Origin of the sequence: Streptococcus oralis (assembly GCF_004127215.1) — a bacterium.
Classification (GTDB): domain Bacteria; phylum Bacillota; class Bacilli; order Lactobacillales; family Streptococcaceae; genus Streptococcus; species Streptococcus oralis_BD.
Genome location: NZ_QEWJ01000011.1, coordinates 1 through 57671, shown reverse-complemented (window position 1 = coordinate 57671; position 57671 = coordinate 1). Strand labels below are relative to the sequence as shown.

The 57671-nt window shown below is 39.9% G+C and carries 58 protein-coding genes and 2 pseudogenes (1 of these 60 running past the window's edge); 24 read left to right on the top strand and 36 right to left on the bottom strand.

Annotated features, from left to right (window positions below):
- The 5 genes from ligA to DF216_RS08560 form a co-directional block, all read right to left on the bottom strand.
- On the bottom strand, positions 1–578 hold the 5' portion of the coding sequence (ligA, locus tag DF216_RS08580; RefSeq protein ID WP_129326578.1) for an NAD-dependent DNA ligase LigA. It extends 1381 nt beyond the left edge of the window; the window shows 578 of its 1959 coding nt (coding positions 1–578); its start codon is at positions 576–578; the stop codon falls past the left edge of the window.
- Positions 579–669: 91 nt separating this feature from the next.
- Positions 670–1848, bottom strand: coding sequence for an MFS transporter (locus DF216_RS08575; protein ID WP_125827101.1), 1179 nt, complete (start codon positions 1846–1848; stop codon positions 670–672).
- Positions 1849–1927: 79 nt separating this feature from the next.
- A complete protein-coding gene (locus DF216_RS08570; protein ID WP_129326577.1) occupies positions 1928–2791 on the bottom strand; it encodes an XRE/MutR family transcriptional regulator in 864 nt (287 codons plus the stop codon).
- Position 2792: 1 nt separating this feature from the next.
- Positions 2793–4694 carry an ABC-F family ATP-binding cassette domain-containing protein gene (locus DF216_RS08565; RefSeq protein WP_129326576.1) on the bottom strand — a complete coding sequence of 634 codons (1902 nt, stop codon included), beginning with the start codon at positions 4692–4694 and terminating at the stop codon, positions 2793–2795.
- Positions 4695–4771: 77 nt separating this feature from the next.
- The gene (locus DF216_RS08560) at positions 4772–5926 is read right to left on the bottom strand and encodes a DUF4352 domain-containing protein (protein WP_129326575.1); all 1155 of its coding nucleotides are present in this window, start codon (positions 5924–5926) and stop codon (positions 4772–4774) included.
- 384 nt (positions 5927–6310) lie between these two features.
- Here DF216_RS08560 and DF216_RS08555 point away from each other — a divergent pair, with 384 nt between their 5' ends.
- Together DF216_RS08555 and DF216_RS08550 are read left to right on the top strand one after the other, a co-directional pair.
- Complete coding sequence (locus DF216_RS08555; RefSeq protein WP_129326574.1) at positions 6311–8029, top strand: phospho-sugar mutase; 1719 nt, start codon at positions 6311–6313, stop codon at positions 8027–8029.
- A gap of 111 nt (positions 8030–8140) precedes the next feature.
- Positions 8141–8488, top strand: coding sequence for a PedC/BrcD family bacteriocin maturation disulfide isomerase (locus DF216_RS08550; RefSeq protein ID WP_129326573.1), 348 nt, complete (start codon positions 8141–8143; stop codon positions 8486–8488).
- Between the two features lie 33 nt (positions 8489–8521).
- On the opposite strand, the gene DF216_RS08545 is transcribed toward DF216_RS08550, so the two are convergent.
- From DF216_RS08545 to DF216_RS08510, 8 genes are all read right to left on the bottom strand, one after another.
- Entirely contained in the window at positions 8522–9331 is an 810-nt protein-coding gene (locus DF216_RS08545) for an MBL fold metallo-hydrolase (RefSeq protein ID WP_129326572.1), read from the bottom strand.
- Position 9332: 1 nt separating this feature from the next.
- Positions 9333–10682 carry a cell wall metabolism sensor histidine kinase VicK gene (vicK, locus tag DF216_RS08540; RefSeq protein ID WP_129326571.1) on the bottom strand — a complete coding sequence of 450 codons (1350 nt, stop codon included), beginning with the start codon at positions 10680–10682 and terminating at the stop codon, positions 9333–9335.
- Positions 10675–11379, bottom strand: a complete 705-nt coding sequence (gene yycF / locus DF216_RS08535) for a response regulator YycF (RefSeq protein ID WP_061453666.1) — start codon at positions 11377–11379, stop codon at positions 10675–10677. Before yycF ends, vicK begins: the two co-directional genes overlap by 8 nt.
- Before the next feature lie 62 nt (positions 11380–11441).
- Positions 11442–12614, bottom strand: a complete 1173-nt coding sequence (mutY, locus tag DF216_RS08530) for an A/G-specific adenine glycosylase (protein ID WP_129326570.1) — start codon at positions 12612–12614, stop codon at positions 11442–11444.
- Positions 12615–12696: 82 nt separating this feature from the next.
- The gene (pta, locus tag DF216_RS08525) at positions 12697–13671 is read right to left on the bottom strand and encodes a phosphate acetyltransferase (protein ID WP_129326569.1); all 975 of its coding nucleotides are present in this window, start codon (positions 13669–13671) and stop codon (positions 12697–12699) included.
- Between the two features lie 43 nt (positions 13672–13714).
- A complete protein-coding gene (locus DF216_RS08520) occupies positions 13715–14611 on the bottom strand; it encodes an RluA family pseudouridine synthase (RefSeq protein ID WP_125827109.1) in 897 nt (298 codons plus the stop codon).
- Positions 14608–15426: an NAD kinase gene (locus DF216_RS08515; RefSeq protein WP_125827110.1), complete on the bottom strand. Its 819-nt coding sequence runs from the start codon at positions 15424–15426 to the stop codon at positions 14608–14610. Before DF216_RS08515 ends, DF216_RS08520 begins: the two co-directional genes overlap by 4 nt.
- The gene (locus DF216_RS08510; RefSeq protein ID WP_061453671.1) at positions 15410–16081 is read right to left on the bottom strand and encodes a GTP pyrophosphokinase; all 672 of its coding nucleotides are present in this window, start codon (positions 16079–16081) and stop codon (positions 15410–15412) included. Before DF216_RS08510 ends, DF216_RS08515 begins: the two co-directional genes overlap by 17 nt.
- A 128-nt stretch (positions 16082–16209) precedes the next feature.
- Between DF216_RS08510 and DF216_RS08505 the strand changes: the two genes are divergently transcribed.
- The 7 genes from DF216_RS08505 to DF216_RS08475 all read left to right on the top strand — a co-directional run bounded on the left by DF216_RS08505 (position 16210) and on the right by DF216_RS08475 (position 20944).
- Complete coding sequence (locus DF216_RS08505; protein ID WP_129326568.1) at positions 16210–16779, top strand: CYTH domain-containing protein; 570 nt, start codon at positions 16210–16212, stop codon at positions 16777–16779.
- Between the two features lie 67 nt (positions 16780–16846).
- Complete coding sequence (locus tag DF216_RS08500; protein ID WP_061453673.1) at positions 16847–17806, top strand: ribose-phosphate diphosphokinase; 960 nt, start codon at positions 16847–16849, stop codon at positions 17804–17806.
- 9 nt (positions 17807–17815) lie between these two features.
- The gene (locus tag DF216_RS08495) at positions 17816–18931 is read left to right on the top strand and encodes a cysteine desulfurase family protein (protein WP_129326567.1); all 1116 of its coding nucleotides are present in this window, start codon (positions 17816–17818) and stop codon (positions 18929–18931) included.
- 4 nt (positions 18932–18935) lie between these two features.
- Entirely contained in the window at positions 18936–19283 is a 348-nt protein-coding gene (locus DF216_RS08490) for a DUF1831 domain-containing protein (RefSeq protein ID WP_129326566.1), read from the top strand.
- Positions 19284–19289: 6 nt separating this feature from the next.
- Positions 19290–19499: a DUF4649 family protein gene (locus DF216_RS08485; protein ID WP_129326565.1), complete on the top strand. Its 210-nt coding sequence runs from the start codon at positions 19290–19292 to the stop codon at positions 19497–19499.
- A 98-nt stretch (positions 19500–19597) separates the two neighbouring features.
- Positions 19598–20239 carry a redox-sensing transcriptional repressor Rex gene (locus tag DF216_RS08480; RefSeq protein ID WP_129326564.1) on the top strand — a complete coding sequence of 214 codons (642 nt, stop codon included), beginning with the start codon at positions 19598–19600 and terminating at the stop codon, positions 20237–20239.
- A gap of 15 nt (positions 20240–20254) precedes the next feature.
- Positions 20255–20944, top strand: coding sequence for a gamma-glutamyl-gamma-aminobutyrate hydrolase family protein (locus DF216_RS08475; RefSeq protein WP_129326563.1), 690 nt, complete (start codon positions 20255–20257; stop codon positions 20942–20944).
- Here the strand turns inward: DF216_RS08475 and radC are convergent.
- From radC to DF216_RS08460, 3 genes are all read right to left on the bottom strand, one after another.
- Positions 20941–21621, bottom strand: coding sequence for a RadC family protein (radC, locus tag DF216_RS08470; RefSeq protein WP_129326562.1), 681 nt, complete (start codon positions 21619–21621; stop codon positions 20941–20943). The genes DF216_RS08475 and radC overlap by 4 nt on opposite strands.
- A gap of 42 nt (positions 21622–21663) precedes the next feature.
- Positions 21664–23955 (bottom strand): DNA helicase PcrA, encoded by a 2292-nt coding sequence (gene pcrA, locus DF216_RS08465; RefSeq protein ID WP_129326561.1) that lies wholly within the window; start codon positions 23953–23955, stop codon positions 21664–21666.
- A gap of 202 nt (positions 23956–24157) precedes the next feature.
- A complete protein-coding gene (locus DF216_RS08460; protein ID WP_129326560.1) occupies positions 24158–25828 on the bottom strand; it encodes a formate--tetrahydrofolate ligase in 1671 nt (556 codons plus the stop codon).
- A 229-nt stretch (positions 25829–26057) separates the two neighbouring features.
- On the opposite strand from DF216_RS08460, the gene coaB reads away from it, so the two are divergent.
- The 3 genes from coaB to DF216_RS08445 are packed head-to-tail and all read left to right on the top strand — an operon-like array spanning position 26058 to position 27857.
- Positions 26058–26747 (top strand): phosphopantothenate--cysteine ligase, encoded by a 690-nt coding sequence (coaB, locus tag DF216_RS08455; RefSeq protein ID WP_129326559.1) that lies wholly within the window; start codon positions 26058–26060, stop codon positions 26745–26747.
- An 11-nt stretch (positions 26748–26758) separates the two neighbouring features.
- Positions 26759–27310 carry a phosphopantothenoylcysteine decarboxylase gene (coaC, locus tag DF216_RS08450; RefSeq protein WP_129326558.1) on the top strand — a complete coding sequence of 184 codons (552 nt, stop codon included), beginning with the start codon at positions 26759–26761 and terminating at the stop codon, positions 27308–27310.
- Complete coding sequence (locus tag DF216_RS08445; RefSeq protein ID WP_129326557.1) at positions 27294–27857, top strand: ECF transporter S component; 564 nt, start codon at positions 27294–27296, stop codon at positions 27855–27857. The genes coaC and DF216_RS08445 overlap by 17 nt, the downstream gene beginning before the upstream one ends.
- A 41-nt stretch (positions 27858–27898) precedes the next feature.
- On the opposite strand, the gene DF216_RS08440 is transcribed toward DF216_RS08445, so the two are convergent.
- Complete coding sequence (locus tag DF216_RS08440; RefSeq protein ID WP_129326556.1) at positions 27899–28258, bottom strand: hypothetical protein; 360 nt, start codon at positions 28256–28258, stop codon at positions 27899–27901.
- Between the two features lie 134 nt (positions 28259–28392).
- Between DF216_RS08440 and DF216_RS08435 the strand changes: the two genes are divergently transcribed.
- Positions 28393–28920, top strand: a complete 528-nt coding sequence (locus DF216_RS08435; protein ID WP_129326555.1) for an ECF transporter S component — start codon at positions 28393–28395, stop codon at positions 28918–28920.
- A gap of 11 nt (positions 28921–28931) precedes the next feature.
- On the top strand, positions 28932–29447 hold the full coding sequence (locus DF216_RS08430; RefSeq protein ID WP_129326554.1) for a transcription repressor NadR: 516 nt from the start codon (positions 28932–28934) through the stop codon (positions 29445–29447).
- On the opposite strand, the gene DF216_RS08425 is transcribed toward DF216_RS08430, so the two are convergent.
- From DF216_RS08425 to DF216_RS08390, 8 genes and pseudogenes are all read right to left on the bottom strand, one after another.
- Positions 29444–29911, bottom strand: coding sequence for an 8-oxo-dGTP diphosphatase (locus DF216_RS08425; RefSeq protein ID WP_129326553.1), 468 nt, complete (start codon positions 29909–29911; stop codon positions 29444–29446). The genes DF216_RS08430 and DF216_RS08425 overlap by 4 nt on opposite strands.
- 19 nt (positions 29912–29930) lie before the next feature.
- Positions 29931–30357 (bottom strand): annotated as a pseudogene (locus tag DF216_RS08420) (hypothetical protein).
- Positions 30354–30881 (bottom strand): hypothetical protein, encoded by a 528-nt coding sequence (locus tag DF216_RS08415; RefSeq protein WP_129326552.1) that lies wholly within the window; start codon positions 30879–30881, stop codon positions 30354–30356. The pseudogene DF216_RS08420 and the gene DF216_RS08415 overlap by 4 nt, the downstream one beginning before the upstream one ends.
- Before the next feature lie 100 nt (positions 30882–30981).
- Positions 30982–31845: a hypothetical protein gene (locus DF216_RS08410; RefSeq protein WP_129326551.1), complete on the bottom strand. Its 864-nt coding sequence runs from the start codon at positions 31843–31845 to the stop codon at positions 30982–30984.
- Between the two features lie 43 nt (positions 31846–31888).
- Positions 31889–31975: pseudogene (locus DF216_RS08405) on the bottom strand (UvrB/UvrC motif-containing protein); the annotation flags it as partial.
- A gap of 30 nt (positions 31976–32005) precedes the next feature.
- Positions 32006–33853, bottom strand: coding sequence for a DNA/RNA helicase domain-containing protein (locus tag DF216_RS08400; protein WP_129326550.1), 1848 nt, complete (start codon positions 33851–33853; stop codon positions 32006–32008).
- Positions 33854–33867: 14 nt separating this feature from the next.
- Positions 33868–35856 (bottom strand): excinuclease ABC subunit UvrB, encoded by a 1989-nt coding sequence (gene uvrB / locus DF216_RS08395; protein WP_129326549.1) that lies wholly within the window; start codon positions 35854–35856, stop codon positions 33868–33870.
- Positions 35846–36277 carry a hypothetical protein gene (locus tag DF216_RS08390; protein WP_346427536.1) on the bottom strand — a complete coding sequence of 144 codons (432 nt, stop codon included), beginning with the start codon at positions 36275–36277 and terminating at the stop codon, positions 35846–35848. Before DF216_RS08390 ends, uvrB begins: the two co-directional genes overlap by 11 nt.
- A gap of 372 nt (positions 36278–36649) precedes the next feature.
- Between DF216_RS08390 and DF216_RS08385 the strand changes: the two genes are divergently transcribed.
- The 3 genes from DF216_RS08385 (at position 36650) to zwf (ending at position 40474) form a co-directional block, all read left to right on the top strand.
- Positions 36650–38098, top strand: coding sequence for an amino acid ABC transporter substrate-binding protein/permease (locus tag DF216_RS08385; RefSeq protein ID WP_129326547.1), 1449 nt, complete (start codon positions 36650–36652; stop codon positions 38096–38098).
- A complete protein-coding gene (locus DF216_RS08380; RefSeq protein WP_001096337.1) occupies positions 38098–38838 on the top strand; it encodes an amino acid ABC transporter ATP-binding protein in 741 nt (246 codons plus the stop codon). The genes DF216_RS08385 and DF216_RS08380 overlap by 1 nt, the downstream gene beginning before the upstream one ends.
- Positions 38839–38986: 148 nt before the next feature.
- Positions 38987–40474 (top strand): glucose-6-phosphate dehydrogenase, encoded by a 1488-nt coding sequence (gene zwf / locus DF216_RS08375; RefSeq protein ID WP_000096109.1) that lies wholly within the window; start codon positions 38987–38989, stop codon positions 40472–40474.
- A 44-nt stretch (positions 40475–40518) separates the two neighbouring features.
- Here the strand turns inward: zwf and ftsY are convergent, their stop codons facing one another.
- From ftsY to DF216_RS08360, 3 genes are read right to left on the bottom strand one after another with little or no spacing between them, the layout of a single operon-like run.
- A complete protein-coding gene (ftsY, locus tag DF216_RS08370) occupies positions 40519–41826 on the bottom strand; it encodes a signal recognition particle-docking protein FtsY (protein ID WP_129326546.1) in 1308 nt (435 codons plus the stop codon).
- A gap of 3 nt (positions 41827–41829) precedes the next feature.
- Positions 41830–42648: a Cof-type HAD-IIB family hydrolase gene (locus tag DF216_RS08365; protein WP_129326545.1), complete on the bottom strand. Its 819-nt coding sequence runs from the start codon at positions 42646–42648 to the stop codon at positions 41830–41832.
- Entirely contained in the window at positions 42648–43439 is a 792-nt protein-coding gene (locus DF216_RS08360) for a Cof-type HAD-IIB family hydrolase (protein ID WP_129326544.1), read from the bottom strand. The genes DF216_RS08365 and DF216_RS08360 overlap by 1 nt, the downstream gene beginning before the upstream one ends.
- A 218-nt stretch (positions 43440–43657) precedes the next feature.
- Between DF216_RS08360 and DF216_RS08355 the strand changes: the two genes are divergently transcribed.
- Complete coding sequence (locus DF216_RS08355; protein ID WP_129326543.1) at positions 43658–44353, top strand: VIT1/CCC1 transporter family protein; 696 nt, start codon at positions 43658–43660, stop codon at positions 44351–44353.
- A 40-nt stretch (positions 44354–44393) separates the two neighbouring features.
- On the opposite strand, the gene DF216_RS08350 is transcribed toward DF216_RS08355, so the two are convergent.
- A complete protein-coding gene (locus DF216_RS08350; protein WP_129326542.1) occupies positions 44394–46382 on the bottom strand; it encodes an ABC transporter permease in 1989 nt (662 codons plus the stop codon).
- A 1-nt stretch (position 46383) separates the two neighbouring features.
- Entirely contained in the window at positions 46384–47142 is a 759-nt protein-coding gene (locus tag DF216_RS08345; RefSeq protein ID WP_000173369.1) for an ABC transporter ATP-binding protein, read from the bottom strand.
- A gap of 445 nt (positions 47143–47587) precedes the next feature.
- On the opposite strand from DF216_RS08345, the gene DF216_RS08340 reads away from it, so the two are divergent.
- Both DF216_RS08340 and DF216_RS08335 read left to right on the top strand, forming a co-directional pair.
- Positions 47588–49582 carry a DUF1430 domain-containing protein gene (locus DF216_RS08340; protein ID WP_129326541.1) on the top strand — a complete coding sequence of 665 codons (1995 nt, stop codon included), beginning with the start codon at positions 47588–47590 and terminating at the stop codon, positions 49580–49582.
- A 1-nt stretch (position 49583) separates the two neighbouring features.
- Entirely contained in the window at positions 49584–50234 is a 651-nt protein-coding gene (locus DF216_RS08335; RefSeq protein ID WP_129326540.1) for an ABC transporter ATP-binding protein, read from the top strand.
- Between the two features lie 104 nt (positions 50235–50338).
- Here DF216_RS08335 and DF216_RS08330 read toward each other — a convergent pair whose 3' ends face one another.
- Genes DF216_RS08330 through DF216_RS08320 form a run of 3 tightly spaced genes read right to left on the bottom strand, consistent with a single transcriptional unit; the run spans position 50339 to position 53230 of the window.
- Positions 50339–50611, bottom strand: coding sequence for a PspC domain-containing protein (locus DF216_RS08330; protein ID WP_009730226.1), 273 nt, complete (start codon positions 50609–50611; stop codon positions 50339–50341).
- 59 nt (positions 50612–50670) lie between these two features.
- Positions 50671–51114 (bottom strand): SprT family protein, encoded by a 444-nt coding sequence (locus DF216_RS08325; RefSeq protein ID WP_129326539.1) that lies wholly within the window; start codon positions 51112–51114, stop codon positions 50671–50673.
- Complete coding sequence (locus DF216_RS08320; RefSeq protein ID WP_129326538.1) at positions 51101–53230, bottom strand: Tex family protein; 2130 nt, start codon at positions 53228–53230, stop codon at positions 51101–51103. The genes DF216_RS08325 and DF216_RS08320 overlap by 14 nt, the downstream gene beginning before the upstream one ends.
- Before the next feature lie 136 nt (positions 53231–53366).
- Here DF216_RS08320 and DF216_RS11025 point away from each other — a divergent pair, with 136 nt between their 5' ends.
- The 3 genes from DF216_RS11025 to DF216_RS08305 are packed head-to-tail and all read left to right on the top strand — an operon-like array spanning position 53367 to position 55219.
- Positions 53367–53498 (top strand): SPJ_0845 family protein, encoded by a 132-nt coding sequence (locus DF216_RS11025; RefSeq protein ID WP_000268696.1) that lies wholly within the window; start codon positions 53367–53369, stop codon positions 53496–53498.
- Positions 53499–54404 carry a permease gene (locus tag DF216_RS08310; protein ID WP_129326537.1) on the top strand — a complete coding sequence of 302 codons (906 nt, stop codon included), beginning with the start codon at positions 53499–53501 and terminating at the stop codon, positions 54402–54404. It begins immediately after the preceding gene.
- A complete protein-coding gene (locus tag DF216_RS08305; protein WP_129326536.1) occupies positions 54401–55219 on the top strand; it encodes a TIGR03943 family putative permease subunit in 819 nt (272 codons plus the stop codon). Before DF216_RS08310 ends, DF216_RS08305 begins: the two co-directional genes overlap by 4 nt.
- A gap of 99 nt (positions 55220–55318) precedes the next feature.
- Here DF216_RS08305 and DF216_RS08300 read toward each other — a convergent pair whose 3' ends face one another.
- Both DF216_RS08300 and DF216_RS08295 read right to left on the bottom strand, forming a co-directional pair.
- Positions 55319–55594 carry an HU family DNA-binding protein gene (locus DF216_RS08300; RefSeq protein ID WP_129326535.1) on the bottom strand — a complete coding sequence of 92 codons (276 nt, stop codon included), beginning with the start codon at positions 55592–55594 and terminating at the stop codon, positions 55319–55321.
- Positions 55595–55701: 107 nt separating this feature from the next.
- The gene (locus tag DF216_RS08295) at positions 55702–56538 is read right to left on the bottom strand and encodes a DegV family protein (RefSeq protein WP_129326534.1); all 837 of its coding nucleotides are present in this window, start codon (positions 56536–56538) and stop codon (positions 55702–55704) included.
- Positions 56539–56683: 145 nt separating this feature from the next.
- Between DF216_RS08295 and DF216_RS08290 the strand changes: the two genes are divergently transcribed.
- The gene (locus DF216_RS08290) at positions 56684–57532 is read left to right on the top strand and encodes a YitT family protein (protein ID WP_129326533.1); all 849 of its coding nucleotides are present in this window, start codon (positions 56684–56686) and stop codon (positions 57530–57532) included.
- 43 nt (positions 57533–57575) lie between these two features.
- On the opposite strand, the gene DF216_RS08285 is transcribed toward DF216_RS08290, so the two are convergent.
- Positions 57576–57671 (bottom strand): IS3 family transposase (locus DF216_RS08285; protein WP_164979025.1); only part of this gene is annotated, 96 nt, incomplete at its 5' end.

Here is a 57671-nt window from a genome sequence, read left to right as displayed (position 1 = left end):
GCATTACGAGGATTGGCAAATTCAGGCTCTCCATTTTCTTGGCGAGCTTGGTTGACCAGATCAAAGGACGCACGAGGCATGTAACACTCCCCACGAACGGTAATATCAAGTTTTTCTGGCAAGGTCAAAGGAATATCCTTGACGCGCTTGAGATTTTCAGTGATATTCTCACCAATAGAACCATCACCACGAGTCGCCCCAGCGATCAAAATCCCCTTCTCATAGGTAAGAGAGATAGACAAACCATCGATTTTTAGCTCACAGATATAGGTGGGATGGGGTAACTCCTTGCGAACACGCGCATCAAAAGCTTCTAACTCTTCACGTGAAAAAGCATCCTGCAAACTATAAAGAGGATACTGATGACTGTATTTCTCAAAACCATCTAAAACCTTACCACCAACACGATGGGTTGGACTGTCTGCTAAAACTTGATCTGGATAGGCAGCTTCCAACTCGACCAACTCTCGGTAGAGGCGATCGTACTCGCTATCTGAAACCGAGGGATTGTCACTCGTATAGTACTCGCTCGCATAGCGGTTGAGTAAGGCAACTAACTCATTCATTCTTTTATTCATAAAACCATTTTACCACAAACAAAGCCCTCCTCACAATGGAGAAGGACCGAAAAATAATTAATAGTGAAATATTTTTTTAAGGCAAGGGGATTTATACCTCTTTTTCAAAACGATTTTGAACATAAATGAGAGATATACAAGACAAGAAAACAACTCCACTTCCGATTATCAGGAAAGAAGAGAGATGCACACTTGGCAGCACTGTCATAAAGCCTTTTGCAATTGGCATAAATAGAATTGCTAAAGTAAAAATTGTACTTAATACTCTACCCAGATATTCTCCATCAATCTTGGTCTGTACCTGTGTAAAGAAGTGAATATTAAAAATCGTCATAAAGAGTTCACAAATCAGGTTTCCAGAAAAGGTTAAAATATTGGGCAGTGGCAAACCCATCATGAAAACCCCTACCCCTGTTAAAATCAATAAGAACAAAAGTGTATTCATACTTGATTTAAATTTATTTGCTATCAGTGCTCCTATAATTGAGCCAATCGCACCCATGGTTAAGATAGTCGCATAAGCTCCTTCTACTCCATATAGTTTATTTGAAAAAGGAAGCAAAAACTCAAAAGCCGCAAAAAAGAAATTAACGCTGGAAGCCACTAACAGGAGAAAGAAAATCTCTTTTTGATGCCAGATATAGTGCAAGCCATCTTTGATATCCGCAAAAATATCTTTACCAGTAAAAGGTTTCTTATCTTGAACCATTGGTTCTTCTTTTGGAAGTAAGGCCACTAGAACAAATGCTATAAAAAAAGTCAAAGCATCTAGTAAGAGCGTCAGATGGAGACTTGCAAATTGTAAGACCAGAAAAGAAAGTACAGGAGAACTCACACTGACAACCTGCAAGACCAACTCCAAACGAGAATTGTAGAGGACCAGTTCATCCTTCTCTACCAATTCTGTGATAATGGCCTTATTTGCAGGTCTAGAAAAGGCAAAAGCAATAGCCTGAACAATATTGGCAGAAATCAAGGCAGCGATCATCAAGCTATCATTTCTGATGAAAGAAATAGCTAAACAGAGAATGCCGCAAATCAAGTCAGTCGTCATTAAAATTTTGCGACGCGAAAAGCGATCTGAAATCACCCCACCAAAGGGATTTACGAGAATAGATGTGACGAGTTCAGAAATCTGATACATTCCTAAAACTGTCTGTCCGATAGTCCCCATGGACGCCAACCAAACACTATTTCCATAGTCATAGAGCATATTTCCAATTTTATTAATAGCACCACGGCTAATCAACTGTACTGCATGTCGATTCATATAAAAACTCCTCTCAAATTTTGAAACTATTGTATCAAAACTGAAAGGAGTTACTCTACTATTCCCTTATTTGGGAAATTTAATTTTTTACAAATTTTTCATAATGTTCCTGATAATAAGCCACTTGCTCTGGAAGTCCAAGCACTTCAAAGATATGCATAGCTTCCTGCATCTGGTTACAACCTTCTTCTTTCAGGCCTCTTTGATAAAGAGCAAAACCTTTGAGATAATGAAAGATATTGCGCTCATAAAGCTTGATGCCATTTCCAATCAGCTTCTCTACATAACCCTCGAAATAGTCCGCATCCGTAAAGGAACGGTTTTCCAAACAATGCTGGTAACAGTTAAGAGCTAAAATCAAAACGAGTTTTCGATGGCGACCAATTTCTTTATAGTACTCCTCTCGTTCCATGACTTCTCTACCAATCCGAGCCACATAGTCCACATTGTAGAAAGTATAGAGATTACCAAAAAGGATCAACTCATACATGGTCCATTCTTCTGTTTTGAAGAGATAATCTGCTACCTTATCCAAATCATCCTGCTTCATCTCATAACTCGAATCTCTTTGACAAATCAGACCTTGTAGCAAAATCCAGTTCAGCTCAAAATAGAGGGGATTTGTCGAACTCTTAGCCTTTTCAAGTTGTTCTTCTTGAAGCTTTTGAAAACCTGCAATATCATTTGAATAGTAAAGGGGCACAATTTGTCCCATCATGGCAACATGTTCATGATAATGGAAATCCCTAGCCTTATCCATGAAATTTTCTATGGTCACATGAATATTATCCAGAATCTCAAAGAAACGTGAAACTGCTAGATCAGACTCCCCAAGCTCAAATCGAGATAACTGGGAGGTTGAACAGGACTCACCTGCCGCCTCCTTTAAAGAATAGTTTCTACTTGTTCGAAATTCACGAAATACCTTTCCAAGATGATTCATTTTACACCTGCTCCGATAATTCTTCCCACTCAAGCATAGCCTCTTCCTGACGATGGCTAATTTTGTCCAGTTCAGCCTGCAACTCCATGAGTTTTTCTGCATCGTTGGTTTCCAACATTTGTTCAGAAATAGCTTGACTTTGGCTTTCTAAAGTTTCGATTTCAGTCTCTAAACTCTCGATTTGACGCATGAGTTTGCGAGCTTCTTTCTGACTTTCTTTCTGAGCTTGATAGTCATTAACTGGACTTGCTTCTTTTGTTTGATTGCTAGTTGGAGCTTCCTCTGTCTGACTCGCTTCTACTTCTGCCTTCTTCTCAACATAGTAGTCATAGTCTCCTAGATAGAGGGTCGAACCATTTTCGGACAATTCCAAAACATGAGTTGCCACACGATTGATAAAGTAACGGTCGTGGCTGACAAATAGAAGGGTTCCGTCAAAGTCTATCAAGGCATTTTCTAGCACTTCCTTACTGTCAATATCCAAGTGGTTGGTTGGCTCATCAAGTATCAGGAAGTTGTTGTTTTCCATAGACAGTTTAGCAAGTAACAAACGAGCGCGTTCACCACCAGACAGCATTCCAACTGATTTCTTAACATCATCACCAGAGAAGAGGAAGGCACCAAGGCGGTTACGGATTTCAACCTCTGGTGTCAATTTAAAGTCATTCCAGAGTTCATCCAGAACACTATTACTAGGTGTTAACTTGCTTTGAGTTTGATCGTAGTAACCAACCTCAACATTGGCACCAAAACGCTTCTCGCCTTTGATAAAGGGAATCTGATCAACGATTGACTTGATAAAGGTTGATTTCCCAATCCCATTTGGTCCGACAATCGCAACGGCGTTCATCTTACGAAGGTCTAGATTGATAGGTTCTGACAATATTTCCCCATCATAACCAATGGCCGCATTTTCAACAGTCAGGACAAGATTACCCGACGTCTTCTCAGACTGAAAGGTCATATTAGCTGATTTCTTTCCAGCTTCCGGCTTGTCCAAACGCTCCATTTTTTCCAGTTGCTTACGACGAGATTGGGCACGTTTGGTTGTCGAAGCTCGTACTAGATTGCGATTGACAAAGTCTTCCAGAGCAGCGATTTCCTTCTGTTGCTTTTCATAGTTTTTTGCCTCAGTAGCTAGCTTTTGTTCTTTCAGCTCAACAAAATGAGAGTAATTCCCCACATAACGATCCAAGGAATGTTTGGTCAAATCGAGCGTGATTGTTGCAACCTTATCCAAGAAATAGCGGTCGTGGCTGACAATAATGAGAGCACCGCTATAGTTTACCAAGTAATTCTCCAACCAGGCTATCGTTTCAATGTCCAAATGGTTTGTTGGCTCATCCAAGACCAAGAGATTTGGCTTTTCGAGGAGCATTTTAGCAAGAGCCAGGCGAGTATTTTGACCACCTGAAAGCTCAGCAATTTTCATCTGCCACATAGACTCGTCAAACTTGAATCCATTCAAAATCGCTCGGATATCAGCTTCATAGGTAAAACCACCTGCTTGGCGAAAATTTTCAGATAAGCGGTCGTAATCTGACATCAGTTTATCCAAATCATCACCAGACTTTTCTCCCATCTCTAGCTCCATCTGACGCAATTGTTTCTCTGTCCGACGCAGGTCATCAAAAACATGGAGCATTTCATCATAAATGGTATTTTCAGACTCAAAACGGCTATCTTGGGCTAGGTAAGACAGAGAAACATCTTTTTTCTTATTGATTTCTCCACTGGTCGGCTCCTCTTCCCCAACCAAAATCTTCAAAAGAGTAGACTTACCTGCCCCATTTCTTCCAACTAGAGCAATGCGGTCTCGTTCATCAACTTGCAGATTGATATTATCAAAAAGAACCTCTCCTGCAAAAGAACGTTCAATTTTATTGGCTTGTAAAATAATCATACATCTATTTTACTATCTTTTTCACTTTTGCACAATGCAAGGAAAAAAGTTCGAGTCATAAACTCGAACCTTTCATCTTAGTATCCAATGCCTCCACGGAATGTGCGAGCCATATCTTTCAATTCATAGTTTTTAGAAGAGGTATCGATGGTCCATTTCCCATCTTTCTTAGTCATTTTAATTTCATAACCCTCTTTTTTCATGTTATCACTAGTATCTAGAGGAGTTGAATCAAATTGACTCGGTGCATTTTCTAAAATGTATTTTTCACCAGCTTTCATAGCTTCTGAGTAGTTGCTATATTTACCTTTGTTTTCTTCGTAGAATTTACGGCTTAATTCATAAACATTCAAGTTATCTAAGTCAATTGTTTCTGGTCTTACATAGATAACAGCATAGTCTGGTAAGTAGGCTTTCACTTTGTAATCAATTTTTGCTCGTTTTGCATTAGCTTTGATATAAGCTTCTGCGAATGTTCGAAGTTCTGCATCAGAAGGTTTATAGTTATGGAAACCTTTTCCGAATGACTCTGTAAATTTCTTGATGAACTCTTCTCTGTCAGCCTTCACATCGTTTGTGAATTCAGCATCGCTATCAGAAGATTTTTTATCATCTGCAAGGGATACGACTTGAGCCTTGTTATCAGATGTGCTTAAGTTCGTTCCACCACCTGAGCTTTCTCCATTAAGGTAAACTGCATCGACGTATTTTTTCATTACATCTTTAGCTTCATCAATATGATCTTCGTACTTACTTGGATCAACTTTGATAGCTACGTCATTATTTTTCTTAGAGTTTTCTTTAATATCTTCGTAGAAGCTAGGGGCAAAATGAAGCTCATATTTAGCATCTTTGTCTACTTCATAAACAACATAACCAGCAACGCTCTTTCCTTTAGAAAGTTTGTCTCCATATGACATAAACTTAGTTTTACTATCGCTCTCATAGATTTGGATTGGTTCTACTTTTTCATCTTTTTCATTATAAAGGGTAATATCGCGACTAGTGAAACTAAACTGTTTATCACGATTGTTTTTGATTTCTACTTGAAGAGCAAGGTATTTTGAAGATGAATCCTCATCTTTAGGCAAAACATACATACCATCTTTTATGGATACTTCAAAGTTAGAGTTTGACGCAGTACCATTGTCACTTGCTTTTTTTGTTGATCCACAAGCAACAAGTGCTAAAGCTGATACCAGCAAAGCAGAATGCTTAAGAATTTTTTTCATAATAGAATATCTCCTTTTATTATTTATTATATTCTACCATAGAGATAGTAAAATTCAAAACAGAAACCGAACACTTTAAAAAAAATCTTAAAATTATAGAATTTTAGCTTAAATTTTTTCAAAAATTATTTGATGTATGCAAGTATCCTCTAGGAAAATCAGTAGAAAGTCACATTTATTCTTTGAAAATTTTTCTAAATATTCTTCTAAACTTATTAGGAATTCAATTTGAAACCGATTAGTTTTAAACTGTTGTTTATTCTTTTTTAAGTAGATCAAAAATGCTCGATTCGAATAATAGCGCCTATGCTAACGTTTTACTAAAATCCTAAATCATGGTATAATGAGACCGATTAAAACAATTTACAATAAAGGAGACGCTCAATGACTTACCAAGAAAATTATCAAAAATGGCTTGATTTTGCTGATTTACCAGACTATCTTCGTCAAGACTTAAACAATATGGACGAAAAAACAAAGGAAGACGCCTTCTATACCAATCTTGAATTTGGTACTGCTGGTATGCGGGGCTTGATTGGTGCTGGTACTAACCGTATCAATATCTATGTTGTTCGTCAAGCAACTGAAGGTTTGGCTCGTTTGATTGAGTCAAAAGGTGGAAATGAAAAAGAACGCGGTGTGGCAATTGCCTACGATAGCCGTCACTTCTCCCCAGAATTTGCCTTTGAATCTGCTGCAGTTCTTGCAAAACACGGTATCAAATCTTACGTTTTTGAAAGCCTTCGTCCGACTCCAGAACTCTCATTTGCAGTTCGTCACCTCAACTGTTTCGCAGGTATTATGATCACTGCCAGCCACAACCCTGCACCATTTAACGGTTACAAGGTTTACGGTGAAGACGGTGGACAAATGCCTCCTCACGATGCAGATGCTTTGACAACTTATATCCGTGCAATCGAAAACCCATTTACTGTTGAAGTTGCTGATGTGGAAGCTGAAAAAACTTCTGGCTTGATTGAAGTCATTGGTGAAGCTGTCGATGTAGAATACCTTAAAGAAGTCAAAGATGTGAACATCAACCCAGCCTTGATTGAAGAATTCGGTAAAGACATGAAGATTGTCTACACACCACTTCACGGTACTGGAGAAATGTTGGCTCGTCGTGCTCTTGCCCAAGCAGGATTTGACTCAGTTCAAGTCGTTGAAGCACAAGCAACAGCTGACCCTGACTTCTCAACTGTGAAATCTCCAAACCCAGAAAGCCAAGCAGCCTTTGCCCTTGCTGAAGAACTCGGACGCAAAGCTGGTGCTGATGTGCTTGTCGCAACTGACCCAGACGCTGACCGTGTCGGTGTTGAAGTTCTTCAAAAAGATGGCAGCTACCTCAACCTCTCAGGTAACCAAATCGGTGCCATCATGGCTAAATACATCTTGGAAGCCCATAAAAACGCTGGAACTCTTCCTGAGAATGCAGCTCTCTGCAAGTCTATTGTATCAACCGACTTGGTAACCAAGATTGCTGAGAGCTACGGCGTAACCATGTTCAACGTTTTGACTGGTTTCAAATTTATCGCTGAAAAGATTCAAGAATTCGAAGAAAAACACAATCATACCTACATGATGGGGTTTGAAGAAAGCTTCGGATACTTGATCAAACCATTCGTACGTGATAAAGACGCTATCCAAGCCGTTCTTGTCGTTGCTGAACTTGCTGCCTACTACCGTTCACGTGGTTTGACTCTTGCTGACGGCATCGAAGAAATCTACAAAGAGTACGGCTACTACGCAGAAAAGACTATCTCTGTTACCCTTTCAGGTGTCGATGGTGCAGAACAAATCAAAGCGATTATGGCTAAATTCCGTAACAATGCTCCAAAAGAATGGAATGCAACAGCTATCACTGTCGTAGAAGACTTCAAAGCTCAAACAGCTACTGCTGCTGACGGAACTGTTACAAACTTGACAACACCTCCAAGTGATGTTTTGAAATACACACTTGCTGACGGTTCATGGATTGCCGTTCGCCCTTCAGGGACAGAACCAAAAATCAAGTTCTACATTGCAGTTGTAGGGGAAACAAACGAAGAATCACAAGCTAAGATTGCTAACATCGAAGCAGAAATCAATGCTTTTGTAAAATAAAATCCTATAAAAGATGAGACAAACCAATCTCATCTTTTTTTCGTATCAAATCTAAGCAATTTTAGAAACTTTATGGCATACTAGACATATCAATGAAAGCGAGGTAATCTCATGGAACAATTTTTAGATAATATCAAAGACCTTGAAGTCACTACAGTTGCGCGTGCGCAAGAAGCTCTTGATAAAAAAGAAACTGCAACCTTCTTTATCGGTCGCAAAACTTGCCCTTACTGCCGTAAATTTGCTGGTACATTAGCAGGTGTCGTAGCTGAAACCAAAGCACACATCTACTTTATCAATAGTGAAGAACCAAGCCAACTCAATGAGTTACAAGAATTCCGCTCACGCTATGGAATCCCAACTGTTCCGGGATTCGTTCATGTTGCTGATGGTCAAATCACTGTCCGTTGCGACTCTTCAATGTCAGCACAAGAAATCAAAGAATTTGCAGGATTGTAAAATATATAAAAAAGAAGGCACTCGCCTTCTTTTTTATATATCTGTCAATGGTGTTGCGGTATCTGGGGAAGTGTCGTAAACCTTAAAGTCAACGCCTACTCCCAGATCGGCTTGGGCTAGCTGATTGACCATGGTCATATGAGCCAGCTCCTTGATATTGTTCTCTTTGGACAAGTGGCCAAGGTAGATTTTCTTGGTTCGATTTCCCATGGCACGAATCATGGCCTCAGCGCCATCCTCGTTAGAGAGGTGACCGAGATCCGATAGGATTCGCTGTTTGAGACGCCAAGCGTAAGAACCTGCTCTCAAGATTTCCACATCATGGTTGGACTCAATGAGATAACCGTCTGCATTTTCGACAATTCCTGCCATACGATCACTAACATAACCTGTATCGGTCAACATGACAAAACTCTTGTCGTCTTTCATAAAGCGATAAAACTGGGGTGCTGCGGCATCATGACTAACCCCAAAACTCTCGATGTCGATATCACCAAAAGTTTTGGTTTTTCCCATTTCAAAAATGTGTTTCTGCGATGAATCCACCTTACCGAGGTACTTGCTATTTTCCATAGCCTGCCAAGTTTTCTCATTGGCGTAAAGGTCCATACCATATTTGCGAGCTAGAACTCCCACTCCATGGATATGATCCGAATGTTCATGCGTAATCAAAATCGCATCCAAATCTTCAGGTTTACGATTGATTTCACTCAAGAGACTGGTAATTTTCTTACCCGACAAGCCTGCATCCACTAAAATTTTCTTTTTTGGCGTTTCCAGATAAAAGGAATTTCCACTGGAACCTGATGCTAAAATACTATATTTAAAGCCTACCTCACTCATTCTAGTCTTCTATTTCGTCCTCCCATATTTCTTCTTTTACGGCATCCTTATCATAAGGGAGCACAATGGTAAAGGTTGATCCCTTACCGTATTCACTCTTAGCCCAAATAAAGCCATTGTGCTGTTTGATGATTTCTTTGGCGATGGCTAGACCTAGACCAGTTCCACCTTGGGCACGACTTCTTGCACGATCTACACGGTAAAAACGATCGAAAATCTTCGGTAAATCTTGTTTTGGAATACCTAGACCTTGGTCTTTGATGGATAAAATCATCTGATCATCAGTGGTTTTCATGCTGACAGTGATTTTCCCACCATCTGGTGAGTACTTGATAGCATTGTTGAGAATATTATCAATCACTTGGGTCATTTTATCGGTATCAATCTCAATCCAAACTGAGTTAATTGAGTAATCTCTAACCAACTCATATTTTTTCTCGTCATCCTGACTTCTCATCTTATCAAAGCGGTTGAGAATAAAGGTGATAAATGCCGTAAAGTTAATCAACTCCACATCCAGTCGAGTGGTCGCATTATCAATGCGAGAGAGATGCAAGAGATCTGTCACCATCCGCATCATACGGTTGGTTTCATCGAGCGAAACCTTGATAAAATCAGGGGCTACAGGGTCATACAAAGCTCCCTCGTCCAAGGCTTCAAGATAAGATTTAACACTGGTCAAAGGAGTTCTCAACTCATGACTCACATTTGAAACGAAGAGTCTCCGTTCACGTTCTTCCTTCTCCTGCTCGGTTGTATCATGTAAAACAGCAACCAAACCAGAGATGAAGCCAGACTCTCGGCGAACCAGAGCGAAACGTACACGAAGACTTAGGTATTCACCATTGGCATCCTGAGAGTCAATCATCAACTCAGGAATCTGTGTAATCAGGTCACGCAGTTCATACTCATCTTCTAGTTTAAGCAATTCTAGAATACTTTTGTTGAGGACATCTTCTTTCTGCACACCTAGCTGTTTCTTAGCCATGTCGTTAATCATAGTAATTTGACCACGACGATTGGTCGCAAGAACTCCATCTGTCATATAAGAAAGAATACTGTTAAGCCTTTTTGATTCTTGCTCCAGATTCTCCTGCGTTAACCGAATAACCTCAGACAAATCATTTAGATTATTGGTGATGTTGGTGATTTCAGAGCTTCCTTGCGTATCCAAAACTCGAGAATAATCCCCTGCAATCAAGTCTTTAATTTTTTGATTAATCTGCTTTAGACGAATATTATCCCGACGATTTTCCAGTAACAACAAGGTAACCACCAAGATAAAGCCGACTAAAATCAAGATAAAGATAAAATCTCTGTTCAGAATACTTTGTTTAATTGCTTCAATCATTATTTCTCATATAGTAGCCAACACCACGACGGGTGAGGATATACTCTGGACGGCTTGGAGTATCTTCAATCTTTTCACGCAAGCGTCGGATGGTCACGTCCACTGTGCGAACATCACCAAAATAATCATAACCCCAAACAGTCTCAAGCAAGTGTTCACGCGTAATCACTTGACCAATATGGGAAGCTAGGTGATATAAAAGCTCAAACTCACGGTGGGTCAAATCTAATTCCTCGCCATATTTTTTGGCCACGTAAGCGTCGGGCAGAATTTCCAAATCGCCAATATGTAGGGGTTGGGATTTCTTTTCATCAGACTCTTGACTATCTGAAGAAAGGTCTGTACGACGGAGTAAAGCCTTGACACGCGCCTGCAACTCACGGTTTGAAAATGGCTTGGTCACATAATCATCTGCTCCTAGCTCTAAACCGATAACCTTATCAAATTCACTATCCTTAGCTGAGAGCATAATGATAGGCACACTACTCGTCTTACGAATGGCTTTGGCCACTTCTAAACCATCGATTTCAGGGAGCATCAAGTCTAGAATAATAATATCTGGTTGCTCTGCTTCAAATAGCTCAATTGCCTCACGACCATTAAAGGCTGTTACAACTTCGTAACCTTCCTTGGTCATATTGAACTTAATAATATCTGAGATTGGTTTCTCATCATCTACAACTAATATTTTTTTCATATGTTCACCTTTTCTCTATCTATTATAACAAAAAAATGCAAAGAAGGCACAAATGGCTACTGTCAACCCTCATCTTCAAGAGCTATTTTATAAGCCTGCCAAATCTTTTGTTGAGGTTTAGCGAGTGGGTAGTCAGAAAACTCCTGAGGGGAAATCCAACGAATTTCTCTATCAGAAAACTGTTTTGATTCTGTCACCTGACCTGCTAGGATTTGAATATGCCATTTACGATGACTAAAGACATGCTTGACTTGATCAAAAACTTGATGGGACCAATTAACTTCTAAATCATAATCCTGCTCAAAACTTTCTTGGGGGGTTGGACCGAAAGCATCGCTTTTTTCAGCAACCTGAGCAAATAGATTCAGCTGTTCCTCTTCCTGTGAAAACTCCTCTACTTCTATCAATGGAAAATGCCAAAAACCAGCTAGCAGTTTCTCACTTTCATTTTTCTCTAGTAAATATTGACCTCGATCATTGCGCACAACCAAGGCCTTGAGATAGATTGGAAGAGGCTTTTTCTTGGGTTCTTTAATCGGATAAGAATCCATGGTTCCATTCTGATACGCTGCACTAAATTCCTTAACAGGACTTTCTTCTGGTCGAGGATTAACTGGAGCCTCTATATCAGAGCCTAGGTCCATCAAGGCTTGATTAAAGTCTCCCGGCCGCTCTGGATCAATCAAGATTTCCATCATAGCTTGGAAAATCTTTCGATTGCTGGGAACTCCGATATCATAGTTGACCTCAAACAGGCGTGCCAAAACTCGCATGACATTGCCATCAACTGCTGGCTCGGGTAGATTAAAAGCGATACTAGAAATAGCTCCTGCAGTATAGGGGCCAATCCCTTTCAAGCTAGAAATTCCTTCGTAAGTGTTTGGAAATGTCCCTTCAAAGTCAACCATAATTTGCTGAGCCGCAGCCTGCATATTACGCACCCTAGAATAATAACCTAACCCCTCCCATGCTTTCAACAAACGCTCCTCAGGCGCTTTTGCCAAACTTTCAACAGTTGGAAACCAGTCCAAGAATCGTTCGTAGTAGGGAATGACCGTATCTACTCTAGTCTGCTGGAGCATAATTTCAGAAACCCAGATATGATAAGGATTTTTACTTCTACGCCATGGTAAATCCCGTTTGTTTTCATCGTACCAGTTGAGGAGTTTCTCACGAAAAGAGAAAATCTTCTCCTCTGGCCACATGTCAACACCGTATTCTTTCAAATCTAACATATATCTAGTATAACATAGAAGCTTCTAACTGTCCTTTTCTTAGCGCTAAAAAGCCTCTTCCCAAAGGAAAGAGGCCTTTTTCTTATTGATGAACTGCTTGAGCTGCTGTGATAAGGGTTAACTTGTAAACATCATCAGAGTTACATCCACGAGAAAGGTCGTTAACTGGTTTGTTCAAACCTTGCAGAACAGGACCTACAGCCGCAAATCCACCAAGACGTTCCGCCATCTTGTAACCGATATTCCCCGCTTCGATTCCTGGGAAGATAAAGACATTTGCTTGACCAGCAACGTTGCTACCTGGTGCTTTTAGAGCTGCAGTTTCGGGAACAAAGGCAGCATCAAATTGTAACTCACCATCAATCTCAAGGTCAGGACGCAAATCATGAGCAATTTTAGTCGCTTCCACTACCTTATCAACACTTTCGCCGAACCCTGAACCTTTAGTAGAGTAGCTCAGCATAGCGATTTTAGGTTCAATGCCAAACATCTTAGCTGTGATTGCTGAGTTAACAGCGATTTCAGCCAAAGCTTCTGCATCTGGATTGATATTGATAGCACAGTCACCAAATAGGTAGCGTTCTGAACCACGAACCATGAGGAAAGCACCTGAAGTACGGGTTACATTTGGACGAGTTTTTATGATTTGAAGTGCAGGACGAACGGTTGCGGCTGTTGAGTGAATCGCACCTGATACCATCCCATCAACCAAGCCCATGTGAACGAGCATAACACCAAAATAGTTGACGTCTTCACTCAAAATCTTACGAGCATCTTCTTCAGTCATTTTGCCTTTACGGCGTTCAACCAAGGTAGTTACCATTTCTTCAAATTGAGGATACTGTTGAGGGTCAATCACTTCATAACCATCCATAATCCCTTCGATTTCAAGATAAATTTTAATTTTTTCTGGGTTCCCCAGCAAAACAGGAACAACTTCTGTTTCTTTTACCAAGCGTTTGGTCGCTTGAAGAATACGAGGTTCTTCCCCTTCAGGGAGAACGATACGAGCATTTTTGCCAACAAGATTGGCTTTGAGACTTTCAAAAACTTCCATGAGTTTTCTCCTTTAAGAAATTAAATTATACTCAAAATAGATTTTAAAGAGTATTAGTTGATAACTGAGTGATAAGATTGTTAAAATCATCTGGCAAAGGGCTTTCCAACTCCAGCTGATGCCCTAAGAAGGGATGATAAAAGGATAAGGAATGGCAATGCAGGGCCTGGCGTTGAATACCATCTTCTAGGCTGCCACCATAGAGATCATCTCCCAACAAAGGGAAGCCAATATGAGAAAAATGCACTCGGATCTGATGAGTTCGTCCAGTATGCAATCGAATATCGACCAAATGAATGTCTCCATAAGAAGCTACAACTTTGTAAGATGTATGGGCGTATTTTCCACCCTTGGCGACCCGTCTCGTGATAATGGAGTCCACATCACGCGCAATCGGGGCGATAATCTCCCCTTCTGGCTCCAAAAAACCATCTCCCTTAACCAAAGCGAAATAACGTTTTTTGATAGACTTGCGTTGTAGTTGCTTGTCTAATCGTGCATGAGCATAACCGTGTTTAGCAAAGAGCATCAAACCAGATGTATCTCTATCAAGCCTGGTCACGATATGAACCTGCTGGTTTTCATATTCCCGCTTGACATAGTAACCCTTGATAAAATTGGCAATGGTATTGGAATGATTGACACTAGGAATAGAAGCTACTCCATAAGGCTTATTCAAAACCAAAAAGTGGTCATCCTCATACAAGATATCTAGAGGACGATCAATGGCTTCAAGTGTTTCAAAACCTTCCTCTGCAGGGATGTCGATGGTCACCCTATCTCCAATATCTAAGAGATAAGTCGCATTCTGAGGTTGATCATTGACTAGGATAGCCCCACCTCGAAATTTAATCTTAGCCAACAGTCCTTTAGAAACCTCGTGTTTCTTGAGAAAGGTTTTGACCTTGACATGTTCATCTGCGGTAAATTCGAACCTCATTCGTCCACCTCTCCGATGAAGGCATCTTTGACACGATTCCAGAAACTAGTGTGACTTGGAGTCGCTACGAAGTGAATCTTGTGATGGTCGATTTGGTACTCAATCCTTTCTATATTTCGGAAAGAATAGATACTATTGTCAACCGATAACGTGTGATAGTCATTACGAGTTGGTAAAAGCTCGATTTTATCTTTCTTCGGAACGATTATCGACGAACCAAGTGTTCGATAAACTCGGTTATTGAGACTCGCTATTTCTGTCAACTGCAAGGCCTCAATGGTAGGATGCAAGACAGCTCCCCCCAAGGATTTATTATAGGCAGTGCTTCCAGTCGGCGTTGAAACAGTCACACCATCTCCTCGAAATCGCTCGAACGGAACATGATTAATAATGATATCTGCAACCATGGTGCGATCTGATCGACGGATACTAGCTTCATTTAGAGCACGGAAGGTTTTTACATCTCCGTTTTCAAGTGTCACCTTGACATTCAAAACAGGATAGGAAACCTTGGCACCAGTATCCAGTTGGAGATTGGTAACCAACTGATCCAACTCAAAATCGCGATAATCTGTATAAAATCCCAAGTGTCCTGTATGTACGCCAACAAATCGAACTTTATCTAACTGATTCTCATACTTATGAAAGGCAGACAAAAGCATCCCATCCCCGCCAATCGAAATGACGATATCGGGATTTGTATCATTAATTATAAAATGCTGTTTTTTGAGTTTTTCTCTCAGTTTATGTAAAACCTTCTGACTCTGTGGCTTTCTATTAGCTATGAGATCAACTCGCTTACCTGTATTCTTCATCTGTATCGTCACTATTTCCTACACCGTCGTTTAGTTTTCTACTCAAAGGATCAAAGAGCGCCTGCGCTTCCTGAATGTCATCTCGAATCTTACCCATTTCTTCATCCAATTGATGGGAAATTCTAGCTGTAATCTCCAAGCGTTTCTTGATCTCCTCTGGGAAATCCCCCTGATACTTATAATTGAGCGAATGCTCAATCGTAGCCCAAAAATTCATGGCTAAAGTCCGGATTTGAATTTCAGCCAGAATCGTCTTAACACCACTGATGGTGTCAACTGTATACTCTACCACCACATGATAGGAGCGATAACCCGAAGCCTTCCGATGCGTGATGTAGTCACGTTCCTGTACTACTCTCATATCATGGCGTTTGCGTAAAATCGCAACAACTTCCTGAACATCATCTACAAATTGAACCATTACACGCAGCCCTGCGATATCTTGCAGGTCATTTTCCAGAGTTGCATAAGTAATTCCTCGACGAGCCATTTTTTCTTTGATACTTTCAATCGGCTTCACCCGTCCAGTAACAAACTCAATCGGAGAGTGCTTGTTTTGTTTACGATATTGTTTTCGAATTCCACGAAGCTTAATCTTCAATTCACCAACAGCTTGAATGTAAGGATCTAAAAATTCTTCCCATTCTATGGTCATATTTTCTCCCTTGTAATGTTTGATTGCCCTGTCGAAAATCTTTGATTTTTTCAGTACATTCGTATACAATAAATACATTGTCCATTATATCATAAATCGCTTTCAAAGATATAGAAAAGGTTGAAAAAATGAAACATTTAGAAATAGAATTGAAAACACTTCTGAAAAAAGAGGAATATGATCATCTAAAAAAACAGTTTTCCCATATCCAACCCGTCCTTCAGAAAAACTACTACATTGACACACCAGATTTCCAACTGCGTGAAAAGAAGGTTGCCATGCGCATTCGCACCTTTTCAGATTGGGCGGAGTTGACCTTGAAAGTGCCACAAACTGTAGGAAATATGGAATACAATCAGAAACTGAATCTTCCAGAGGCTGAATCTTACTTAGAAAAACAAACACTTCCTCAAGGACTCGTTCTAGAGGAGCTTGCTAAGATTGGCATTCTAAGCCCAGACTGGTTTGTTCTGGGTTGTCTTGCAACTATTCGTTACGAAATGGAAACGTCGATTGGTCTAATGGCACTAGATGAAAGTCACTACTTTGATCATACAGACTACGAACTGGAGCTAGAAGTCACTGATCACGAGGAAGGAAAACGAGATTTTCAGCAATTTTTAGATGAAAATCAGATAACTTATCAGAAAGCTCCTTCAAAATTAATTCGTTTTATTAAAAGCATGAAAAAATGCTGAAATAATCTCCATTTTTTGGTAAAATAATGAAGACAAAATATTTAGAGTTTACAGAGGACGGTCCACAATGTCAGATAGAAACAACATGAAACTTTTTGCACTTAATTCCAATCATGAAATTGCACAAAAAATCGCAGAAACGGTTGGGATACCTCTCGGAAAATTATCTTCTCGCCAATTTTCTGATGGTGAAATCCAGGTCAACATTGAAGAGAGTGTCCGTGGTTACGATGTCTACATCATCCAATCAACCAGCTACCCCGTTAGCAACCACTTGATGGAGTTGTTAATCATGGTTGATGCTTGTGTACGTGCAAGTGCTCATAGTATCAATGTTGTCCTTCCTTACTTTGGTTATGCTCGTCAGGATCGTATCGCTTCTTCTCGCGAACCCCTCACTGCAAAACTGGTTGCCAATATGCTTGTCAAGGCTGGTGTAAGTCGTGTTCTGACTCTTGATTTGCACGCTGTTCAGGTTCAAGGTTTCTTTGACATTCCAGTAGATAACCTCTATACAATTCCTCTCTTTGCTAAACACTACAGCGATAAAGGGTTGCTGGGATCAGATGTCGTTGTTGTTAGTCCAAAAAACTCTGGCGTCAAACGTGCCCGCAGCTTAGCTGAATATTTAGATGCACCAATCGCAATCATCGACTATGCTCAAGACGATTCAGAGCGTAGCCAAGGCTATATCATCGGTGATGTTGAAGGCAAAAAAGCCATCTTGATTGATGATATCCTAAATACTGGACGTACTTTTTCAGAAGCAGCAAAAATCGTCGAACGTGAAGGGGCAACTGAAATCTATGCGGTCTCTAGTCACGGACTCTTTGTAGAAGGTGCCGCCGAGCTTCTTGATGCCGCAAACATTAAAGAAATCCTAGTGACTGACTCGGTAGCAACCAAAGAAAGAACTCCAGAAAATGTATGTTATATCACCGCTAGCGAATTGATTGGTGATGCCATCGTCCGTATCCACGAAAGAAAACCAGTTAGCCCACTCTTTGCATATAATAAAAAGGAATAAGGTGATTCTTTGATCTATTTGGACAATGCTGCTACTACTCCAATGTCAGCAGTAGCTCTCGCAGAAATGACCAAGGTCATGCAAGAAACCCATGGGAATCCTTCAAGTATTCACAGTCATGGTCGCCATGCTGGTAAACTACTCCGTGAAGCCCGTCAGGAGTTAGCTCACTTACTAGGAACCAAGCCACAACGAATCTTTTTCACATCTGGAGGGACAGAAAGTAACAATACAGCTATTATCGGCTATTGTCTCCGCCATCAAGAAAGAGGAAAACACATCATCACGACAGCTATTGAACACCATTCTGTCCTTGAAACCATTGATTATCTGGTTCAACATTTTGGCTTTGAAGCTACCATCATCCAACCAGTGAATCAAGAGATTACGGCGGGGCAGATTCAAGAAGCTTTACGTGACGATACCATTCTCGTTTCCACTATGTATGCTAATAATGAGACGGGTAGTCTCTTACCTATCGCTGAGATTGGACGTGTTTTAAAAGAACATTCTGCTGCTTATCATGTAGACGCTGTTCAGGCTATCGGAAAAGTTCCTATCCATCCTGAGGAATTAGGAATCGATTTTCTCAGTGCTTCTGCTCACAAGTTCCATGGACCAAAAGGAATTGGTTTTCTTTACGCTTCGTCTATGGACTTTGATCCTTACCTTCACGGTGGAGACCAAGAACAAAAGAAACGAGCTGGGACAGAAAACCTTGCTGCCATTGTAGGCATGGTTGCTGCTCTCAAAGAAGACTTGGATCATCAAGCCGAGCATTACCAAAAACTAGAGGGATTAAAAACTGCTTTTCTAGAAGAGATTGAAGGTTTGAACTATTATCTTAATGAAGGTCAAAATCAACTGCCTTATGTTTTCAATATCGGTTTCCCTGGTCAAAAAAATGATTTGCTCTTGCTTCGGTTAGACCTTGAAGGAATTTCAATCTCAACCGGTTCAGCCTGTACTGCTGGTATTGTACAGACTAGTCATGTACTCGAAGCTTTTTATGGGACTGATTCCCATCGTTTAAAAGAGTCTGTCCGTATCAGTCTTTCTCCTCTTAATACCGAAAAAGAACTGAAACAACTGGCACAAACTTTAAAAAATATTATTGGAGATTAATCTAATGGCATTCGAAAAAACCATTAAACTACAAAACTGTCGCTACGACTATACACTTAGTCCAGCTGTCAAAAAGTTCACACTGAAAGACAATACTTTCTCTGAAACAAAAGTCGGAAACTACGAACTAACTCGTCTACTTGAAAAAATCCCAAACAGTGGAGAAGGTTTCCTACTAAAAATTATCATCAATAAAGAGCTTACAGGTGTTAAGATTAACATCACTGACAAATCTGGTCTTCGTTTGGTGAATATTTTTAAATCTGAAGAACACCATATCCACCAAGAGAAATTCTACTTCCTCATGGATAGCCTTGTAGAACGCGGAATCTTCACAAAAGAAGAAAGATAGTTTGCTATGTATCGTCTCACATATAAAGATAGCTATCAAGTAGAACGCACACTTAAATTTGCCGATTACGAAGAGCTTATGCTAGCCCTATCAGGCTGTGTCACCCTGCCCGACACTCTCCTAATTAGCTCCTTAACACTGAATGATAAAGTGATTTATCAAGGATTAGTTGGCGATCTCTACCGTTTTTTATCACAAACTAATTTTTCAGATTAAAACTAAGAATTCTCTTAGTTTTTTCTTGTTTTCGTTGATTTTTGTTGATTTTTTCACAATATTTCTATAAAATAGAAGGATAGAAAGGTTGTGATTTTGTGAAAATTAAACAGTCTGCTATTCCAAAAGCAACAGCAAAAAGACTCTCTCTCTACTATCGAATTTTCAAGAGATTTCATGCCGAGAAAATCGAACGTGCCAACTCTAAGCAAATTGCAGAGGCTATCGGTATCGATTCTGCGACAGTGCGTCGTGATTTTTCTTACTTTGGTGAACTAGGAAGACGCGGATTTGGTTATGATGTCAAAAAACTAATGACCTTTTTTGCTGACCTCCTAAATGATAACTCCATCACCAATGTTATGTTGGTTGGGATTGGTAATATGGGGCATGCCCTTCTCCACTACCGTTTCCATGAGCGCAACAAGATGAAGATTATCATGGCCTTTGACCTAGATGACCATCCTGAAGTCGGTACTCAGACTGCTGACGGGATTCCCATCTATGGTATATCTCAAATCAAGGAAAAGATCAAGGACGCAGATGTTAAAACTGCTATCCTAACTGTTCCAAGTGTTAAATCACAAGAAGTAGCCAACCTCTTGGTTGATGCTGGTGTAAAAGGCATTCTCAGTTTTTCTCCTGTTCACCTGCACCTTCCAAAAGATGTAGTTGTTCAGTACGTCGATTTGACAAGTGAACTCCAAACTCTCCTCTATTTTATGCGGAAAGAGGATTAGAAAGCGAAAGCATTTATGAATAAACCAGTTATTGGGATTACAGGAAATGAAAAAACTCATCCAGATGATGACATCATGATGAGCTATGCAGCAAAAGGCTTTGTTGAAGGAGTCAAGAACGCTGGTGGAATTCCCATCATCCTACCGATTGGTGATCAAGAAATGGCTAGCCACTATATAGGAATGATTGATAAACTCATCCTAACAGGTGGGCAAAATGTTGATCCAAAATTTTACGGTGAGCCTAAAACCATTGACAGCGACGACTACCATCTTCAAAGAGACCAGTTTGAATTAGCTCTCATCAGAGAAGCGATTAAGCAGAAAAAACCGATTTTTTCTGTTTGTCGTGGTACTCAGCTTTTTAACGTTGCAATGGGTGGAACTCTATACCAAGATATCGAAGACCATTGGCAGGATTGTTCTGCCGAATACACAACCCAACGTTTGGTGACAGAACCTGATACTGTTCTCAGAGAAATCTACGGAGAAATCTCTCATATCAACTCCTTCCACCATCAGAGCATTAAGGATTTGGCCCCAAATTTAAAGGTTGTGGCCTTTGATCCCAAGGATGAGATAATCGAGGCTGTTACAACTACAGATGGCTTCCCTTATCTTGGTGTTCAATGGCATCCAGAATTTCTATTTGAAAATCGCCCCAAGGATAAAACATTGTTTGACTATGTCGTAAACGAACTTTAAATCAGATCCGTCTTTTCACGGTAACTAAAGTAATCGGAATGCGAGACAATCAGATGATCCAGAAATACCAGTCCCATCAGTTCACAGGCTTCCTTTACTAACTTGGTTACATGATCATCATTTTGGCTAGGTGATACAGCGCCTGATGGATGATTATGAACGAGAATCACAGAAGTGGCCATATGCTTGATGGCATAGTGAAGGATTTCCCGTGGTTCAGCAATGCTTCGTGTCGCAGTTCCAATAAAAATGGTCTGTTGATGAATGATTTGATTTTGAGTATTAAGATAGAGTGCCACTAGGTGCTCTTGTTTTTTATCACCAAGTTCCTGTTGCATTTTTTTAGCTAGCTTTTGACTACTGAGAATACTTTCCATCTCAAGGGTTTCATGCTTGTGAATGCGATGCCCCAGTTCAATCACTGCTTGTAGTTCAATGGCTTTAATGAGTCCAATACCAGACAGACTCTGCAATTCCTGCAGGGTCATTTTTTTCAAATCAGTTAGACTTGTGAGACTGTTCAAGACTTTCTGGGAAATTTCAAAAACATTTGCCTGACGCGTTCCCGTTCTGAGTAATATAGCTAGTAACTCTTGATTGCTCAGGGCTTCTACTCCTTCTTTAACTAGTCTTTCTCTAGGCAAAAGTGAATCTTCTTGGAATGAAATACTATACATAAAAATCCTCCTCACTTTATTATTCGTGAGAAGGATGGATAATTAGATTTTTTTCTCAATTGGGGCTACGCTAGCTAAGAGTTTTTTCAACCCCACTTCTGGGAAATTGATTTTTAGTTCCTGAGTAGCACCGCTACCTGACACTTCCAGAACAGTGCCTTCTCCCCATTTCTTGTGAAGGGCAATATCACCAATGGACCAATTTGTCTCGCTAGACGCTGATTTTGCGCCTGCTGCAAATTGACCAAATGGGAGACCACTTGACTGGATAGAGCTTGGTGCAGCCTTGCGTTTACGGTCCTGAAGCGCCTGAGCCAAACTCATTCCTTGACCGAAGGCAATTCCACCATTGCTATAAGAAGCCTTGAAACTGGTATTAGCTGGACGAGCCAAGCCTTGATATTCAAGCAAGTCAGAGCTAATTTCATTGATGAAACGTGTTGGGCGGTTGTAGCTAGTACGACCGAAAAGCAAGCGAGAGTTGGCATTGGTCAGATAGAGGATCTTTTCAGCGCGCGTGATACCTACATAGGCCAAACGACGTTCTTCTTCCAGCTCATCAGGATCCTCAGCTGCTCGACTAAGTGGAAAGACATTTTCCTCCATCCCGATGATAAAGACAACTGGAAATTCCAGACCTTTAGCTGCATGCAAGGTCATCAAGGTCACTTCCGATGTTTCCTGACTGCCAGAATCTGTATCGGCAATTAAGGCTAGGTCATTCAAGAAACGACTGAGTTTATCTAAACCTGTTTCCTCTTCTTGACTATCAGGATTGTCATCAAAATTCTTAGTAACAGATAGGAACTCTTCGATATTCTCAACCCGAGCCTTGCTTTCCAAGGTTGCTTGGGCATTAAGAATATGGACATAACCTGTTTTTTCCAGAACCGCTTCAACCAACTCTGTAATGGTTAATTGATCCAGTTGCTCTCGTAAATCCAGTATCATATTGGCAAAGTTCCAGATAGATTGAGCTGCTTTTCCTTTGATGCCAGACAGCATGATATTGGCTGAAGCGTCTAGCATGGACATGTCCTGCAGGTTAGCAAAGTCGCGAATTTTCTCAACAGTGCCTGGCCCAATTCCACGTTTAGGCTCATTGATAATACGCTCAAAACTGATATTGTCACTCAGATTAGCAATGAGGTTGAGGTAGGCAATAATATCACGGATTTCCTTACGGCTGTAGAACTTGGTCCCTCCAACCATGGTATAAGGAATATTGGACTTGAGGAGGGCCTCCTCAATGGTACGTGATTGAGCGTTGGTACGGTAGAGAACTGCAAAGTCTTTGTGAAGGAAGTTTTGACTGCGACCAAGTTCATCAATGGTTTTGGCTACAAAAACAGCCTCATCTTGTTCATCATTAGCTCTGTAGTAGACGATTTGTTCCCCATCAGCATTCTGGGTCCAGAGATTCTTAGGACGACGATTTTTATTATTTTTAATAACATCATTGGCCGCTTGGAGAATGGTTTTGGTTGAACGGTAATTTTCTTCCAACAAAACAACCTTGGCTTGGGGATAGTCTTTCTCAAAATCCAAGATATTCTGCATATCCGCACCACGCCAACCGTAGATAGACTGGTCCGCATCCCCAACCACACAAATATTTTTAAAACGGGAAGCTAAGAGTTTGACCAGTTGGTACTGGGCATGGTTGGTATCTTGGTACTCATCAACGTGGATGTATTGGAACTTTTGCTGGTAGTAGGTCAGAACATCAGGATTTTGATCGAAAAGACGCAGGGTCAACATGATTAAGTCGTCAAAGTCAACGGACTCAGACTGACGAAGCTCTTTTTGATAGGCTGTATAACACTGAGCCACGATTTGCGTGTACATATCGCCGGCTTGAGCAACATAAGCCACATCATCAATCAAGTCATTCTTAGCATTGGAAATGGAACCCAAGATTGTTCGTTCATTCCATTTTTTCGGATCCAAGTTTAACTGCTTTAGGATTCGTTTCATAAGGGTACGTTGTTCACCAGGATCTACAATGGTGAAATTACGATTGTAGCCGATATGATCCGCATCACGACGCAGAATACGAACACACATGGAGTGGAAGGTCGCAATCAGACAGTCCTGAGTAGCTGGATTAAGACCATAAGCACGCTCTTTCATCTCACGTGCCGCCTTATTTGTAAAGGTAATGGCCAAGATATTCCAAGGATTGACCATCTTTTCATCAATCAAATAAGCGATACGGTGGGTTAAAACTCGGGTCTTTCCAGAACCAGCCCCCGCCATAATCAATAAGGGGCCTTCTGTCGTTTGCACCGCCTCAGCCTGACGGTCATTCATTCCATTCAATAATGCATTCATTTTCTCTTCCTTACTCTTGAAGTCAATGTTTCTATTATATCAGAAATCAGGGAAAATAGAAACTTTACGGAGAACACTTTGACAAGCAAATTTTTCACCATAGCTTACAAAACATGTCTTTCTCAAATAAAGTTGAGGTTATCTTCTAACATGAAAAAGAGCTTGGATAGCATTTCCAAACTCTTTTAATATCATCTAAATTTTAGAACAATCCTAGAACAGTTCCGTCGCTTTCAACGTCCATATTGAGAGCCGCTGGTCGTTTTGGAAGTCCTGGCATGGTCATGACATCACCAGTTAAGGCAACGATGAAGCCCGCCCCCAATTTTGGTACCAATTCACGAATGGTAATTTCAAAGTTTTCTGGGGCTCCAAGTGCATTTGGATTGTCTGAGAAACTATATTGAGTTTTAGCCATACAGATTGGCAATTTGTCCCAACCATTCTGAACGATTTGGACGATTTGCGTTTGGGCTTTCTTTTCAAAGTTCACTTTGCTACCACGGTAGATCTCTGTAACAATCTTTTCAATCTTTTCTTGGACAGAAAGGTCGTTGTCATAAAGACGTGTGTAGTTAGCTGGATTTTCTGCGATAGTCTTAACAACCGTTTCAGCAAGAGCTACTCCACCTTCCGCGCCATCAGCCCAGACACTTGCTAGTTCAACTGGCACATCAATTGAAGCACAGAGTTCTTTCAAGGCTGCGATTTCAGCTTCTGTATCAGAGACAAATTCGTTAATCGCGACAACTGCAGGAATACCAAACTTACGGATGTTTTCAACATGGCGTTTCAAGTTGGCAAAACCTGCACGAACTGCTTCTACATTTTCCTCTGTCAAAGCATCTTTTGCAACGCCACCATTCATCTTAAGGGCACGAAGGGTTGCGACAATAACTACTGCATCTGGAGAAGTTGGTAAGTTTGGTGTCTTGATATCAAGGAATTTCTCGGCACCGAGGTCTGCACCAAAACCAGCTTCAGTAACAGTATAATCGGCCAAGCGAAGGGCTGTGCTTGTCGCCAAAACAGAGTTACATCCATGAGCAATATTGGCAAATGGACCACCATGTACAAAGGCAGGTGTTCCGTAAATTGTCTGAACCAGGTTCGGCTTAATAGCATCCTTCAAGATCAATGCTAAAGCACCTTCAACCTGCAAATCACCTACTGAAACAGGGGTACGGTCATAGCGATAACCGATAACGATATTCGCCAAACGACGTTTCAAATCTTCAATATCCGTCGCCAAGCAAAGAATGGCCATAATTTCAGAAGCAACGGTAATATCGAAACCATCCTCACGTGGAATACCATTTAGAGGGCCACCAAGTCCAACGGTCACATGACGAAGAGCTCGGTCGTTCAAGTCCACAACACGTTTCCAGAGGATACGACGTTGGTCAATTCCCAGCTCATTTCCTTGGTGTAAGTGGTTGTCAATCAAAGCAGAAAGAGCATTGTTGGCAGTTGTAATGGCATGCATATCTCCAGTAAAGTGGAGGTTGATATCTTCCATTGGTAGAACTTGAGCATAACCACCACCGGCTGCACCACCTTTGATTCCCATTACTGGACCAAGAGATGGTTCGCGGATAGCAATCATGGTTTTCTTACCAATCTTATTCAAGGCATCAGCAAGACCAATGGTAATGGTTGACTTCCCTTCACCTGCAGGTGTTGGGTTGATGGCAGTCACCAAGATCAATTTGCCAATTGGATTGTTCTCAACTGCACGAATTTTATCAAAACTGAGCTTAGCCTTGTACTTTCCGTACAACTCCAAATCATCGTAAGAAATACCAAGTTTCTCTACAACATCCACGATTGGCTTCAACTCAATACTCTGTGCGATTTCAATATCTGTTTTCATAGCAAACTCCTCTAACCTCTAATGTGATAATTCATTATAACACAAAATAAGATTTTTAACACCCATTAAGCTTGCTAATGTTCGTAAATATTGCAATTTTTTGAGGTTTTTAGAGCCTTTTCTTAAATTTTATATGGCTTTATAGTTTGAAACTATAATAAATCTCCGTTTTCCCAAAAATTTATCGCTTTCATTTTACTTACCGTTTATTTTTGTGTACAATAGTCCTATGAAAATTTTAGTTACGTCTGGCGGTACCAGTGAAGCCATCGATAGTGTCCGCTCTATCACGAACCATTCTACAGGTCGCTTGGGGAAAATCATCACCGAAACCCTGCTTGCTGCTGGTCATGAGGTTTGTCTGATTACTACTCGTAATGCTCTTAAACCAGAACCTCATCCCCATCTAACCATTCTAGAAATCAAAAACACGAATGATCTCCTTTTAGAGATGAAAGAGCGTGTTCAAGATTATCAGGTCTTGATTCATTCTATGGCTGTATCCGACTACAGTCCTGTTTATATGACAGGGTTGGAGGAAGTTCAGGATAGCTCTAATTTAGAAGACTTTTTAAGCAAGCAGAATCATCAAACTAAGATTTCCTCAAATGATGAGGTTCAGGTTTTGTTCCTTAAAAAAACACCCAAGATTATCTCTCTAGTCAAAGAGTGGAATCCTGCTATTCATCTGATTGGTTTCAAACTATTGGTTGATGTTACTGAAGATCATCTTATTGAGGTAGCTAGACAGAGTCTTATCAAAAATCAGGCAGACTTAATCATAGCAAATGACCTTACTCAAATCTCAGCAAACCAGCACCGAGCTATCTTTGTTGAGAAAGATCAGCTTCAAACTGTCCAAACTAAAGAGGAAATTGCGAACCTCCTCCTTGAGAAAATTCATACATACGATTCATAGAAAGGAAAGCCATGGCAAACATTCTGATCGCAGTGACAGGTTCCATCGCCTCCTATAAAGCAGCTGATTTAGTCAGTTCTTTAAAAAAACAAGGCCATGATGTCACTGTCTTAATGACCGAGGCGGCAAGAGAGTTTATCCAGCCTTTGACACTACAGGTACTCTCACAGAATCCAGTCCACCTTGATGTCATGCAGGAACCCTATCCTGATCAAGTCAATCATATCGAAAGAGGGAAAGAAACCGACCTTTTTATCGTTGCCCCTGCAACTGCTAACACTATTGCCAAACTAGCCCATGGATTTGCGGATAACATGGTTACCAGTACGGCTCTTGCCTTGCCAGACCACGTCAAAAAGTTAGTCGCACCAGCTATGAATACAAAGATGTATGACCATCCGGCAACTCAGACTAATCTGAAAACATTAGAAAACTACGGTTATCAGCTGATTGCTCCTAAAGAATCCCTGCTAGCTTGTGGAGACCACGGAAGGGGAGCTTTGGCAGACCTGGATATTATTTTAGAAAGAATAAAGGAAACACTCAATGAAAAAACGCTCTAATATTGCTCCGATTGCTATCTTTTTTGCGACCATGTTAGTCATTCACTTTCTGAGCTCTCTCTTATTTAATCTATTCCCATTCCCAATCAAACCAACTATCGTGCATATTCCTGTCATTATTGCAAGTATTATTTACGGTCCACGAGTTGGTATTACACTTGGTTTCTTGATGGGATTACTTAGCTTGACGGTTAACACGATTACAATCCTTCCAACCAGCTACCTATTCTCACCTTTTGTACCAAACGGAAATATCTATTCAGCGATTATAGCTATTGTACCTCGCATTTTGATTGGTCTGACACCTTACTTGGTTTATAGATTATTAAAGAATAGAACGGGTCTCATCATTGCCGGAGCTCTCGGTTCACTTACAAATACAGTCTTTGTACTTGGGGGAATCTTCTTCCTTTTTGGAAATGTCTTCGATGGCAATATCCAAAAACTCCTGGCAACCGTTATTTCTACAAACTCAATTGCCGAGCTTGTCATTTCTGCCGTTCTAACAGTAGCAATTGTCCCACGTCTCGAAACCTTGAAGAAATAAAAAAACAACTCCACTTTCATCCTGAAGGTGGAGTTAAGCATTTAAAACATGAGAAACATCAATAGAATATGAAAGCCAAAGCGCAGGAGATGATACGAAAGAGGGGTAGGTTGCTGGCTTTTCTGGCTATCCAAATATAGGGTTAGTGATAGAAAAATCAAACCAAATGCAATCACCAATCTGACGAAATAGGAAATTTTTAGTATAGCAGCCATCAAGAAAATACCTAATAAGGGATGGTCCAAAAGTGAAAGAGCCAGGGTACCTGCTAATAGAGAGATTAGTGAAAGGACCAATAAACTATACACTATGAAACGAGTCCAACCTGAAACAACTTTCCCTTCTTTTTTCAGTTTTGACATCATCACGATTACCACAACGAGGTAAACAACAAGTATCATCACATTTTCTCCTAAAACAAAAAATTCTTTACCATATTTTAACCAAATTTTCCTGAAAAATCAATAAAGCTTCTTGACTTGATTGGTGATTTATTGTACTATACTTGTGTATATACAGATAAATGGAGGTTCTTATGGATATACGGAAAAAAACGCAGTTTATGACCATGACTGCCCTACTCACTGCAATCGCGATTTTGATTCCAATCATTATGCCTTTTAAAATCGTCATCCCACCCGCTTCTTACACCTTGGGAAGTCATATTGCCATCTTTATCGCCATGTTTCTTTCGCCTTTGATGGCTGGTTTTGTGATTATTGCATCTAGTCTCGGCTTCCTGATGGCAGGTTATCCGCCTGTTATTGTACTCCGTGCTTTCTCTCACATCGTTTTTGGTATTTTGGGAGCTTTGTACTTAAAGAAATTCCCTGAAACATTGGATAAACCAAAGGCATCTTGGATTTTTAACTTTGTTTTGGGTGTTGTTCATGCTATCGCTGAAGTGGTAGCTTGTATTATCTTCTATGCTACTTCAGGGACAAATGTTGAAAATATGTTTTATGTTCTCTTTGTCCTAGTTGGTTTTGGAACAATCGTCCATAGTATGGTAGACTATACATTAGCACTAGCTGTCTATAAAGTGCTTCGAAAACGTCGCTAAAAGGAAAAACTATGACAAAGGATCGCAAACAAGCTCTTCTCAAACTGTTAAAAGAGGCGCCAAAAGCTCTCAATGGTCAGACCTTGGCCGAACACTTTCATGTTACGCGCCAAGTCATTGTACAGGACATCGCTATTCTCCGAGCAGATGGAGCTCCTATCCTATCCACTAATCGCGGTTATATCTACAAAGAAAATGATGCCAGTCCTTACGTTCACAAACTTTTCAAGGTCAAACATGAGATGGAAGAAATTGGGCAGGAACTCCTAGCCATTGTAGATAATGGCGGACGTGTACAGAATACTTTGATTGACCATCCAGTTTATGGAGAAATTGAAACCCTGCTCAAACTCACCTGTCGCCGAGATGTTCAGCATTTTCTAGAGCAAGTCGAGAAGTCTGACTTTAGACCCCTTTCTGAATTGACAGACGGCATCCATTACCACCTTGTCGAAGCAGAAACACAACAAGACCTTCTCTATATCGAGCAGGCCTTGGATCAGCTAGGTTATTTGGTAAAGGACTAGAAGGTTTCCTTTTCCCATCCGTCCTCTTTACGATGACGGTAGAAAAATTCCGACTTGTCAGGTGCTTCCATCATTTCCATCAGAGGCAACATATCATAGGCCAGATCCAAGTTTGGAATCTGGTCTTTTTTCACCCAAGATACTTCTCCTTCCTCTGAGGATTGGAGATTCCCAGTAAACTCTGTCGCCTTATAACAAACAACGATGTAGCGCCCACCTGTATCTAAGGGCCAGTTTTTAATGCCGACTAGTTGTGGATTCTGAATCGTTAGACCTGTTTCTTCATAAATCTCACGAATGACAGACTCGGCAAAGGACTCGCCATTCTCAACATGTCCTCCTGGAAAGGCATAGCCAGACCAGCGATTGTTTTCGGGAGAGCGATATTGCATGACTACACGCTTGGTTTCAATGTCTTCAATCAGACAAATATTGGTTAAAATGGTTAATTGTGCTCGAGACATAATACTTACTTTCTAATATTTAATCTTTTTCTACATACTTAACTTCAGACTTCATAATCAAAGGATTCACTAAGTCGTGATATTCATGAATTTCATGGAGCAAAAATCCTCTGATGATTCTGATTTCATTTTTTTCCTTATTCACATTGTAGTCTAGATTGATCGGCATAGATGAATATGGAACCATAGAAAAATGTCAGAGACCAGATAATGAGAGCAAAGAAGCCGCTGAGAGCTTGAAAAATCAGATGATACCATTGAAAGATTCTCGTTTTATAGAAGATAGCCCATGGCTGAATAAATAAGGTTAGACAGAGACCAAAAAACCAGATATTCCACAAACCTGGTGTAAAGGCTAAACCAAACAATCCTAAGATAAAATGAATCAGGGCGAATACCAGGAACAGAAGGTAAATAACCCTAAATATAGTTAAATGTTTTATCATGATTGACTCCTTTTCTTTTTAACATATTTGGAAATTAAAATAATCAATGCAGCCACTAGGAAGAAGATCACATAAGTTAGAATAGGAAACCAGATGTAGCGGTGATCTAGAGTTAGCAGGGGAGGAATACTCTTTCTGTTTCGACTCGATAATCCAAAAAACAAGTGAAACAACAGAACTACTCCATTTAGATACAAGAATAGTTCTGCAAAATCTTGTACTGTATGCATTCCATCAAAAGTATCTCTAAAAGCACCTTGATAAAGCATGTTCACTAAGAATATAAGATTCAGAAAGAGCGGGAAAAGATAATTGAAGTTTTGATAGGGTTTTGGAACAAGACTTGTTCCAAACAACAAATAGAATACCCCAAAAGCTGAAAGAAAAAATATACTACTATCTAATAGAAAAGCTATTTTTGAATGCTGTAGCAACCACAATTTTGCTTTATCTATCCAGCTCATTTTTTGATTTGGCTTATGGTATTTTTTTGAATTTTTCTGTGCCATGACTTTCTTTTTCATTTATTTCTTATTCTTTCTTTTTTCGACTGTTCAAAGAGATTAAAACTCTGTTCTCTCTTTAAGAGATACAAGCTTAAAAGCTTAATCTTATCAACTAAAACTAACCAGTTCTGTTCTTTTCGTAACTTATCAGTTTATGATTCTTAATCTTTAAAGAAACACCACTACCTGAACGATATCCTTTGGCACCATAGTAATAAGAAACCTCATAAAAGGCATCTGGCAACTCAGCATTATCTATCCCATTCGAGATAAACTCTGTCAGTCCACCCTCACTATCAAAATAATCTTTTTCACCCTCTTCTAAAACAGTGTCTTTGTATTTTACACTTCCTTTTATAATTTCTTTTTCTAGAAATTCATCAATAGGAATATCATATAAACCTTGAAAAGGTTTCCCATCTTTACGATTCTTTTCTAAAAGAGCGTAATATTCTTCTATATTTTTGGCACGATCATCGACACTCCAGTAGGTATTTACATACTCTAGATTTGGATTCTCAAATTTCTTGAAAAACTTCTCCACTTTTTCTTTATTGGAAACACTGTCTGGATGTTGATCAAGTAATTCATCAGCTATCCCCGAGAATTCTCGTAACATAGTTTTAGTAGTGCCATCGTAGGCTAGTTCTTCATATGTTTTGCGAGAACCATTTGAAGATTTAGGATTATATATCAAACTATCACTAACAGTGACTTTCCTCCCATTAACTTCTTCACTATAATCGTATTCAATTTCATACTCTACAGAAGGCCATCTATATCTAGAAAACTTCGTCACCTTTACTTCACCTTTAAAGCCATATAAATTCAGTGTTCTGCTTGCTGCCGCCTCAATATCTTTTTGATTTGGTCCAGAAAAAGTATTATGAAACGAAACTAATAAAATGACTACAAAACTTAGAAAACAAGCTGAGAGGATAATTGCGATAAAACTGAAATTCAACACTAACGCTTTTTTCATTACTACATTCTCCTAGTTAAACATATTTAAAATTCATTTTTTTCTAATCCAACGCCTTGGCTTCCAGTATCATATCACGAATTTGGGCTGCCAGTTCAAAGTCAAGCACTTCGACGGCTTCTTGCATTTGTTAAAAATCAATATACCATTTCATAAACAATTAATTTTTGTCAGCCGGAAATATTTTTAGCAAAAACTCCCTTAGTTTATCATCCTCTATATAAACCATTTGACCGTACACAGCTCTCGTCAATAAAATATAATAAGCATTTTTTACAAATTCATCAATTTGATCAACACCTTTTTTAGTTGCTGAGTCAAAAAAATTACCTTTATCAACTTTTATACATTTTTCTTTGTCATCTAAATAGATATCTTTACCAATATAGACTGATGTGAAATCTACATCAAAACCATGGATATCATAAACATTTCCCACTTCTTTTGTTTTGTTTGCATATTCTCTATACTTTTTCCCATTCTTACTCCATTTCAACACTTCCCCAGTAGATTCAACTTTTAAAAATACTTTATCCTTTTTTAAGGGTTTACAATAGCCAGCTAACCGTAATGATTTTTTTTCGGAAAATCTTGACTGCTTATCTGTTATATATTGCGCCCAATCCTCTGTATTTCTTGCTATTTTAAAATACCCTTTTTCTCCTAAATCTTTATATTTAGAAACAAAGCGGTCATCCAAACCTTCTCGAGATTCTATTCCCAACAGATTTTTTATAAATGTTATAAACTTATTTGCAAATTTACTATCATTATTTTTTAAAATTCTGAGCTGAGTTTCTAATTCAGGAGTATTATTAACAACACTCTGTACATCTTTAAAAGTTTCTTCAACATATTTATTATCACCTTTTCTTAAACATTGAGTATTATTATAAGAAATTATTAATTGTGAATCCTCGAATTTCTTTTTGATATAATCTAAAACAGATGGACACGGTAGTTTTTTAAACTCTTCCTTCGTTAATCTTTTATTATTAGGAATTCCATTAATTTTTTTCAAAAGATCTGTATCAGACTTTGCACCTGTAGGATAGATTAAATCCTTAGTTATTCTAGTTGTTCTCTGAGCTTCATCAATAATTATATAATCATACTTCTTTTTGGGTTCTGTTAATTGATTAAAGGTAACTATATCAATATCGTTCTCGTCCGGTTTCAATCCGTAACTAGTTAAAATTTTTTTAAATCTATCTCTGTGTATATTCCTTACAAATATAGCAATTTGAGAATTAGGTCTTTTTAATTTTAAATGAGCTATAAGATGTAATAATAGTACAGTTTTTCCTGTTCCAGCTCCACCTTTAATAAGATGGATGTGCTTATCACTTGATTCTAAAATCTCATTTAAAATAGAATTTTGATTTTCTGTAAGTTCAAAGAAGGGACTTTCCGCAAACAAACTTGAAGTAACCCTCTCTAAATTAAGTTTATCATCAATAAATTTACTCTTCTTTAAAAAATTAAGAATATTGTTGATTACATTTTCTTCAACTTCTTCTCTTGAAGATTGATTTTTTCCTGACTCATTACCTCTATCTTTGTTTGCAAGTAATTTACCAACGTAATCACCGTCTTTATTCATGTTTACAAAATTTAAAAAATTAAATTCTTCAATAAAAGTTAGAATTAAAACTTTTTCAATATAGTTTAAGTTTTGAGATATATTCTCCCCATAAAAAGCTATATAGTCGCCATCTTTAAAAGATTTAAATCGTTCATAATCTTCTTTATTTAGCTTTTTACTATGCTCTATCGTTCTCCTACCAGCATTAATAGTCTGACCTATATAATAATACTTTCTTCCATCACTTTGAATAGGAGATATATAAATATAAATCAAAGGAAAGTCAGATAGTGCTCTAAAATCTTCATCAGAAATCTCAGGAATAATTTTAACATCGAGTTTGGCCCTAACATAATTAAATTTAGGATTATTTTTTGGATATTTACCCCAGCGTGGAAATTTATTATTTTCTGTATTTGTCATTCGTTCTCTCCTATCTAATCCAACGCCTTTACTTCCAGCATCATATCCCGAATCTGAGCCGCCAATTCAAAGTCAAGTACTTCGACGGCTTCTTGCATTTGTTTTTCGAGTTTTTTGACGAGTTCTTTGCGTTCTTGTTTGTTTAGGCTGTTGATATCGACTTCCTTGTCCTCTTCCTTGGCAACTACCTTGGTTGCGGCGATTAGGTCACGGATTTCCTTCTTAATAGTTTGTGGTACAATACCATGTTCTTCATTATAGGCCATCTGGATTTTCCGACGGCGGGCCGTTTCATCGATAGCTCGTTGCATAGACTGGGTCATCGTATCCGCATACATGATGACATGCCCTTCGCTGTTACGAGCAGCTCGTCCTATGGTCTGAATGAGTCCACGCTCGTTACGAAGGAATCCTTCCTTATCAGCATCGAGAATGGCAACCAGGCTTACTTCAGGAACGTCAATTCCTTCACGGAGGAGATTGATTCCGACCAAGACATCAAAGACACCCAAGCGCAGGTCACGGATAATCTCCGTCCGTTCCAAGGTCTTGATATCTGAGTGCATATACTTAACCTTGATACCCATTTCCTTGAAGTAGTCGGTTAAGTCCTCTGCCATTTTCTTGGTCAAAGTAGTAATAAAGGTTCGTTCGTTCTTTTCAACACGGGCATTGATTTCACCCAAAAGATCATCAATCTGTCCCATAGTCGGGCGCACTTCCACCTCAGGGTCTAAAAGCCCAGTCGGGCGAATGATTTGCTCAATCACTGTCTCGGTCTGTTCATTTTCATAATCACCTGGTGTTGCTGAAACGTAAACAATCTGATGGACATGACTTTCAAACTCCTCCCGGCGTAGAGGACGATTGTCCAAAGCAGACGGCAAGCGGAAACCATAATTTACTAGCATTTCCTTACGAGAACGGTCTCCATTATACATACCCTTGATCTGCCCCATAGTCATGTGGCTCTCGTCAATCATGATTAAGAAATCATCTGGGAAGAAGTCAAGCAATGTATAAGGAGGCTCCCCTTCGCTCCGTCCATCCATGTGGCGTGAGTAGTTCTCAACTCCGTTGGTATAGCCCATCTCGCGTAGCATTTCGATATCATACTCTGTCCGCTGTTTTAAACGCTGGGCTTCAAGCAGTTTTCCTTCCTTCTCAAAGACAGCTAACTGCTCCTCCAACTCGGCCTGAATCTTGGCAATGGCAACTTCCATATGGTCGTCATTGGTCACAAAGTGAGTAGCAGGGAAAATCGCCAGATGATCCACTTCTCCCAATACCTGACCCGTCAGAGCCTCAACTTCTCGGATACGGTCAATTTCATCTCCGAAGAACTCTACTCGAAAAGCGTGTTCATCACGTGAAGCTGGGAAAATTTCCACCACATCCCCACGCACACGAAATCTTCCGCGTTGAAAATCAATATCATTACGTTCAAACTGGATATCAACCAAGTCATTCAAAAGTTTATCACGAGAAATCTCAAGACCTGGACGCAGACTAACGACACTATCAGCGTATTCCTTGGGCGACCCCAAACCATAGATACAAGAGACAGAAGCCACAACGATGACATCATTACGCTCCAGAAGGGCTGAAGTTGCTGAGTGGCGAAGCTTGTCAATCTCATCATTAACAGAGCTATCCTTTTCAATATAAGTATCACTAGAAGGTACATAGGCCTCTGGTTGGTAATAGTCATAGTAGGACACAAAGTACTCAACAGCATTTTCAGGGAAAAATTCCTTAAACTCCCCATAGAGCTGACCAGCTAGGGTTTTGTTGTGAGCAATAACCAGAGTTGGTTTATTGACTTTGGAAATGACCTGACTCATGGTATAGGTCTTCCCAGTACCAGTCGCCCCCATGAGAATTTGAGCCTTCTCTCCACCCTCTATATTATCAACCAACTGCTCGATCGCTTGGGGTTGGTCTCCCGATGGTTGGTATTTGGAGACGAGTTTAAATTTGTTATTTACTTTTCTATCTATCATGACCGTTCCTTTCGTTTATATAGTCATTCATTTCTTGGTCTGAGAAAACCTCTCCTCTATCCACGCGAATTCGTATGATTTGGTTCTTTGCAACATATTTTCTTTTCTTTGGCAACTGAAAACCAAGTTTTTTATCGAATTTGATGGCAGTCTTACTATCTTTGAATAGTATCATCAGAACCCGGTATCTTTTTTTATCATCCAATTCGGATTGGTAGTCAAAAAAGTATTCAATCCGCTTCAAAAAATAAAGAAAGGATGATGAACGCTTGATATCGGCTATGGGACTTGACCAATCTTTCATGACAAGGTCGATATCAGATAAGGGAATTTCAAAGGTTTTTCGGCCAAAAAGGTTCCCATAATAGGTGAAGGTCTGCTCATCTACTTCTATCAATTTCTTTGTTTTTCTAAAATTCATGATTCCATCTACCGCTGAAATACCAGTATATAGTGGAAGCAGAAGAAGGAAAAGGAAAAAGATTTTGCCAAAATAATTCTCATACCAAAAATCATTTAAAAGGTAAGGAATAATCAAGCACAATGAACTGAGAGAATAAAACAGCCCCCATGCAATTTGAACCTTAAGCAGGCCTCTGTCAAACTTAACAATCATCTTTTTCTCCTTTCTAAGTACTCCTTCTATTTTACCATAAATTTCATTAGATTCTTTATCTCTTGATTTAGCAATCTCGCACCGTTATGTCATATCTTCTTACATAAAAATCATTAAAATTTGCCTTCTGGCTTTTTTTCTGTTATAATTAAAAAATATTCAGAAAGGAGACTAAAAATGAAGAAAAAAATCCTAGCATGTTTGCTCATTTTATTTCCCATTTTCTCACTAGGAATAGCAAAAGCTGACACTGTTAAATCAAAGTATATCATTGCAAGTGATTCATCTTTCGCTCCCTTCGTATTTCAAAATTCAAGCAATGAGTACACTGGTATTGATATGGACTTGATTAAAGCTATTGCAAAAGATCAAGGTTTTGAAATTGAGATTACCAACCCAGGTTTTGATGCAGCGATCAGTGCTGTTCAGGCTGGACAAGCTGATGGTATTATTGCTGGTATGTCTGTTACGGATGCTCGTAAGGCAACGTTTGACTTCTCAGATTCCTACTACACTGCTAATACCATTCTCGGTGTAAAGGAATCAAGTACTATCGCTTCTTATGAAGACCTCAAGGATAAAACAGTTGGTGTGAAGAACGGGACGGCTTCTCAAACATTCCTTACGGAGAACCAAAGCAAATACGGTTACAAGATTAAAACCTTTGCAGATGGTGCATCAATGTATGACAGTCTAAACACTGGGGCTATCGATGCCGTGATGGATGATGAGCCTGTTCTCAAATATTCGATCAGCCAAGGTCAAAAATTGAAAACGCCGATCGCTGGGACTCCTATCGGCGAAACAGCGTTTGCAGTCAAGAAAGGCAGCAATCCAGAGTTGATCCAAATGTTTAATAAGGGACTTGCCAACCTCAAAGCTAATGGAGAATTCCAAAAAATTCTCGACAAATATTTAGCTAGTGGAGAAACAACTGCTTCTACAAGTACAGTTGACGAAACCACTATCTGGGGCTTGCTTCAAAACAACTACAAGCAACTCCTTAGCGGGCTTGGAATCACTCTCGCTTTGGCCCTTATCTCGTTTGCGATTGCCATCGTGATTGGGATTATCTTTGGTATGTTCAGCGTTAGTCCATACAAATCACTCAGAGTCATTTCAGAGATTTTTGTTGATGTGATTCGTGGTATTCCGTTGATGATTCTTGCAGCTTTCATCTTCTGGGGTATTCCAAACTTCATCGAGTCGATTACAGGTCAGCAAAGCCCTATTAACGACTTTGTAGCTGGTACCATTGCCCTCTCACTCAATGCAGCAGCTTATATCGCTGAAATCGTTCGTGGTGGGATTCAAGCTGTTCCAGTTGGACAAATGGAGGCCAGTCGCAGTCTTGGTATCTCTTATGGAAAAACCATGCGTAAGATTATCTTGCCACAAGCAACTAAACTCATGCTTCCAAACTTCGTCAACCAGTTCGTTATTGCGTTGAAAGATACAACTATCGTGTCGGCTATCGGTCTGGTTGAACTATTCCAAACTGGTAAGATCATCATCGCCCGTAACTACCAAAGTTTCAAGATGTATGCTATCCTTGCTATCTTCTATCTTGTAATTATCACGCTTTTGACTAGACTAGCGAAACGCTTAGAAAAGAGGATTCGTTAATGGCAAAACTAAAAATTGATGTAAATGATTTGCATAAGTATTATGGAAAAAATGAGGTTTTAAAAGGAATTACAACTAAATTCTATGAAGGAGATGTTGTTTGTATCATCGGTCCTTCTGGTTCTGGTAAATCCACTTTCCTCCGTAGCCTTAACCTTCTTGAGGAGGTAACGAGCGGTCACATCACTGTGAATGGTTATGATTTGACTGAGAAATCAACCAATGTCGACCATGTTCGTGAAAACGTGGGAATGGTTTTCCAACACTTCAATCTCTTTCCTCATATGTCTGTTCTAGAGAATATCACTTTTGCTCCTATTGAACACAAACGGATGACCAAAGAAGAAGCCGAGAAATTAGGGATGGAGTTGCTAGAAAAAGTTGGACTAGCAGATAAAGCTAATGCCAACCCAGACAGCCTCTCAGGTGGTCAAAAACAACGTGTGGCCATCGCTCGTGGACTAGCAATGAATCCAGACATCATGCTCTTTGATGAGCCAACTTCCGCTCTTGACCCTGAAATGGTCGGAGATGTACTAAACGTTATGAAGGAATTAGCGGAGCAAGGCATGACCATGATTATCGTAACTCATGAGATGGGATTTGCACGTCAGGTAGCCAATCGTGTTATCTTCACAGCGGATGGAGAATTTCTAGAAGATGGGACACCAGATCAAATCTTTGATAACCCGCAACACCCTCGTCTGAAAGAGTTTTTGGACAAGGTCTTAAACGTGTAAAACAAAACTGTAAGGTTCTCCTTACAGTTTTTTAATTGCGTATTGGATTTTTGATTTTTTTGAAAATTATGATAAAATAAAAGCTATGACAATGAGAAAATCTCATCCCTAGTCCAACTAGGAAAAAATATAGAAATTAGGTAGCTAGATGTCATCAAAGGTTATTGTTACAATTTTCGGTGCGAGTGGAGATTTAGCTAAACGCAAACTCTACCCTTCCCTTTTCAGACTCTATAAATCAGGCAATCTCTCTGAGCATTTTGCTGTTATCGGAACAGCTCGTAGACCTTGGAGTAAGGAATATTTTGAATCTGTAGTTGTCGAGTCCATCCTTGATTTGGCAGATAGTACCGAGCAAGCCCAGGAATTTGCTAGCCACTTCTACTATCAAAGCCATGATGTGAATGATACGGAACATTACATTGCTTTGCGCCAATTACAAGCTGAGCTCAATGAAAAATACCAAGCTGAACACAACAAACTCTTCTTCCTATCAATGGCTCCTCAATTCTTTGGTACCATTGCTAAGCACCTCAAATCTGAAAACATTGTTGATGGCAAAGGTTTTGAGCGCTTGATCGTTGAGAAACCATTTGGTACAGACTACGAAACAGCTAGCAAACTCAATGAAGATCTCCTTGCTGCCTTTGATGAGGAGCAAATCTACCGTATCGACCATTACCTAGGTAAAGAGATGATTCAGAGTATCTTTGCTGTTCGTTTTGCCAACATGATCTTTGAGAATGTTTGGAATCGCGAACACATCGATAATGTTCAGATTACCTTTGCGGAACGTTTGGGTGTTGAAGAACGCGGTGGCTACTATGATCAATCTGGTGCCCTTCGTGATATGGTGCAAAACCATACTCTCCAACTTCTCTCTCTTCTAGCCATGGACAAACCAGCTAGCTTTACAAAAGATGAGATTCGCGCTGAAAAGATAAAGGTCTTTAAAAACCTCTATCATCCAACCGAGGAAGAATTGAAAGAACAGTTTATTCGTGGTCAATATCGCTCTGGCAAAATCGATGGCATGAAATACATTTCCTATCGTAGCGAGCCAAATGTCGACCCAGAATCTACAACAGAAACCTTTGCATCTGGTGCCTTCTTTGTAGACAGTGATCGCTTTCGTGGTGTTCCCTTCTTCTTCCGTACAGGGAAACGTCTGACTGAAAAAGGGACTCATGTCAATATCGTTTTTAAGCAAATGGACTCTATCTTCGGAGAACCATTGGCACCAAATATCTTGACCATCTATATCCAACCAACTGAAGGATTCTCTCTCAGCCTCAATGGGAAACAAGTCGGTGAAGAATTTAACCTGGCACCAAGCTCTCTGGATTACCGTACAGATGCTACTGCTACTGGAGCTTCACCAGATCCATACGAAAAGCTAATCTACGATGTCTTGAACAACAATTCTACCAACTTTAGCCATTGGGATGAAGTAAGTGCTTCGTGGAAGTTGATTGACCGTATCGAAGAACTCTGGGCTGAAAATGGAGCTCCACTCTACGATTATAAAGCTGGAAGCATGGGACCACAAGCTAGCTTTGACCTACTTGAAAAGTATGGAGCCAAATGGACCTGGCAACCAGATATCGCTTATCGTGAAGATGGCCGGTTAGAATAACAAAAATATCCTGCAAGATTGACTTGCAGGATATTTATTTTGTATTAAATCAAGCCTTCTAAGAGACCCTTCATAAAGTTTTCGGAGTTAAATTCCCCGATATCATCGATTTTTTCACCGAAACCAATCAATTTTACAGGGATATTGAGTTCTTCACGAATTGCCAGAACGACACCACCACGGGCAGTTCCATCAATCTTGGTCAATACAATTCCTGTCACAGGGGTGATTTTTGAGAATTCTTTGGCCTGTACTAGAGCGTTCTGACCCGTAGAGGCATCAAGTGCCAGGAAGGTTTCATGTGGCGCTTCTGGCACGACACGCTTGATAATACGACCAATCTTTTCCAACTCAGCCATCAAGTTTTCTTTGTTTTGCAAACGACCGGCTGTGTCAATCATCAAAATATCAATACCTTCTGCTACTGCACGCTCCATCCCATCAAAGACAACGCTGGCTGGATCGGCTTTCTCAGGACCAGTTACAACAGGAACATCTACACGGCGGCCCCATTCTGCTAACTGGGCAACAGCTCCAGCACGGAAGGTATCCGCAGCAACCAACATGACTTTCTTGCCAGCTTGTTTGTAGCGATGAGCCAATTTTCCGATAGAAGTTGTCTTCCCAACACCGTTAACACCAACAAAGAGCATAACTGTCAAGCCATCTTGGAAATGGATTTGTTCATCGTAGTTCCCATCCTTTTCGTAGAGCTCAACCAATTTCTCGATAATAACACGGCGAAGTGCATCAGGCTTCTTAGCGTTTTCGAGTTTGGCTTCATAGCGAAGTTCTTCAGTTAAGTTTGAAGCGACCTGCACACCAACGTCACTCATAATGAGCAGTTCTTCCAATTCTTCGAAGAAGTCTTCGTCGACAGAGCGGAAGTTAGCAAAGAAGGCATTCAAGCGAGCTCCGAATCCCGTACGCGTTTTCTTGAGACTGCGGTCATATTTTTCCTGAACGGTTTCTTCAACTTGAGGATTTTCTTCTACTACTTCAGAAGCTAGCTCTTCACCAGTTTCTAGAGATTCTTGGCTTTCTTCTTCTAAAAATTCTTCAGGCTCTTGGCCTTGCTCTGTCTCATCAACTTCTAGATCAACCTCTTCTTGAACCCTTTCCTCAACCGCTTCTGGTTCAATCACTTCTTCTATCAAGACCTGAGGAATTTCTTCTTGAGCAAGGGTTTCTTCGACTTTGTCCCCTGCAGTCTTTTCCTGAGAAGTTTCTTCGACAGCTGTTTGGGTTGGTTCAACCTCTTCTGATAAATCAAGATTTTCCAGAGCTTCTTTTACAACATCTTCGATTTTCGGCTCTTCTTTTTTCCCGAATAAACGGTCAAATAGTCCCATATTCTAATTCTCCTTTAGCACGTATTCTTCGATAGCCCAGGCAACGGCTTCCTCATCGTTGGTCATCGGCGTAATGACATTGGCAACCGCCTTAACTGCTGGAACTGCATTTTGCATGGCAACTCCCAAACCTGCCCACTCAATCATGGAAAGGTCATTGGCCTCGTCACCACAAGCCATAACTTGACTTTGGTCGATGCCTAGATGTCTAATTAATTTCGCTAAACCTGTTGCCTTATGGACGTTTTTCGGTGACCATTCCAATAGCATTTCACGCGATTTGAAGATTTCATATTGGTCAAACAATTCTGGAGAAATCTGTTGAATCGCTGCATCCAAAGGTTCTTGGGCAAAGGCGGTCACACATTTATTATAAGTGATCTGACTGGATAGCTCTTCAAAGGCGACTGGCACGAAAGTCAGAGCTGGATTAAACTTAGCATAGAGACTTTCTTGGTCCGACTGGATTTGGTAGACTGTTCCTTCTGAAATGGCATCTAACGGCAAGCCTAGTTTTTCAGTTTCCTCGTACAATCGTGCCACATCGTCGATTGAAAAGACTGTTTTATCGAGAATCTCCCCCGTATTTTTCTGAACAAGCCCTCCATTAAAGGTGATGGTGTACTCATCCTCCTGTCCATCTGTTCCCAACTCCTTGAGAAAGAAATCCATAGCTTTCAGAGGACGCCCCGTTGTCAGCACGACCTTAATGCCACGATCACGCGCAACTTTGAGGACTGCCTTAGTTCGATCTGTTAGTTTTTTATCCGTTGTCAGCAAGGTACCATCCAAATCGAGTGCAATCAATTTAATATCTGCCATTATAAGCCCTCCATGTAAGTCATCACTGATTGGTCCTTATGGTGACCAATCACTGTCTCTGCTAATTCTAAAATCTCTGGTCGCGCGTTTTCAGGTGCAATTGGATGCCCCACAACCTGCATCATGTGAAGGTCATTGAGGTTATCTCCAAACGCCATAACCTGATCCATGGTCAGACCAAGTTTTTTTGCCAGCTCAACTATAGCCACACCCTTATCAACATAGTCCAAGACAATATCGATGGATTCAAAACCTGCTGTCATGGCTTTAACACCAGGAACATTTTCGTTGACCCATGCCTCACCAGCTTCTATCGTTTCTTCAGTAAAGTTAGTAGTGAATTTAAAAATCTCATCTCTGATATCTTCCAAACTCGCTACTTTTTGAATGTTTTCATTATAGTGACGACTAATCATGAGATAGGTCTCATCGACTGTATCCAACACATAACAAGCTTTTTTGCCCGTCAGCAGCATTTTACTTTCATCAAAATAAGGCGATTGCTTTAAAGCTTCAAAAGTGCTCAAGTAAAAGTCCCGAGACATCGTAGCCTCGTACATATCCTCTCCATGAAACTCAACATAACTCCCATTTTCAGCTATAAAAATCACTTCATCACGCACATCCGCAAATAGCTTTTTTAGGGACAAGATACCGCGACCCGAAGCCACTGCAAAATAAATTCCCTTTTCCTTGTAGGAAACAAGCAATTTTTTGAGGCGTTCCATATCAAACCGACCCTCTCCATCTAGAAAGGTCCCATCCATATCGGTTGCCACAAGTTTAATCATAAAATCTTTCATACTCCAATTGATAAATCTACCTTCTATTATACCATAGATAAACTGAAAAAAGGTCCAGTACAGTAGAATTGGCTACTGTATTCCAGTTCTTTTTCGGTAAAATTGCAAAGGACATGAAAATTAGAATTGTAGAACTTTTTTCAGATAGTTTAAAAAGTTTGTATTCCCCTTCTCTCTTCTCTATAATGGAGTGAAAGGAGAGAACTATGACAGAAATGAAACATGAATTTGATGCAAACTTTGCAGGACGACTCAATATCCTGCGCGCGGGCGTTCTCGGTGCCAATGATGGGATTATTTCCATTGCTGGAGTCGTTATCGGTGTTGCTAGTGCGACGAGCAATATCTGGATTATCTTTTTATCTGGGCTAGCCGCTATCCTCGCTGGTGCTTTTTCTATGGCAGGTGGCGAATATGTCTCTGTATCCACTCAGAAAGACACGGAAGAAGCCGCTGTCGCTAGAGAGCAATTACTCTTGGACAAAGACACCGAATCTGCAAAACAATCCCTCTATGCTGCTTATCTTCAAAACGGTGAGTGTGAAACATCCGCTCAACTCTTGACCAACAAGGCCTTTTTGAAAAATCCTCTCAAAGCCTTGGTCGAAGAAAAATATGGAATCGAGTACGAAGAGTTTACCAATCCTTGGCATGCTGCCGCTTCTAGCTTTATTGCCTTTGTATTAGGAAGTCTTCCTCCCATGCTTTCAATCATCGTCTTTCCGAGTGACTATCGCATTCCTGCTACTGTTTTTATCGTTGCCCTTTCCCTTCTCATTACCGGATATACCAGTGCTAAACTAGGCAAGGCTCCTACGAAAACAGCTATGATCCGTAACCTCTGTATCGGACTTCTCACCATGGCAGTGACTTACCTGTTTGGACAACTCTTTAGCATTTAAGATAAAAGAAATACCTCGATAAATATCGAGGTATCTTTTTTTACATTTGCACAATCTTGCGATAGCTTCTTGAGGTAATCATAAAGATCAAAACGTAGACGATGAGGAAGATAGCACAGATGGACAAAGTGACAGTCAACATCATGGTTGCATCTAGCACACCAATAACTTTTAGGATGAGGCTAAGCATGTGATAGGCAAAGGCAAGGTGTAGGAAGGCAAATAGCAATGGGAGGAAGAAAACAGTTAGGACCTGTTTATTAATGGTTTGCTTGATTTGCTTTTGATCGAGACCGACTTTTTGCAAAATGATGAAGCGTTCACGGTCTTCATAGCCTTCAGAGATTTGTTTGTAGTAGATGACAAGAACTGTTCCCACCATAAAGATGATGGAGAGGAAAATACCGATAAAGAAGACCCCACCAAAGAGAGCACTCATCTGCGCACTACTATCTGCTAGATTGCTTCCGTAAATAAAGCTTCCTTCTTTGCTTGATTCTCTATTAAAATCATCAAGGAATTTTGAATAGTCATCTGCAAGTTTGAGTTGCTCTTCCTCACTAGCTGTTACATTCATACCACCATAGTATTGATTAAAAATGGAAGAATTAGGATACTGGTCAAGAAAGGCTTTCAAGTCAGGAACAACCAGATAGTTATAGTCCGAAGTTAGAATATTGTACTGATTTGGTACATGTTCAAGAATAAAATCTTTTTTGATTTCTTCCTTTATTGTATAGGTCTGGTCATTTAGAGTCAGTTCTTTCTGTCCTTGAAGTTCTTTGTTTTTAGTAAACAATCCAACTTCCTTTCCTGAAAGTGCAAGTTTCTGACCCGTCATATTCTCGTAATCTTTTTGGTCAAAGACCATAAAAACGGTTTTCGGTTGAACACGATTTTGACCTTTCTCAAAAATGGTTAATTTCGTACCTTCTTGGTTTGCTACACCAAAGCTACTGTATGTAAGGACTTCTTTCTTTGTAACAGTCAATCCCTTATCACTAGCATACTGGTCTAGGAGTTTATTTATGTCTTCTTTTTCAACATTCTGTCCTGTAATTCCAAAATCATGTGGATTCATGACTTTCTTGAAAGTTTCAGAGCCTTTAAAGATACTGGTTGCTGCTGACATGGTTACCAAGACCATGGTTGAAAGAATAGCAATCGTTGCCAGACCAACCGCATTTTTCTTCATACGAAAAATGAGATTGGATACAGAAATCATGTTGTTAGGTTGGTAATAGTAACGCTTGTTTTTCTTCAAGATTTGTAGGAATACTGTAATCCCTGCATTGAACAAGAGATAGGTACCAAAGATTACCAGTAAGACCGCTACAAAGAAAATCAGCACAGCATTAAGTGGATTTTCAACGGTAACTGCTAGGAAATAGCCAGCTCCCATACTAATCAAACCTAGAATGGTTTGAAGACCTAAGAAACGTCCTTTTTTCTCACCACTGGCTTTTTCACGAGAGAGCTGAAGGGCATTCATGCGGGCTATGCGAAAGGCATTGATAAAAATCAAACCTAGGAAAATAGCGCCAAAAACGATGAGAACTAGTATAAAGACAATTGGTTGAAAAGTTGCTACGAGCTCCACCTTCATATTCATTAGCTTCAGAAGCAGAGCAAAGATTAGCTTATCAAAGAGAGCTCCTAGGCCAAGTCCAGCTGTCAAGGTTAGGGAGCCAAATATAAGAAGCTCCTTAAAGACCATGCTGATCAAATGGCGCTTTTCGAGACCCAGCATACCATATATACCCAGTTCTTTGGAACGGTTTTTCATGACGAAACTATTGGCATATAAGACAATGATAGCTGAGGCAATGGTGACAATCACCATACCAAGACCGAGCGTCATGGAGATAGTCTCTCCCCCTCGAATCTTGCCAATATTAGGGTTCAGTGTCAATGAGTAAAAGAGATAAGTGATGGTCACAGCTAAGAGAACAGCTAAAGCAAAGGGATAGTAGAGTTTGCGGTTTTTGATTAAGTTCGAAACCGCTAACTTATTGGTCAATCGAAACATACTAATTCACCTCGCTTGCCATAACAGTCAAAGTATCAGAGATTTCTTGGAACATCTGACGTTCTGTCTTGTCTCCACGGTAGATTTGGTTGTAAAGAATACCGTCCTTGATGAAAAGAACCCGCTTGGCCCTGCTGGCTGCCGCTGTTGAGTGAGTTACCATAAGAATAGTTTGGCCACGCTCATTGATTTCATCAAATACATCAAGTAAGGCTGCAGATGACTTGGAGTCAAGGGCGCCTGTTGGCTCATCGGCAAGGAGAATTTCAGGTTCTGTGATGATGGCGCGTGCTACTGCAACCCGCTGTTTTTGTCCACCCGAAATCTCGTAAGGGTACTTCTCTTGCAATTGGTTGATACCCAAATTTTCAGCTGTCACTACCAATTTTTTCATCATCTCAGTGATGGGTTTTCGAGATAAAACTAGCGGAAGCAAGATATTGTCCTTGACAGACAAGGTATCTAGCAGGTTAAAGTCTTGGAAGACGAAGCCTAACTTCTCACGACGGAAGCTCGAAGCCTGAGAATTTTTAATGGTTGCTGTGTCTGTTCCGTTTAGGTAAACCTGACCACGAGTCGGTTTGTCAAGCATAGCTAGGATGTTGAGTAGGGTAGACTTCCCTGAGCCAGACTCTCCCATGATAGCAACGTAGTCACCCTTTTCCACAGTAAAGTGAATGTCTTTAAGAGCCTCTACTTGGTTGCCTTGGAAACGTGTTTTGTAGATTTTTTGAACGTGTTTTACATCTAAAAGTGTCATGATTTTCTCCTTCTTAATATCCCATCAATTGAAACTGTGCTTGCATCATAGCGCATCCCAGTTGAACACGCTCGATATCTTTTTGACTTGGTTTTCTTCTTTTCTTTTGTAAGATTCTTTTCATGGTTTTACTCCTTTGTTCTTTATGAATCTAGTTTATCGCAAAAAAAGACGGCTTGCCATAACCTAACCTTACAAAAGAGACTTTAATCTTACATTTTTGTAAGATTGAAGAATTTTTTTGAAAATGGCTACTATAAGAAGTCCTGTCATTGCTTGTTTTATTCTTAAAATAATGGTAAAATTAAATTATGAAAAGGCTTTCTTTAACATCTTGTAAAAGAATTGGCTTTCTGCTAATTATTTTTAAAGGTGCTAAACTATCATTCGTATCACTGCTATAAGGAGGGAGGTTCAACTCCCTCTTTTTTAGAAAGAGGTTCCTATGAAACGTGTTTTTCTCTTCATCAGCAATCTTCTTCTGGCACTCTTTCTGATTGGTGCTTTGTCCTTTTGGAAAGACTCTCTTCCACAAATCCTGTTCCCAGGTGCAGCAGTATTAAGCGGGCAAGCAGATTATTCTACCGTTAAGGAAAAATTAAATAGTCTTGCTAAAGAACATAATAGTCTTATCGCAAGAACCATTTGGGAAGTGGATAGTGATGGAAAATCAAGAACTTTCTACGAAGCTTTTGGAGATGGGCAACTCCCAGACTGGATGCCTCCAGCAAGTCAAGAAAGCATTCACAAGAGCGATCTTCTCAACAACTACAATATTATCAGCGGTTCCCTAACTAGTCAAGAATTGGCTACTCATCTGAAAGAACTTGGACTAGAAAAAGCGAATGCATTTGAAAATGATAGAGTATCCTTCGTACTGGCCATGTTTACCCAACCTAATCAGCTCACCAGTATGTTAATCTTTTTGCTGACTTTCTTAGCTTTAATTGTTATCGGTCAGATTCAATCTCTCTCTCAGTCAGGGATTCGATTGATTTCTGGAGAGCGGCTGAGCCATCTCTTCTTTCGTTCTCTCGCAAGAGACGGACTTGATATCCTTCTTTTTGGTCTACCTGCTTTGCTGATAGCATGTATCTTGCTCATTTCCTTGGGATATCCTTATGAAGTTCAGACTTTTCTAGGAATACTTTTTATTCTTTACAATAGCCTACTTCTCTTACTTAGTCTTCTAATTGCCTTTCTTTTTACTATTTCTTTAAAAAAAGTCCATCTCCTCTCTATCATCAAAGGGAAATTACCAATCAAGTCAATTTTACGTATTCTTTACTTTGGTCAAGCTCTGTCTATCTTATTAGTTATTGTAGGATTTGGGCGCTTGTCCATTTATCATCATATATTTATGAAAAATGAGGCTGGACAAGCTACTTGGAAACAACACTCCAATATTGTTAATCTTCAAACAGGTCGTTCAAGTCAAATGAAAAATATAGATGAACTCAAAATGAATGCTAATAAATGGTTTGACTTTATTCAATATTCTTTAGAAAATGGAAATGCCTTTCTAGTCAAACATAATCTCGCTATTCAAGCTATAAAACACTCTCTTTCAACTCATAATGATTCTGAACAAAATCCCTATGACTTGGAAGGGAAAAATATTCTCTATGTAACACCTGACTACTTCAAAAAAGAAGGTATAGAGTTAACATCAGAAACCTTTAAAAAAATCAATAATCTAAAAGATGGACAGGTTCTTGTAATACTACCCCAAGAACAAAAGAAAAATGAGGAACAAATAAAACAAAACATACAAGAAGATTTAACTAATCGATTATACAGTAGTGATACAAAGCATAGAGTCGAAGTTAGTATAACTTATACTGATCAAAAAAAAGATGTATTCATTTATAATACTACCCATATTTCTTATGATCAATGGTTGTCAACCCCTATTTTTATCGTAGTTTCTCCTAAGGCACTTGGAAAAAATTCTTCTATATTTTGGTTTACGAATCTAGAATATCTCTATTTTACCGATTTACAGCAAACACAAGAACTTTTGAAGTACTATCAACTTGATCCTATGATTTCAAGATTATCCTTTGCTAGAGAGACCTACCTCCAGTTAAATCAAAAAATTAAAATCGAAATTTATAGTAATTTAGCGAGTGGTATTTTTGCTATCTTGACTTCAATTTTACTTTTTACAAGTTTAAACCTACTCTATTTTGAATCCTTTAGAAAAAGTATATTCTTGAAAAAAATAGCTGGCTATTATTTCTTAGAATTACATAGCAGATATATCATTTCTCAGATAATCGCTCTCTTCATTGGAAGTAGTATAGCACTATATATCTCTAAGAATTTATGGATTACGCTGTTTCTATTTCTCAGCTTTTCAAGTTTAGCTATTCTTCTATTAAAAATTTGTGATAAAAAGGAAACTAAAACTTATGCTAGCATTATCAAAGGAGGATAGTATGATTGAATTACAACATATTTGGAAACAATTTGGTTCTCGTATCATTTTTTCAGACTTGAATCTGAATTTTCAAAGTGGTATGGTGTATGCTTTGATAGGAGATAGTGGTTGTGGAAAAACCACTTTGCTCAATATGCTAGCAAAACTAGAAACTTTCGATAAAGGAGAAATAGTTTACAAAGGAAAGTCTTTGACTTCACTAAAAAATGAGGAATTTTATCGTAACGAACTAAGTTATCTCTTCCAGAATTTTGGACTATTAGAAAGTCAGACCATCCGAGAAAACCTTGAGCTAGGACTGATTGGTAAAAAGAAGAACAAAAAACAAGAAAAAGAGAGACTTCTTCTTCAAGCACTGCAAGCTGTCAGACTGGATTATCTAAGTCTCAACCAAAAAATCTATGAATTATCTGGTGGTGAAGCTCAACGCGTAGCACTTGCTAAGATTATCCTGAAAGATCCTCCTTTAATTTTAGCCGATGAGCCTACCGCCTCGCTAGACCCCAAAAATTCCAAGGAAATTATGGAAATTCTCCTTGAACTTCGTAATGCTAATAGAACAATTATCATCGCAACTCACAATCCTAGTATTTGGAAAATGGCTGATCAGGTAATTCGTCTTTCTAAAGACAAAACAGATTATAATTAAATATCAAAATCCCTTGTGGCTAAATAACCACAAGGGATTTTCAGTCATTTATGCTACTTCTTTTAAGTATCATAGTGCAAATAATAAATATTTACTGTTAAATCTCACCAAAACCAGCCATCATCATCGTTGATTGGTTGGGCTTCTTTGATTTTTCGTGGTCCTGTTCCGTACATTTCGGCTTCTATGTCTTCCTTAGTTGGTAAGATAGAGGCAAGGATGATGTAGATTATCACTCCGACTCCAAAATTTGCCACGGTAAAAATGGCGAAGAGAAAGCGGACTAGGGTTACATCAAAATTCCACTTATCTGATAGACCAGCTAAAACTCCTGACACCATACGATTTCGTCTCATTTTATAAAATTTTGTATTCATGATTATTTCCTCTTTCGGTATTCTTACAAGTAGTATAGCATAAAACGAGACCAAGAACATCAGTCCTTAGGCCGATTTAAGATGACGAGTTTACCTCGGCAGACGCCACAGCGATAGCGTTTTGTGTCAATTCTCCTCCTACGTTGATAGCTTTGCTGACAAGATTGGCACTGATAGACTAGGTAGGTACTTTTGTCTTTCAAAGGGGGAACAAAGCGCAGTCCATCCACTTCTTTCAAAAGTTCCTTAAAATCTCGGTCCTTGTGGCGATAACCCTTTTTCTCAAAATAAAGATGATAGTGACAGAGTTCATGGCGCACGATTTTGCGAAAGACTTCCAAACCTAGTTCTTTATAAACCTTGTAATTAAAATCCAAATGCCCATCCTTAGGGAAAAATCGTCCACCTGTCGTTCGCAGACGAGAATTCCACTGGGCTTGGTGCGTGAAAGGTCTACCAAAGTCTTCGAGGGAAACAGATTTAACGTACTCAGTTAGATTCATCTGGAGCTAGGAGCGACAGATTGACTTTTTCACGTTCAGTATCGATTTTCTTGACCCAAACCGTTACCAAATCTCCGACTGACACCACTTGGCTGGGATGTTTGATAAATTTGCGACTCATATGCGAAATATGAATCAAGCCGTCCTCATGAATCCCGATATCAACGAAGGCACCAAAGTCAACGACATTACGCACCACACCTTCTAGCTTCTGACCAACCACAAGGTCCTTGATATCCAGTACATCTTGACGGAGAACTGGAGCATCAAAAGAGTCACGGAAATCACGACCTGGTTTGAGAAGGTCTGCAATAATATCTTTAAGAGTTTCTGGGCCAAGGTCTAGCTCTTGCGCCATTTCCTTGACTGAAAGGGACTTAAGCTTATTTTGGGCTTCTTCGTTAAGGTCCTTGATATCCAAGCGTTTGAAAAGCTCCTTGACAGCAGCATAGTTTTCTGGGTGAACTCCTGTATTATCGAGGATATTGCTACTTTCAGGGATACGGAGGAAACCAGCAGCCTGCTCAAAGGCTTTGGCGCCTAGACGAGGAACCTTCTTAATTTGAGCGCGTGAAGTGATTTTTCCTTCTTCTTCACGGTATTTGACGATATTTTCAGAGATGGTTTTATTTAGACCAGCTACGTGTGAAAGAAGAGCTGGGCTGGCTGTGTTGACATTGACACCAACTTGGTTTACCACGGTATCGACGACAAAGTCCAGACTCTCAGATAGTTTCTTTTGACTTACGTCGTGCTGATACTGTCCGACGCCGATTGACTTAGGATCAATTTTAACCAATTCAGCAAGGGGATCCTGCAAACGACGGGCGATAGAGATAGCAGAGCGTTTTTCAACGGTTAAGTCTGGAAATTCCTGACGAGCAAGTTCGCTGGCAGAGTAGACCGAAGCGCCACTTTCATTGACGATAACATAGCTGACTTCTGGAAAATCTTTAAGAACTTCCGCCACAAAGGCTTCGCTTTCCCGACTGGCCGTTCCATTTCCAATGGCAATAATTTCCACACCGTATTGACCAATCAGATCGGCCAAATCTTGCTTGGCTTCTTCAATCTGACGAGCGGAGGCTGGTTTAACAGGATAGATGACTTGGGTCGTCAGCATTTTCCCTGTCGCATCAACGACAGCCAGCTTGGCACCTGTACGAAAGGCAGGGTCAAAGCCCAGGACCACGCGCCCTTTCAGCGGAGCAACTAAGAGGAGATTGCGCAGGTTGTCAGAAAAGAGTTGGATAGCCCCTTCTTCCGCCTTCTCGGTTAATTCTGTCCGAATACGGCGCTCGATAGCAGGCAAGACTTTTTTCTTAACAGATTGCTGAACCACTTCATCAATATAGGCATTCTTCACCTTGAAACGAGCAGCAAAGAAAGCTAGGATACGATCCGTCGCATGTTCAAAACCAACCTTCAGTATGCCAAGTTTTTCCCCACGGTTGAGGGCCAAGGTTCGATAGCCCTGCATGTTTCCAACAGTCTCAGAGAAATCATAATAAATCTGAAAAACTTGTTTTTCATCAAGACTCTCATCCTTGACTTGCGAAGTGATTTTAGAGTGTCTCAGTACTTCCTGATAGGTCAGAGAGCGCAAATTGACATCTTCTGATAAGGCTTCTACCAAGATATCAACTGCTCCAGCTAAGGTTTCTTGACCAGTCGCAAATCCTTCACAGACAAACTTTTCGGCCTCTTTCTCTAAGTCAGCTACGTTTTGTAAAATCAAGCGTGCGAGAGGGAAGAGTCCAGCTTCTCGAGCAATGGTTGCCTTGGTTCGACGCTTTTCCTTGTATGGAAGGTAGAGTTCTTCAACATCTGCTAGTTTTTCGGCAGCTAAGATAGCTTCTTCCAATTCCTTAGTTAGCTTTCCTTGTTCTTGAATCTTAGCCAAGACAGCTTCCTTGCGGTCATTGAGGTTAGTCAGGCTTTTATCCAAGTCGATAATGGCCTTAATCGCCACTTCATCCAGACTACCAGTCATATCCTTCCGATAACGCGCGATAAAGGGAATCGTCGCCCCTTCGGCAGTCAAACTCAGAACGGTATCGATTTGCTTTAACGTTACACCCAAATCTTGGGAGATTTTTTCATATTTTTTATCCATAAACCTATTATACCATAATGAACAAAGCTTGTTTCACCTTACCTGTTTTTACATCTTTGATTATCAAAATAAAAATAATCCCTTTTCCGCAAAATAATAGTATAATAGAAGTAGAATTTAGAAAAGAGGTAGGCACATGGCTGTTAAATTTACAAAAACTGATGACCTGGACAAGATGTTTGAAGAGTTTGCCAAACTTCCTGATCTCACTCAGGTCACTTTTCCAGATGATAAAGATAAAAAAGAAAAAGTTGAGAAGAAAAAATAGATGACGATTTTCCAATCTCTTCCTCCTAGTGTATTACAAGCTGGGGCCATTTTTCTCTCCATCATCATCGAAGCCCTTCCTTTTGTTCTGATTGGGAGTCTCATTTCGGGGTGGATTGAGGTCTATATCACGCCTGATAAAGTTTATGAGTTTCTTCCTCGCAATCGTTGGGGGAGGATCTTTTTTGGTACCTTCATCGGCTTCCTCTTTCCATCCTGCGAGTGTGGAATCGTCCCGATTATCAATCGTTTTCTGGAAAAGAAAGTTCCCAGCTACACGGCTGTTCCCTTTCTGGTGACTGCTCCCATCATCAATCCTATCGTTCTTTTTGCTACATACTCTGCCTTTGGCAATTCAATAAAGCTTGCCTTCTTGCGAGCGCTGGGAGCTATTGTGATTGCTTTGGTGTTTGGGATTTTCCTAGGATTTTTCTGGAAGGAACCCATTCAAAAAGAGAATCCTATCACTTGTCACGAACATGACTTTTCACACTTAACTCCTGCTAGAAAGGTCTTTCAGGTCTTTATACAGGCTATTGATGAGTTTTTCGATATGGGTCGTTACTTGGTCTTTGGCTGTCTCTTTGCGGCTATCGTGCAGGTCTATGTCCCGACTCGGATCCTGACCTCTATCAGTGCTAGTCCAATCCTTGCGATTCTCTTACTCATGTTTCTAGCCTTTCTCCTCTCTCTTTGTAGCGAGGCGGACGCCTTTATCGGTGCTTCTCTCCTCTCGAGCTTCGGCCTAGCGCCAGTCCTTGCTTTTCTGGTCATTGGCCCCATGCTTGATATCAAAAATCTCCTCATGATGAAACACTATCTCAAAGCGCGCTTCATCTGGCAATTCATGGGCATCGTGACTCTGCTTGTCTTGCTTTATTCTTATATGATAGGAGTGATGCTATGATTCGATTTATCATTCTATTGGGCTATTTTGCTCTGACCCTTTATCTACAGCTATCTGGAAAGCTCAGCCACTACATAAACCTCCACTATTCCTATCTAGTCTATATCTCCATGGTCCTTTCTCTTCTGTTGGCTCTGGTGCAATTCTACATCTGGATTAAGAAAATCAACTCTCACAGCCATATGGAAGGTCGTCGAGCTAGACGAATCAGCATCCTATTACTGTCACTACCTCTGTTGATTGGGGTTGCCTTTCCTACCGTAAGTTTGGACTCGAGAACCGTGTCTGCTAAGGGATACCATTTCCCACTTGCTGAGGGAATTGACACAGCCATTCAGGCAAGCGAAGGAACATCCAGTCAATACCTCAAACCCGATACCAGCACCTATTTTTCCAAATCTGCTTATGAAAAGGAAATGAGGACTACAGCTGATAAATACCTCTCCCTGCCAACCATTCAGGTCACAGACGAAAACTATATGGAGGTCATGGAAGTTCTCTATGACTATCCACAAGAGTTTGAGGGAAAGAAAATCGAGTTTACAGGTTTTGTCTATAACGATCCTAGCCATCCAGATAGCCAGTTCCTCTTTCGCTTTGGAATCATCCACTGTATCGCAGACTCTGGTGTATATGGACTCTTGACCAAGGGAAACTCACGCCAGTATCCTGATAATACTTGGATTACCGCTAAAGGAACCCTGACCCTCCACTACCATAAAGAACTCAAACAAAAACTCCCAACACTGGAAGTTGAGAGTTTCACAAAAGTAGACAAACCAGAAAATCCTTACGTTTATCGTGTGTTTCAATAAAAATGACTTTTTGGTAACCCACTACAGTTGACAAAGAGCTATTAAAAAGCCTGTCACACAAGCTCAAATGCTTGATATGACAGGCTTTTTCTAAACTCATTATTTAACAGCGTCTTTAAGAGCTTTACCAGCTTTGAATGCTGGAACTTTAGAAGCTGCGATTTTGATTTCTTTACCAGTTTGTGGGTTGCGACCTTTACGTGCAGCACGCTCACGAACTTCAAAGTTACCAAAACCGATCAATTGAACTTTTTCACCAGCTGAAAGGTATTCAGTTACTGCTGCAAATACAGCGTCAACTGCTGCTGCTGAATCTTTCTTAGTCAATTCTGTAGCTTCTGCTACTTTAGCGATCAAATCTTGTTTATTTGCCATGTTAACAAATCCTCCAAATAATTTCTAATTAACAACTATAATCATATCCTAAAATTGCCCACAGGTCAAGTCAAAAACGCTATTTCTAACGATTTTTCTCTATTTTTTTAGGAATGATATCGAACTAAGATAGCCCATGCATTTTCGCCTGTATGGGTCTGAATGATAGAGCCCGTTTCCAGTACTGAGATTGGTTTTTCGACATAAGTTTGTAAAACATTCTTCATCTCATTGGCCCATTCATTAGTACCAGCGTAGGATATTCCAATTTCTGCAACAGATTTATGAGAGAGAGCCTCTGCTAGTTCATCAAGCCATTTTTTAAATGTCTTAGCACCACGCCCCTTTACAATAGGCTGGAGTTCATGATCCTTCATTTGCATCACAACTCGGATATTCAAAAGAGAGCTTAGCAAACCGGTCACACGTCCGATACGTCCACCCTTAACTAGGTTTTCTAATGTTGAAACACCGATATAGAGTTCTGTATGATTTTTGACGTCCTCTACATGAGCTAAGATTGTTTCTAAATCTTTACCCTCTTTAGCAAGTTTAGCAGCTTCAACAACTTGAAACTTCATAGCTTGATCTGTAAAAGAACTATCAATAACCGTCACATCAGCAGTTGAGAGACTTGCCCCTTGGCGAGCAGCTTCAACAGTTCCAGACAAGGCATGGGACATGTGAATAGCGAGTATCTGACTGCCGTCTTTACCTAGTTCTTCAAAGACCTCAGCAAATACTCCCACTGGAGGCTGACTGGTTTTAGGCAGATTTTTACTCTCTTGCATAAGATGAAGGAATTCTCCCTCTTTCAAATCTGCATCAGAATAAAGGATACCATCAATCATCACAGATAAAGGAACAACTGTAATATTCAACTCTTTCAAGAGTTCTGGCTCAATAGTAACAGAGGAATCAGTTACAATTTTTACTTGTGTCATATCTTCAATCTTTCTATTCTTCTCAATAAGATAGTGATTTATCACCTTTATTATATCAAAAAATTGCAAAAAAATCATAAGAGATCCAATTAAAACGCTTGAAAATTTGGTATAATCTATCTAATAGAAAATGCGAGGGAGAATCATGATCCGAAAAGTTCAGCCTATTATCACTATCATACTAGGGGCAGCTATTTATGCCTTTGGTCTTACCTACTTTGTAGTTCCCTATCATCTATTTGAGGGTGGTGCGACAGGTATTACACTAATTACCTTCTACCTCTTTAAAATTCCTGTCTCAGTGATGAATCTCTTGATAAATATTCCTTTATTTATCCTAGCATGGAAAATATTTGGCCCCAAGACCCTCTATTCCAGCCTTTTAGGATCTATTTCTCTTTCCGTTTGGCTGGCAATCTTTGAGCGCATTCCTTTACACATCGACTTGCAAGGAGATCTCATCATTGTCGCTTTGGTCTCAGGGGTTTTATTAGGAATTGGATTAGGAATAATCTTTAATGCTGGTGGGACCACTGGTGGTTCAGATATTGTTGCTCGTATCCTCAACAAATACACCAATATTTCGATTGGGAAATTGCTCTTTGGGATTGACTTTTTTATCCTAATGTTGATTTTAATCATCTTCCATGACCTTCGTTTGGTCACCTATACCCTCTTGTTTGACTTTATCATCGCCCGTGTTATCGACTTGATAGGCGAAGGAGGTTATGCTGGTAAAGGATTTATGATTATTACCCAATATCCTGATCAATTGGCCAAAGAGATTAACGATGAACTCGGACGTGGCGTTACCTTTATATCTGGTCAAGGCTACTACAGCAAAAAGGATTTAAAAATTATCTACTGTATCGTCGGTCGAAATGAAATCGTAAAAATGAAGGATATGATTCACCAAATCGATCCTCAAGCCTTTATCACTATCACTGAGGCTCATGAAATTCTCGGTGAAGGTTTTACTTATGTGAAAGAATAAAAAGCTGGGAATTGTACTGACCCCAAAAAGTTAGACAATTAATTTATCCGAAGGATTTAGTTCTGTATTGCACAGGACTGAGTCCTTTTAGTTTTATCTTAATTCGTTTATTGTTGTAGTAATCAATGTAGTCCACAAT

Bases quoted from the DNA above. Each gene is read 5' to 3' on its own strand.
- DF216_RS08505 (WP_129326568.1), top strand. From the start codon at position 16,210: ATGAAACATTTAGAAATAGAATTGAAAACACTTCTGAAAAAAGAGGAA.
- DF216_RS08415 (WP_129326552.1), bottom strand. From the start codon at position 30,881: ATGAAAAAGAAAGTCATGGCACAGAAAAATTCAAAAAAATACCATAAG.
- DF216_RS08330 (WP_009730226.1), bottom strand. From the start codon at position 50,611: ATGAATACAAAATTTTATAAAATGAGACGAAATCGTATGGTGTCAGGA.
- DF216_RS08355 (WP_129326543.1), top strand. From the start codon at position 43,658: ATGACAGAAATGAAACATGAATTTGATGCAAACTTTGCAGGACGACTC.
- DF216_RS08340 (WP_129326541.1), top strand. From the start codon at position 47,588: ATGAAACGTGTTTTTCTCTTCATCAGCAATCTTCTTCTGGCACTCTTT.
- DF216_RS08515 (WP_125827110.1), bottom strand. From the start codon at position 15,426: ATGAAGAATACAGGTAAGCGAGTTGATCTCATAGCTAATAGAAAGCCA.
- pcrA (WP_129326561.1), bottom strand. From the start codon at position 23,955: ATGAATGCATTATTGAATGGAATGAATGACCGTCAGGCTGAGGCGGTG.
- DF216_RS11025 (WP_000268696.1), top strand. From the start codon at position 53,367: ATGGCTGTTAAATTTACAAAAACTGATGACCTGGACAAGATGTTTGAA.
- DF216_RS08485 (WP_129326565.1), top strand. From the start codon at position 19,290: ATGTATCGTCTCACATATAAAGATAGCTATCAAGTAGAACGCACACTT.
- DF216_RS08380 (WP_001096337.1), top strand. From the start codon at position 38,098: ATGGCAAAACTAAAAATTGATGTAAATGATTTGCATAAGTATTATGGA.
- DF216_RS08350 (WP_129326542.1), bottom strand. From the start codon at position 46,382: ATGTTTCGATTGACCAATAAGTTAGCGGTTTCGAACTTAATCAAAAAC.
- yycF (WP_061453666.1), bottom strand. From the start codon at position 11,379: ATGAAAAAAATATTAGTTGTAGATGATGAGAAACCAATCTCAGATATT.
- DF216_RS08490 (WP_129326566.1), top strand. From the start codon at position 18,936: ATGGCATTCGAAAAAACCATTAAACTACAAAACTGTCGCTACGACTAT.
- mutY (WP_129326570.1), bottom strand. From the start codon at position 12,614: ATGTTAGATTTGAAAGAATACGGTGTTGACATGTGGCCAGAGGAGAAG.
- DF216_RS08430 (WP_129326554.1), top strand. From the start codon at position 28,932: ATGACAAAGGATCGCAAACAAGCTCTTCTCAAACTGTTAAAAGAGGCG.
- DF216_RS08510 (WP_061453671.1), bottom strand. From the start codon at position 16,081: ATGACCATAGAATGGGAAGAATTTTTAGATCCTTACATTCAAGCTGTT.
- ftsY (WP_129326546.1), bottom strand. From the start codon at position 41,826: ATGGGACTATTTGACCGTTTATTCGGGAAAAAAGAAGAGCCGAAAATC.
- DF216_RS08385 (WP_129326547.1), top strand. From the start codon at position 36,650: ATGAAGAAAAAAATCCTAGCATGTTTGCTCATTTTATTTCCCATTTTC.
- DF216_RS08460 (WP_129326560.1), bottom strand. From the start codon at position 25,828: ATGAAAACAGATATTGAAATCGCACAGAGTATTGAGTTGAAGCCAATC.
- vicK (WP_129326571.1), bottom strand. From the start codon at position 10,682: ATGATTGAAGCAATTAAACAAAGTATTCTGAACAGAGATTTTATCTTT.
- DF216_RS08545 (WP_129326572.1), bottom strand. From the start codon at position 9,331: ATGAGTGAGGTAGGCTTTAAATATAGTATTTTAGCATCAGGTTCCAGT.
- radC (WP_129326562.1), bottom strand. From the start codon at position 21,621: ATGTATAGTATTTCATTCCAAGAAGATTCACTTTTGCCTAGAGAAAGA.
- pta (WP_129326569.1), bottom strand. From the start codon at position 13,671: ATGGAAGTTTTTGAAAGTCTCAAAGCCAATCTTGTTGGCAAAAATGCT.
- DF216_RS08360 (WP_129326544.1), bottom strand. From the start codon at position 43,439: ATGATTAAACTTGTGGCAACCGATATGGATGGGACCTTTCTAGATGGA.
- DF216_RS08555 (WP_129326574.1), top strand. From the start codon at position 6,311: ATGACTTACCAAGAAAATTATCAAAAATGGCTTGATTTTGCTGATTTA.
- DF216_RS08475 (WP_129326563.1), top strand. From the start codon at position 20,255: ATGAATAAACCAGTTATTGGGATTACAGGAAATGAAAAAACTCATCCA.
- DF216_RS08570 (WP_129326577.1), bottom strand. From the start codon at position 2,791: ATGAATCATCTTGGAAAGGTATTTCGTGAATTTCGAACAAGTAGAAAC.
- DF216_RS08435 (WP_129326555.1), top strand. From the start codon at position 28,393: ATGGATATACGGAAAAAAACGCAGTTTATGACCATGACTGCCCTACTC.
- DF216_RS08440 (WP_129326556.1), bottom strand. From the start codon at position 28,258: ATGATACTTGTTGTTTACCTCGTTGTGGTAATCGTGATGATGTCAAAA.
- DF216_RS08550 (WP_129326573.1), top strand. From the start codon at position 8,141: ATGGAACAATTTTTAGATAATATCAAAGACCTTGAAGTCACTACAGTT.
- DF216_RS08325 (WP_129326539.1), bottom strand. From the start codon at position 51,114: ATGAATCTAACTGAGTACGTTAAATCTGTTTCCCTCGAAGACTTTGGT.
- DF216_RS08320 (WP_129326538.1), bottom strand. From the start codon at position 53,230: ATGGATAAAAAATATGAAAAAATCTCCCAAGATTTGGGTGTAACGTTA.
- DF216_RS08305 (WP_129326536.1), top strand. From the start codon at position 54,401: ATGATTCGATTTATCATTCTATTGGGCTATTTTGCTCTGACCCTTTAT.
- DF216_RS08335 (WP_129326540.1), top strand. From the start codon at position 49,584: ATGATTGAATTACAACATATTTGGAAACAATTTGGTTCTCGTATCATT.
- zwf (WP_000096109.1), top strand. From the start codon at position 38,987: ATGTCATCAAAGGTTATTGTTACAATTTTCGGTGCGAGTGGAGATTTA.
- DF216_RS08410 (WP_129326551.1), bottom strand. From the start codon at position 31,845: ATGAAAAAAGCGTTAGTGTTGAATTTCAGTTTTATCGCAATTATCCTC.
- uvrB (WP_129326549.1), bottom strand. From the start codon at position 35,856: ATGATAGATAGAAAAGTAAATAACAAATTTAAACTCGTCTCCAAATAC.
- DF216_RS08345 (WP_000173369.1), bottom strand. From the start codon at position 47,142: ATGACACTTTTAGATGTAAAACACGTTCAAAAAATCTACAAAACACGT.
- coaB (WP_129326559.1), top strand. From the start codon at position 26,058: ATGAAAATTTTAGTTACGTCTGGCGGTACCAGTGAAGCCATCGATAGT.
- DF216_RS08390 (WP_346427536.1), bottom strand. From the start codon at position 36,277: ATGAATTTTAGAAAAACAAAGAAATTGATAGAAGTAGATGAGCAGACC.
- DF216_RS08445 (WP_129326557.1), top strand. From the start codon at position 27,294: ATGAAAAAACGCTCTAATATTGCTCCGATTGCTATCTTTTTTGCGACC.
- DF216_RS08290 (WP_129326533.1), top strand. From the start codon at position 56,684: ATGATCCGAAAAGTTCAGCCTATTATCACTATCATACTAGGGGCAGCT.
- DF216_RS08520 (WP_125827109.1), bottom strand. From the start codon at position 14,611: ATGAGGTTCGAATTTACCGCAGATGAACATGTCAAGGTCAAAACCTTT.
- DF216_RS08365 (WP_129326545.1), bottom strand. From the start codon at position 42,648: ATGGCAGATATTAAATTGATTGCACTCGATTTGGATGGTACCTTGCTG.
- DF216_RS08300 (WP_129326535.1), bottom strand. From the start codon at position 55,594: ATGGCAAATAAACAAGATTTGATCGCTAAAGTAGCAGAAGCTACAGAA.
- DF216_RS08400 (WP_129326550.1), bottom strand. From the start codon at position 33,853: ATGACAAATACAGAAAATAATAAATTTCCACGCTGGGGTAAATATCCA.
- coaC (WP_129326558.1), top strand. From the start codon at position 26,759: ATGGCAAACATTCTGATCGCAGTGACAGGTTCCATCGCCTCCTATAAA.
- DF216_RS08425 (WP_129326553.1), bottom strand. From the start codon at position 29,911: ATGTCTCGAGCACAATTAACCATTTTAACCAATATTTGTCTGATTGAA.
- DF216_RS08295 (WP_129326534.1), bottom strand. From the start codon at position 56,538: ATGACACAAGTAAAAATTGTAACTGATTCCTCTGTTACTATTGAGCCA.
- DF216_RS08310 (WP_129326537.1), top strand. From the start codon at position 53,499: ATGACGATTTTCCAATCTCTTCCTCCTAGTGTATTACAAGCTGGGGCC.
- DF216_RS08565 (WP_129326576.1), bottom strand. From the start codon at position 4,694: ATGATTATTTTACAAGCCAATAAAATTGAACGTTCTTTTGCAGGAGAG.
- DF216_RS08560 (WP_129326575.1), bottom strand. From the start codon at position 5,926: ATGAAAAAAATTCTTAAGCATTCTGCTTTGCTGGTATCAGCTTTAGCA.
- DF216_RS08575 (WP_125827101.1), bottom strand. From the start codon at position 1,848: ATGAATCGACATGCAGTACAGTTGATTAGCCGTGGTGCTATTAATAAA.
- DF216_RS08500 (WP_061453673.1), top strand. From the start codon at position 16,847: ATGTCAGATAGAAACAACATGAAACTTTTTGCACTTAATTCCAATCAT.